The 40,604-nt window shown below is 47.2% G+C and carries 37 protein-coding genes and 2 pseudogenes; 15 read left to right on the top strand and 24 right to left on the bottom strand.

Features of this window, described 5'->3' with window-relative positions; all coding sequences use genetic code 11:
- Nucleotides 1-619 precede the first annotated feature (619 nt).
- The 6 genes from RM811_RS15360 to RM811_RS15385 form a co-directional block, all read right to left on the bottom strand.
- Entirely contained in the window at nt 620-2,221 is a 1,602-nt protein-coding gene (locus RM811_RS15360) for an ABC transporter ATP-binding protein (protein WP_402525964.1), read from the bottom strand.
- A 57-nt stretch (nt 2,222-2,278) separates the two neighbouring features.
- The gene (locus tag RM811_RS15365) at nt 2,279-3,298 is read right to left on the bottom strand and encodes an ABC transporter permease (RefSeq protein WP_402526039.1); all 1,020 of its coding nucleotides are present in this window, start codon (nt 3,296-3,298) and stop codon (nt 2,279-2,281) included.
- A gap of 15 nt (nt 3,299-3,313) precedes the next feature.
- Nucleotides 3,314-4,402 carry a microcin C ABC transporter permease YejB gene (locus tag RM811_RS15370; protein ID WP_402525966.1) on the bottom strand — a complete coding sequence of 363 codons (1,089 nt, stop codon included), beginning with the start codon at nt 4,400-4,402 and terminating at the stop codon, nt 3,314-3,316.
- A 444-nt stretch (nt 4,403-4,846) separates the two neighbouring features.
- Complete coding sequence (locus RM811_RS15375) at nt 4,847-6,838, bottom strand: extracellular solute-binding protein (RefSeq protein WP_402525968.1); 1,992 nt, start codon at nt 6,836-6,838, stop codon at nt 4,847-4,849.
- A gap of 127 nt (nt 6,839-6,965) precedes the next feature.
- Nucleotides 6,966-8,756: an extracellular solute-binding protein gene (locus tag RM811_RS15380; RefSeq protein ID WP_402525971.1), complete on the bottom strand. Its 1,791-nt coding sequence runs from the start codon at nt 8,754-8,756 to the stop codon at nt 6,966-6,968.
- Between the two features lie 105 nt (nt 8,757-8,861).
- On the bottom strand, nt 8,862-9,338 hold the full coding sequence (locus RM811_RS15385; protein ID WP_402525974.1) for an Lrp/AsnC family transcriptional regulator: 477 nt from the start codon (nt 9,336-9,338) through the stop codon (nt 8,862-8,864).
- Nucleotides 9,339-9,699: 361 nt separating this feature from the next.
- Between RM811_RS15385 and hppD the strand changes: the two genes are divergently transcribed.
- Both hppD and phhA read left to right on the top strand, forming a co-directional pair.
- Nucleotides 9,700-10,779 (top strand): 4-hydroxyphenylpyruvate dioxygenase, encoded by a 1,080-nt coding sequence (gene hppD / locus RM811_RS15390; RefSeq protein WP_402525976.1) that lies wholly within the window; start codon nt 9,700-9,702, stop codon nt 10,777-10,779.
- 82 nt (nt 10,780-10,861) lie between these two features.
- Nucleotides 10,862-11,662, top strand: a complete 801-nt coding sequence (phhA, locus tag RM811_RS15395) for a phenylalanine 4-monooxygenase (RefSeq protein WP_402525978.1) — start codon at nt 10,862-10,864, stop codon at nt 11,660-11,662.
- A 762-nt stretch (nt 11,663-12,424) separates the two neighbouring features.
- Here the strand turns inward: phhA and RM811_RS15400 are convergent.
- Nucleotides 12,425-13,621 (bottom strand): hypothetical protein, encoded by a 1,197-nt coding sequence (locus tag RM811_RS15400; RefSeq protein WP_402525980.1) that lies wholly within the window; start codon nt 13,619-13,621, stop codon nt 12,425-12,427.
- A 932-nt stretch (nt 13,622-14,553) separates the two neighbouring features.
- Between RM811_RS15400 and RM811_RS15405 the strand changes: the two genes are divergently transcribed.
- The 5 genes and pseudogenes from RM811_RS15405 (at nt 14,554) to RM811_RS15425 (ending at nt 17,767) form a co-directional block, all read left to right on the top strand.
- Nucleotides 14,554-14,784, top strand: a complete 231-nt coding sequence (locus tag RM811_RS15405) for a hypothetical protein (RefSeq protein ID WP_402526041.1) — start codon at nt 14,554-14,556, stop codon at nt 14,782-14,784.
- Nucleotides 14,715-14,972: pseudogene (locus RM811_RS15410) on the top strand (IS1 family transposase); the annotation flags it as partial. The gene RM811_RS15405 and the pseudogene RM811_RS15410, both read left to right, overlap by 70 nt.
- 211 nt (nt 14,973-15,183) lie before the next feature.
- Nucleotides 15,184-15,589: pseudogene (locus RM811_RS15415) on the top strand (IS1595 family transposase); the annotation flags it as partial.
- Nucleotides 15,590-15,952: 363 nt separating this feature from the next.
- Nucleotides 15,953-16,810, top strand: coding sequence for an alpha/beta hydrolase (locus tag RM811_RS15420; RefSeq protein ID WP_402525982.1), 858 nt, complete (start codon nt 15,953-15,955; stop codon nt 16,808-16,810).
- Nucleotides 16,811-16,849: 39 nt separating this feature from the next.
- A complete protein-coding gene (locus RM811_RS15425; RefSeq protein ID WP_402525985.1) occupies nt 16,850-17,767 on the top strand; it encodes a DUF4892 domain-containing protein in 918 nt (305 codons plus the stop codon).
- Between the two features lie 81 nt (nt 17,768-17,848).
- On the opposite strand, the gene RM811_RS15430 is transcribed toward RM811_RS15425, so the two are convergent.
- The 6 genes from RM811_RS15430 to RM811_RS15455 all read right to left on the bottom strand — a co-directional run bounded on the left by RM811_RS15430 (nt 17,849) and on the right by RM811_RS15455 (nt 23,067).
- A complete protein-coding gene (locus RM811_RS15430) occupies nt 17,849-19,375 on the bottom strand; it encodes a hypothetical protein (RefSeq protein ID WP_402525986.1) in 1,527 nt (508 codons plus the stop codon).
- 572 nt (nt 19,376-19,947) lie between these two features.
- Nucleotides 19,948-20,490, bottom strand: coding sequence for a YaeQ family protein (locus RM811_RS15435; protein ID WP_402525989.1), 543 nt, complete (start codon nt 20,488-20,490; stop codon nt 19,948-19,950).
- A 75-nt stretch (nt 20,491-20,565) separates the two neighbouring features.
- Complete coding sequence (locus tag RM811_RS15440) at nt 20,566-21,507, bottom strand: hypothetical protein (protein ID WP_402525992.1); 942 nt, start codon at nt 21,505-21,507, stop codon at nt 20,566-20,568.
- 369 nt (nt 21,508-21,876) lie between these two features.
- A complete protein-coding gene (locus RM811_RS15445) occupies nt 21,877-22,245 on the bottom strand; it encodes a YecH family metal-binding protein (RefSeq protein WP_402525994.1) in 369 nt (122 codons plus the stop codon).
- Nucleotides 22,246-22,529: 284 nt separating this feature from the next.
- On the bottom strand, nt 22,530-22,748 hold the full coding sequence (locus RM811_RS15450) for a hypothetical protein (RefSeq protein WP_402525996.1): 219 nt from the start codon (nt 22,746-22,748) through the stop codon (nt 22,530-22,532).
- Nucleotides 22,749-22,752: 4 nt separating this feature from the next.
- Complete coding sequence (locus RM811_RS15455; RefSeq protein WP_402525998.1) at nt 22,753-23,067, bottom strand: MGMT family protein; 315 nt, start codon at nt 23,065-23,067, stop codon at nt 22,753-22,755.
- Between the two features lie 161 nt (nt 23,068-23,228).
- On the opposite strand from RM811_RS15455, the gene RM811_RS15460 reads away from it, so the two are divergent.
- The gene (locus RM811_RS15460) at nt 23,229-24,257 is read left to right on the top strand and encodes a DUF481 domain-containing protein (RefSeq protein ID WP_402526000.1); all 1,029 of its coding nucleotides are present in this window, start codon (nt 23,229-23,231) and stop codon (nt 24,255-24,257) included.
- On the opposite strand, the gene RM811_RS15465 is transcribed toward RM811_RS15460, so the two are convergent.
- The 11 genes from RM811_RS15465 to RM811_RS15515 all read right to left on the bottom strand — a co-directional run bounded on the left by RM811_RS15465 (nt 24,245) and on the right by RM811_RS15515 (nt 36,186).
- Nucleotides 24,245-24,553 carry a hypothetical protein gene (locus RM811_RS15465; protein WP_402526003.1) on the bottom strand — a complete coding sequence of 103 codons (309 nt, stop codon included), beginning with the start codon at nt 24,551-24,553 and terminating at the stop codon, nt 24,245-24,247. The two genes, RM811_RS15460 and RM811_RS15465, sit on opposite strands and share 13 nt — an antisense overlap.
- 146 nt (nt 24,554-24,699) lie before the next feature.
- Nucleotides 24,700-24,873: a hypothetical protein gene (locus RM811_RS15470; protein ID WP_402526047.1), complete on the bottom strand. Its 174-nt coding sequence runs from the start codon at nt 24,871-24,873 to the stop codon at nt 24,700-24,702.
- Nucleotides 24,833-24,964, bottom strand: a complete 132-nt coding sequence (locus tag RM811_RS15475; RefSeq protein ID WP_402526005.1) for a helix-turn-helix domain-containing protein — start codon at nt 24,962-24,964, stop codon at nt 24,833-24,835. Before RM811_RS15475 ends, RM811_RS15470 begins: the two co-directional genes overlap by 41 nt.
- 257 nt (nt 24,965-25,221) lie before the next feature.
- A complete protein-coding gene (locus tag RM811_RS15480; protein ID WP_402526008.1) occupies nt 25,222-25,503 on the bottom strand; it encodes a GDCCVxC domain-containing (seleno)protein in 282 nt (93 codons plus the stop codon).
- A gap of 391 nt (nt 25,504-25,894) precedes the next feature.
- Nucleotides 25,895-27,331: a hypothetical protein gene (locus tag RM811_RS15485; RefSeq protein ID WP_402526010.1), complete on the bottom strand. Its 1,437-nt coding sequence runs from the start codon at nt 27,329-27,331 to the stop codon at nt 25,895-25,897.
- A 351-nt stretch (nt 27,332-27,682) separates the two neighbouring features.
- Entirely contained in the window at nt 27,683-29,773 is a 2,091-nt protein-coding gene (gene pta / locus RM811_RS15490; RefSeq protein ID WP_402526012.1) for a phosphate acetyltransferase, read from the bottom strand.
- Between the two features lie 110 nt (nt 29,774-29,883).
- A complete protein-coding gene (locus tag RM811_RS15495) occupies nt 29,884-31,074 on the bottom strand; it encodes an acetate kinase (RefSeq protein WP_402526014.1) in 1,191 nt (396 codons plus the stop codon).
- A 412-nt stretch (nt 31,075-31,486) separates the two neighbouring features.
- Nucleotides 31,487-32,305, bottom strand: a complete 819-nt coding sequence (locus RM811_RS15500; protein WP_402526016.1) for a DUF805 domain-containing protein — start codon at nt 32,303-32,305, stop codon at nt 31,487-31,489.
- An 88-nt stretch (nt 32,306-32,393) separates the two neighbouring features.
- Complete coding sequence (gene hemJ, locus RM811_RS15505; protein WP_402526018.1) at nt 32,394-32,819, bottom strand: protoporphyrinogen oxidase HemJ; 426 nt, start codon at nt 32,817-32,819, stop codon at nt 32,394-32,396.
- 194 nt (nt 32,820-33,013) lie between these two features.
- Nucleotides 33,014-34,183: a hypothetical protein gene (locus RM811_RS15510; protein ID WP_402526020.1), complete on the bottom strand. Its 1,170-nt coding sequence runs from the start codon at nt 34,181-34,183 to the stop codon at nt 33,014-33,016.
- A gap of 221 nt (nt 34,184-34,404) precedes the next feature.
- Nucleotides 34,405-36,186 (bottom strand): chloride channel protein, encoded by a 1,782-nt coding sequence (locus RM811_RS15515; protein WP_402526022.1) that lies wholly within the window; start codon nt 36,184-36,186, stop codon nt 34,405-34,407.
- Nucleotides 36,187-36,533: 347 nt separating this feature from the next.
- On the opposite strand from RM811_RS15515, the gene RM811_RS15520 reads away from it, so the two are divergent.
- From RM811_RS15520 to RM811_RS15550, 7 genes are all read left to right on the top strand, one after another.
- Nucleotides 36,534-36,914 carry a CidA/LrgA family protein gene (locus RM811_RS15520; RefSeq protein WP_402526024.1) on the top strand — a complete coding sequence of 127 codons (381 nt, stop codon included), beginning with the start codon at nt 36,534-36,536 and terminating at the stop codon, nt 36,912-36,914.
- The gene (locus tag RM811_RS15525; RefSeq protein WP_402526027.1) at nt 36,907-37,635 is read left to right on the top strand and encodes an LrgB family protein; all 729 of its coding nucleotides are present in this window, start codon (nt 36,907-36,909) and stop codon (nt 37,633-37,635) included. Before RM811_RS15520 ends, RM811_RS15525 begins: the two co-directional genes overlap by 8 nt.
- A 31-nt stretch (nt 37,636-37,666) precedes the next feature.
- Nucleotides 37,667-37,882 carry a DUF3820 family protein gene (locus RM811_RS15530; RefSeq protein ID WP_402526029.1) on the top strand — a complete coding sequence of 72 codons (216 nt, stop codon included), beginning with the start codon at nt 37,667-37,669 and terminating at the stop codon, nt 37,880-37,882.
- Nucleotides 37,883-37,971: 89 nt separating this feature from the next.
- Nucleotides 37,972-38,187: a hypothetical protein gene (locus RM811_RS15535; protein ID WP_402526032.1), complete on the top strand. Its 216-nt coding sequence runs from the start codon at nt 37,972-37,974 to the stop codon at nt 38,185-38,187.
- Nucleotides 38,188-38,232: 45 nt separating this feature from the next.
- Nucleotides 38,233-38,589: a HopJ type III effector protein gene (locus RM811_RS15540; RefSeq protein WP_402526034.1), complete on the top strand. Its 357-nt coding sequence runs from the start codon at nt 38,233-38,235 to the stop codon at nt 38,587-38,589.
- A gap of 56 nt (nt 38,590-38,645) precedes the next feature.
- Nucleotides 38,646-39,704: an N-acetyl-gamma-glutamyl-phosphate reductase gene (gene argC, locus RM811_RS15545; protein ID WP_402526037.1), complete on the top strand. Its 1,059-nt coding sequence runs from the start codon at nt 38,646-38,648 to the stop codon at nt 39,702-39,704.
- Between the two features lie 555 nt (nt 39,705-40,259).
- The coding region (locus tag RM811_RS15550; RefSeq protein WP_402526044.1) for a DUF480 domain-containing protein at nt 40,260-40,604 on the top strand (345 nt) is incomplete at its 3' end.

The following is a 40,604-nucleotide window of genomic DNA, read 5'->3' on the forward strand; positions in this document are numbered from 1 at the left end:
ATTATTAACGTGTTGTTTGCTTAGGAATTGTAATTAAATAACATCCCAATCCATCACTCGCCCAGGAACTGTAACATTGTTCCATCTAGAATTTATTCCTCCCGCCACCCTCGTTCCCACGCTCCGCGTGGGAATGCATACGGGACTTGCCGTAACCTCAGGGCTTGCTAATAGCCCACTGCCTGAATTGCCATGCAAAGGGTAAGAGCGATGGACAACCTCACTTGCCTGGGGGGCCCGGAGTTTCACGCCAGTTATTTTGTTACCCTCGTTCCCACGCTCTGCGTGGGAATGCATACGGGACTTGCCGTAACCTCAGGGCTTGCTAATAGCCCACTGCCTGAATTGCCATGCAAAGGGTAAGAGCGATGGACAACCTCACTTTCCTGGGTGTGCCGGAGTTTCACGCCAGTTATTTTGTTTGTGGTGGGTGCGGTATGCATTCCCACGCGGAGCATGGGAACGAGGTCATTTTGTTTGTGGTGGGTGCGGTATGCATTACCACGCGGAGCGTGGGAACGAGGTCACCCTTCGATACTTCGACAAGCTCAGAGCTCAGGGTGAACGGAGGTTGAAATTCAAATTGGGAAGTTATTTAGTGACGGTTCCTTAATAAGTCTCATGCCCGCTTCTGAGATTCAAAGGCTGCATTTATAAGCTCCCGGGTATATTCTTCTTTGGGTTGATTAAAAATTTGCGGTGTAAATCCCTGTTCTACTATTTGGCCAGCCTGCATCACAATGATACGGTGACTCATCGCCTTGACCACAGCGAGATCATGGCTGATAAAAATATAACTGAGATTGTATTTTTTCTGCAAGGTTCTCAATAAGTCGATAATCTGGGACTGGACTGTTCTGTCCAGAGCTGACGTAGGCTCATCCAGAACAATAAGCTTAGGCTTGAGAGCCAGTGCCCTGGCAATGGATATACGTTGACGTTGACCACCGGAAAACTCATGGGGATAACGGTGGCGGAATTCCGGATCAAGACCCACATCGTTCAGTGCGGAAATAATCAGCTGTTCCCGGTTTTCTTCCGTTGCCAGATTATGTATATCAAGACCTTCGCCGACAATTTCAGCAACGGTCATCCTTGGGCTCAGGCTGCCAAACGGATCCTGGAAAACGATCTGCATTTCCCTGCGCAGTGGTCGGAACTGTTTCTGGTTCATGGTGTCTATCCGTTGATCTTCAAACCGGATCAGTCCTTCTGAGGTTTGCAGTTTCAGCAACGCCATGCCCAGTGTCGTTTTACCGGAACCGGATTCTCCCACAATACCCAGTGTTTCGCCCTGATGAATATCCAGTGAAAGGTCTGTCACCGCTTTGATATAGCCAACCGTCTTTTTGAAAAAGCCTTTTTTTATGGGAAACCAGACCTTGATGTTTTCTCCGGAAGCCAGCTGTGCCGGGTTGTCGGCAAGTGGTTCCGGTTCTCCGGAAGGTTCGGCATTAAGCAGATCTATGGTGTAAGGGTGTTGAGGCGCAGTAAATACGGTTTCTGTTAACCCCTGCTCAACAATGACGCCATCTTTCATAACACAGATGCGATCAGAAACGTGCCGAATCAGGTTCAGGTCATGGCTGATAAACAGGATAGCCATGCCCAGTTTTTTCTGAAGCTCGGCCAGCAGGCTGAGGATCTGTCGTTGCACGGTGACATCCAGTGCGGTGGTTGGCTCATCAGCAATGAGCAGTGTTGGTTCACAGGCCAGTGCCATGGCGATCATGGCCCGTTGTCGCTGGCCTCCTGATAGTTCATGGGGGTAAGCCTTCAAACGATGGCTGGCATCCCGGATACCAACCAGTTCAAGTAGTTCCAGGGCTTTCGCCGTTGCCTCGCTGTTTTTCAGGCCCAGATGAATGCCCAGTACTTCACATATCTGCTTTTCAATAGTATGCAGTGGGTTAAGTGCTGACATGGGTTCCTGAAAAATCATGCTGATTTTGTGGCCCCGGATTTTCCGCATTTCTGTCTTCGAATAGCTGAGCAGCGCTTCGCCATTAAACTCAATACTGCCAGAGAATCTGGCATTTTCAGGAAGTAGCTGCAGGATACTCAGGGCCGTAATGGACTTGCCTGAACCGGACTCACCCACTAACCCAACGGTTTCCCCGGCATTGACTGAAAATGAAACACTTTTTACCGCGTCGAGATTATTATCTCCCTGTTGAAAACAAATCCTGAGATCGTTAATTGCCAGCAGTGGTTTATCCATAACGGTGCTCTTTCAAAGATCTATGTAGGTTCATGGCTGTCTTATGGCTCATGGCTATCACGAATAATATTTTCTGGGGTCCAGCGCATCTCGGCAGGCTTCACCGATAAATACCAGTAAAGTCAGCATGATGGACATAACCAGAAATGCCGTGATACCCAGCCAGGGAGCCTGAAGATTATTTTTGCCCTGGGCAATGAGTTCTCCGAGGGATGGTGAGCCGGCCGGCAAACCAAAGCCGAGAAAATCAAGGGATGTCAGTGTGGTGATCGCACCGGTCAAAATAAATGGCATAAAGGTGACAGTGGCGATCATGGCATTGGGCAATATATGGCGGAACATTAATCGGCCATCGGTCATGCCCAGTGCTCTGGCTGCACGAACATACTCAAGGTTTCTGCCTCTCAAAAACTCTGCCCGTACCACATCCACCAGTGCCATCCACTGGAATAGCAACATGATGCCCAATAGCCACCAGAAGCCTGGCTCAACAAAGCTGGAGAGAATAATCAGGAGGTAAAGAGTGGGCATGCCTGACCAGATTTCAATCAACCGCTGACCGAACAGGTCTATTTTTCCACCATAAAATCCCTGAACCGCACCGACGGCAACACCGATAATGGTGCTGAATACTGTCAGGGCAAGACCAAACAGAACGGAGATGCGAAAGCCATAGATAACTCTGGCCAGAACATCCCGTCCCTGGTCATCAGTACCCAGCCAGTTCTCTAACGTTGGGTGAGCCGGTGCAATACGGGCGTAGTTTATGGTGTCATAGCTGTAACGAATGGGAGGCCAGAGCATCCAGCCCTTTGGTTCGATCAGCTCTTTGGCAAAGTCCTGGCGATAATCCATCTCCAGTTCAAATTCACCGCCAAAGGTGGTTTCAGGGTAAGTCACCAGTGCGGGGAAATAAGGGCTGCCATCAAACCAGAGTAAAAGCGGCTTGTCATTGGCAACCACTTCGGCCAGCAGGGTGATCACGAAGAGCAGGGTAAAAACCCAAAGTGCGATATAGCCACGACGATTCTGTTTAAAGTTCTGCCAGCGCCGCTGGTTTAGCGGATTAAGTGTCAACTTGATCATTCAACGTCAGTCCCTGGCTTCGAAATCAATACGGGGGTCAACCGCCATATAGGTAAGGTCGCCAATCAATTTAATCACCATACCCAGCAGTGTGAAAATATAGAGTGAGCCAAACACCACCGGATAGTCTCTATTAATCGCCGCCTCATAACCCAGCAGGCCCAGACCATCCAGAGAAAAAATGATCTCAATCAGCAGCGAGCTGGTAAACAATATGCCAATCAGTGCGGCCGGAAAGCCGGAAATTACCAGCAGCATGGCATTTCTGAAAATGTGTTTATAAAGGACGGCGGTATCATCCAGCCCTTTGGCCCGGGCTGTCTGAACATACTGTTTATGAATTTCGTCGAGAAAAGAATTTTTGGTGAGCATGGTTAACGTGGCAAAACCACTGATCACCATACAGATAATGGGAAGAGTCATATGCCAGGCGTAATCCCACAGCTGCCCGAAGAAGCCCAGTTCTTCAAAATTATCGGACACCAGCCCTCTAAGCGGGAAGAAGTTCCAGTAACTGCCGCCGGCAAACAGCACGATCAATAAAATAGCCAGCAGGAAGCTGGGAATCGCATAGCCAGTGGTAATAATGGCACTGGACCAGATGTCAAAGCGGCTACCATGGTGAATGGCTTTGCGAATGCCCAGGGGAATGGAGATCAGATAGATTAGCAGGGTGCTCCAGAGCCCAAGAGAGATTGAGACGGGGAGTTTTTCTTTGATGAGATCCATGACTTTGGCATCCCGGAAAAATGAATCGCCAAAATCAAAGGTCAGGTAACTCTTAATCATTTTAAGGAAGCGTTCATGGGCAGGCTTGTCAAAACCATAGAGCTTTTCAATATCTTTGATCAGCTCGGGATCAAGCCCGCGCCGACCACGATATTCGCCGCTTTCATCCAGACTCATCTGGGCGACTTCAGCATTGCTGGAGCCACCAATACGGCTGATGGCGTTGACATCAAACCCTTCAAGTTTGGCAATCATCTGTTCAACCGGGCCACCGGGGGCCGCCTGGATGATGGCAAAATTAACCAGCATAATCCCGAGCAAGGTGGGGATCATCAGGGCGATCCGTCGTAAAATATAACTGCTCATGGAGACTTCCTGTTATGCATTGGTGATTCTCCTGGCTCTTATTGGCGTTAAAGACTCTGCTTTAGGGTCGTGGCATTGTAGAAAGTACCGGCCCTCCGTCATTCCCGCTACACCCCGTCATTCCCGCTACACCCCGTCATCCCCGCTACACCCCGTCATCCCCGCGAAGGCGGGGATCCACTGCTCGGGATAGACTCCCGGTCTCGAGATGGATTTCCGCCTTCGAGGTGTCGCAAAACCCTCCTCGCTCCCACGCTTTTAGGCCCCGTGGGTCCTGCGTGGTAGCGCCAGAACCCAACCACAGACACGATTCCTGCGGTTGGCTATGCATTCCCACGCAGAGCGTGGGAACGAGGTTCCTGGTGGGTTTTGCGACAGCCTCCTTCGCGGGGACGACGATGGTATATTCTTAATTGCGGCTTCTTTTAGCTTCAAGCTATAAACTTAAATTTTTCTTCTACGACGATATATCCAGAGTGGAATCATACCCAGCAGTATCAGACCTGAATAGTGCCATGGGATCTTGTTTTCAGGAGGACTTTCAGGGGAGCCTGAAACGTCTTTGTCCTTGACAATATTCTTTGAAACCGGGCTATTGTCGATCCACCAGGTATAAATATCTGTATTGTACAATGGTTCAGATTCTGGCCTGACCAGTTTGCTGGAGTGGGCAATCCGGTCGTAGGGGTAATACCATTGGGGGATCATATATTCTCCCCAGAGCAGAACACGATCCAGCGCTTTTACCGCAGTGGTCAGTGCTTCCCGACTGTCGGCATTAATAACATGACTGATCATGGCATCAACCACCGGGCTTTGAATACCCATATAGTTTCGACTGCCCCTGGTGTCAGCGGCCTTGCTGCCCCAGAAGCCGGTTTGTTCATTACCCGGAGATGCCGACTGACCGTAGGTGGCAAGGATCATGTCATAATCAAAAGCACGTATACGGTTAATGTACTGGGAGATATCCACGGAACGAATATTAAGTTCTATGCCCATTTGTTCAAGATTTTTCTTGAAGGGCAGGGCAATTCGTTCAAGAGAAGGCTGGGCTATCAGTAACTCAATTTTGAGCGGTTGACCCTGCGGATTAACCAGTCTGTTGTTGTTCAGAGACCATCCTGCTTCTTTCAGAAGTGTCAGGGCTTTCTGCAACTGTGGGCGGATATTTCCAGAGCCATCCGTGACCGGTAGCGTATAGGGTTCAGTAAACAGCTTTTCGGGTAATTCACTGCGCCATGGTTCAAGAAGCTTCAGCTCTTCACTTTCAGGAATGCCGGTCGCTTCCATTCCTGAATTACCAAAATAGCTTTGTGAGCGAATATAGCTGTTATGGAAGATATTTCGATTTAACCACTCAAAGTCCATTGCATAACCAATGGCTCTGCGCACCAGCGGATCCTGAAAGAAATCCTGTCTCAGGTTAAAGGCAAAGCCCTGAATAGGCGCCGGATTGCGGGTAGGGATGGTTGCCAGGATCAGATCACCCTGATGAACCGCAGGGACATCATAGGCAGTAGCCCAGTTTTTGGCGATATTTTCATATCGTAAATCGTACTCTCCGGCTTTCAGGGCCTGAAGCGCAACATGTTCATCCCGATAGTAGTCATAGCTGATGTTATCAAAATTATAACGGCCCACATTAACGGGTAAATCCTGTGCCCAGTAATCTGCTACCCGCTGGTAGGAAATACTGCGACCACCATCGACGTTAACCACCTGATAAGGCCCGCTGCCAAGAGGCGCTTTGAGAGAGGCCGATGAGAAATCGTTTTCGTCCCGTTCCCAATGATGTTTTGGCAACACCGGAAGCTCTGAGAGGATGAAAGGTAATTCAGGGTTGTTGGCATGTTTAAAGTTAAAGCGAACACGGCGGTCGGACAGGACAGTCACGGACTCTACATCGGAATAATAACTGCGATAGAAGGGATGCCCTTTCTGGGTAAGCAGCTCAAACGTGTATTTCACATCGGTTGCGGTGATCGCTTTGCCATCGTGGAAGCGGGCACGGGGATTCAGGTTAAAGGTAATGCTACTGTTATCCGGTGCTCTTTCTGCGGACTCGGCAATCAGCGGATAAAGGGAAAAGGCTTCGTCCCGACTCTGGGTCATCAGGGTATCGTAAATAAGGCTTATACCGGTAACGGGTGTCCCTTTATTGGTGTAGGGGTTGAGGCTGTCAAAAGTACCGCTGGCAGCCATTCTGACACTGCCGCCTTTAGGTGCCTCAGGATTGACATAGTCAAAATATTTAAAGGGGTTTCCGGGCTGGCCATACTTCGCGTCGCCATGGAGAACAAGGGCCGTTTTGGCATCAGTTCCGGATACTGTATCGGTAGAGCTGGCTGAAGAGCTGCTTGTGAAAGAGAGAGCAAGCCCCAGTGATAATGTTGCGATCTTGAAAGAGCTGAGATAGCCAGAATTCATTAGCATCCTAAGAAACCGTTAATGTTTTAAAATCTCTACACAGTCTTGTTTATAAGCAATCGTTCTAATATAGACTTAACCATGGATGGTTGTTAAGTGCCAGTTTTGTAACTGGCCAAATAGTAAGTGCTTTTTAAAAATCCCGCCACCAGGTGCTCAGGCCATTTTCGTAAGGAGGCGCTATTTCCGGATGTTTTAATCCGGGGCGATAGACCATCGGCCAGTAGGGTAAATACCATTGGGGTATTACCGCGTAGTGCCAGAGTACTATCCGGTCAATAGCCCGGGTATACAGAGTTAGCTCTGGACGACTTTGTGCATTGATCGCTTTTTCAATCATGGCATCCAGTGCCGGAAGTTTAATGCCGCTTAGGTTTTTTCCGACGGCACTGTCAGCACTGAGACTTCCCCAAAAACTGTTCAGTTCGGTACCGGGGGTAATGCTGGGGTAAAAACCATGGATGATCATATCAAAATCAAATTTACCAATACGGTTGAAGTACTGTGAAGTGTCAACGGTATTGATGGTGGCAATAATACCCAGCTCCTGAAGGTTCCGGGTGAACGGAATGACGAACCGTTCAAACTGTGGATCCCTTAACAGTATTTCAAAGCGCAACGGCTTGCCCTGCTTGTCCAGTAGCTTTTTGTTTTTGTATGTCCAGCCCGCGTCCTTCAATAATTGATAGGCAACGGATTTGTTTTTGCGCCAGTTACCAGTGCCGTCCGTTTGCACCGGCTCCCAGGGTGAGTTGAACAGTTCAGCCGGTAATGATGACCGCCAGGGTGCCAGCAGCGCTTTCTCTTCTGTGGAGGGAAGACCGGTTGCCGCGAGATCCGAGTTGGAAAAAAGGCTGTAAGCCTGGTGGTACATATCAAAGAAAAGGTGCTGGTTGGCCCAGTTAAAATCCAGGGCCAGGGAAATGGCTTTTCGAACGTTACGTTCCTGGAAAACGGGCTTTCTTAAATTGAAAACAAACGCGCGCATGCCAAGGCTTTTATTCTTAATCTTTTCCTGTATGAAGGGTGGCTGTCCCGGGGGTGTGGTTTTATAGGCCTGATGCCAGTTTCTGGGGTTGGCATCGATCCGTAGATCAAACTCACCTTTTTTGAAGGATTCCAGGGCAACGCTGTCATCCCGGTAATAGTCAGTACGAACCTTATCGAAGTTGTGGCGACCTTTGTTAACGGGAAGGTCTGCTGCCCAATAGTCTCTTACTCGCTCATAAGTCACATAACGACCGGGACTGTACGTCTTTATTTTATAAGGGCCACTGGCCAGTGGCGGTTTCAGGGTTGTTTTAAAAAGATCATTTTCTTCTTTTTGCCAGTAGTGGGCAGGAAGAACACGAAGCTGTGAGAGCCTCAGTACCAGACTTTTTGCGGGTGGTTCGCTGAAGTTGAATCGAACAGTTTTGGAATCAATGACTTCAACATTACGGATGATTTTATAAAGATGCCGGTAATGGGGCGGGCCTTTCTTTTTCAGCGACTGGAAAGTGAACACGACATCATTGGCAGTGATTGGCGAGCCATCATGAAATTGCGCTTTGGGGTTCAGGTGGTAAATAACCCAGCGATAGTTATCCGGGTATTCAATACTTTCTGCGATCAGACCATAGACGGAGTAAGGTTCATCACCGACTCTTAACATCAATGGGTCATAGAGAAAGTAGCTGCCATCAGCCCAGGCTCCCTTTGGTGAAAAAGTATTAAAGGTGTCAAAAGTACCCGTGACGCCTTTACGGAGCATGCCTCTTTTAGGCGCATCGGGATTAACATAGGAAAAATGGGTAAATTGATTGCTGTACTTAAGCGTATTGTGAAAGCTCAGGCCATGGGAAATGGTAATATCGTCGCCGTAAGCAAAATAAGGTATTGCCATTATGAGCGCAAACAATCCTTTGCTTAGATATGCAATCATATAGAGCGAGCCTGTATTCCGGTTTATATCTGCTTATCGGATTTTTAACAGTCAATGATCATGATGTTAAGGAGCTGTCCTTAAAGGACGGTTCCTTAATACCCGCTATAAGCCGAGTGGCAGTGCCGTGGTCGATTTAATGGCCGAGAGCGCCAGGGCTGTTTTGATCTGGCTGATACCGGGAATCTTCATCAGCTCTTCCATCAGGAAAAAAGAGAGTGCCTGTTGGTTTCTGGCAATAACTTTTAATAGATAATCACCATCACTGCCGGTGATGGCATGACACTCCATAACCGGTGACATATTGAGGATGGCCTCTTTAAAGTAAGTTGCAGATTCCGGTGTGTGATTATCCAGTGAGACCGTAACGAATGCCTCAACATCCAGGCCAACCGCTTGAGGATTTAGCAGAGTGACCTGCTTTTGTATATAGCCTTTTGCTTTCAAACGACTGATACGCCGGGAACATTGCGATGCTGACAGGCTGACCAGTTCGGAAAGGCATTGTAGAGACAGGGCATCATCCTGTTGTAATGCAGATAAAAGCCGTATGTCATAAGTATCCAGTACATTTCTGTTCATAATCCGGTCCTTCGCTGTTTTGCCTCTGTGCCCCGGGTGTTAAAAGAGGTATTGACGCCGGTCATCTTTCCCGCCCGATGCATTGATATGCTTCCTGAAGCGCCGTCCTTTACAATGGTCTACCGCTATCGGTGCTCCTGCCGAATGTATTTGCAGGCGCTATACAAAACTTCAGGCACACCTGTTAGTGTCAGGAGCTAGTGTCAGGAAGTGTAAGTCCAGATGGTTGGCTCCGCCAATTCATCTGATGCAAACCTTTTGTATTATCTTGCGTAACCAGACTGTAGATCGCAAGGCTTTTGCATCAGTCCAATCGTATACTTTTTCTATACTGTTGCTGGAATGTAAATGAGGATGAAGCATGACAACGAACAAAATATCAAAGATTACCAGCACGAACCCAATGGGAACTGATGGGTTTGAATTTGTTGAATATGCATCACCGGATCCTGTGGCTCTGGGCAGCCTTTTCAAACAGTTTGGATGTGTGCCCGTGGCCCGTCATCGATCAAAGGAGGTGACTCTATATCGTCAGGGGGGAGTTAACTTTATTGTCAATGGCGAGCCAGATTCTTTTGCCCAGAGGTTTGCCCGGGAGCATGGACCCTGTGCCTGTGCCTTTGCCATTAGGGTTGAGGATGCTGGCTTTGCCTATGAGAGGGCTCTGCAACTGGGTTGTGAACCAGGCCCGACTCAGAGCGGACCGATGGAGTTGAATATTCCATCCATTATTGGCATCGGTGGGAGTCTTATTTATCTGGTTGACCGCTATGGCGATAAGGGTTCCATTTATGATGTAGACTTTGTCCCTATTGAAGGTGTGGAACAAGAGCCTGAGGGTCTGGGCCTCACATTCATTGATCATCTCACCCACAATGTTCATCAGGGTAATATGGATAAGTGGGCTTCTTATTATGAAGATATTTTTAATTTCCGTGAGATTCGTTACTTTGACATTGAGGGTAAGCTGACTGGATTGAAATCCAAAGCCATGACCAGTCCCTGTGGCAAGGTCAAAATACCCATTAACGAATCGTCTGATGACAAGAGCCAGATTGAAGAGTATCTGAAGGAATACAAGGGAGAGGGAATTCAACACATTGCCCTGTATGCCAAAGATATTTACCACACTGTTCCGGCAATGCGTGCCAGTGGGACTGCTTTTATGAACCCCCCTCCGGAGACTTATTATGAGATGCTGCCAAATCGGCTACCCTGGCACCATGAAGACATGGAACAGCTAAAGAAAAACGCCATTCTTATGGATGGGGCGCCAACGGAAGAGGGCGGTTTACTGCTGCAAATATTTACCCAAACCGTCATCGGTCCCATTTTCTTTGAAATTATACAGCGCAAAGGCGATGAAGGATTTGGTGAAGGTAACTTTACCGCTCTGTTTGAGAGCATAGAGAGGGATCAAATAGAAAGGGGCGTTCTTTAATTCTCTCAGAGAATAAATCTTCAATCAGGCGGGATAATGCTTACCTTTCATTATCCCGTCACCAAGGTCGGGGAGAGTATTTATGAAGTCATCCAAATATCAGGCAAGAAAACCTGATGAGTCGGGCTTTATTGAATATACGGAAGAAGAACACGAAACCTGGGGTATCCTGTATCACCGGCAGATTGAGTTATTGAAAGGCCGGGCATGCGATGAATACATGAACGGTATCGAAGAGCTGGTCATGCCTTCGGAGCGTATCCCCCAGCTTGATGAAATTAATCAGGTGCTGGAAGATAAAACAGGCTGGGGAGTTGCCAGAGTCCCGGCACTGATTTCATTTGACCGTTTTTTTAAGCTGCTGGCTGATAAACAGTTTCCCGTAGCCACTTTTATTCGGGCACGGGAAGAGCTGGACTATCTTCAGGAACCCGATATTTTTCATGAGATATTTGGTCACTGCCCATTATTGACCAATCAGGATTTCGCCGATTTTACTGAAACCTATGGCAGGCTGGGACTAACTGCTACCAAAGAGGAGCGGATCTATCTTGCCAGGCTTTACTGGCTGACGGTGGAATTTGGTCTGGTCAACACTTCAGAAGGTTTGCGTATTTATGGTGGTGGCATACTTTCCAGCTATGGAGAAACTGGCTATGCACTGGAGAGCGATATTCCGGTCAGAGCCCCGCTAGACCCTTTGACAGCAATGAGAACCCCCTATCGGATTGATATTCTTCAGCCGCTGTATTACGTGATTGATGACCTGTCAGTGCTCCATGGTCTCCGTGAAATGGATATTATGGCGCTGGTTCATCAGGCGATGGCGATGCCTTTATTGCCTCCCTTGTTTGAACCCAAGCCTCAGGGCGACGCTGCCTGAAGAACCGCTCTCTACCGCTGGTTTGAGCGGTAGAGTTTTCTTTACGTCGTATCCTTCATGCTCACATTTATTAACTATCCGATCATTATAGAATGATAATATCCAATCATATATGATTACTATATCTTTGCCCATAATCTCTACTGCATGGTTTTAACGGGATAGACGGGATAGGTTGGGTCGAACGGAGTAAACCTCAATAATTTTACCGATGATTGCAGATAGTTTGTTGGGGCTGGCATTCGCTCGACCCAACCTGCGTCATCTGCCAATTTCTTCAATGAAACGTAGTAGGTTGGGTCGAGCAGAGCGAGCCCCAACAAATCTCGACACGCCCCATAAATGGATATTTTTATGGATGTCCTGTTCTGCTGTGCTGTACTGCTTTTTTATGGATGTCCTGCTCTGCTGTTTACTCTGCTGTCCTTTTTATGGATGTCCTGCTCTGCTTTTTGGATATTTTTATGGATGTCCTGTTCTGCTGCTGTTCTGCTGTATAAATGGATATTTTTATGGATGTCCTGTTCTGCTGTTTTTATGGATGTCCTGCTCTGCTCCTCTGCTCTGCTCCTGCTCTGCTGTTTACTCTGCTGTCCTTTTTATGGATGTCCTGCTCTGCTTAGCTCTGCTTACCTGAAACACAACGAGTGCCGAAAGAAGTAATGCGATGAAGATTTTCTGGGGCTTTTTGACCATGGACAAGTGTCGTTTTTATTATAGTGTTCATGAAGGATCATATCAGCGAACAGAGGCATCTATAGCCTATTCACTGATTTCCAACATCACAGAATATTTCTGAAAAGTGTCCAAAGTATTGCTACAAGACGCCCACCTATATGTTGGTTCTGCTGTGATCAGGTCTGTAGTAGTCATCGGGGCTGTTGTAGCCCGCTCTGCTGTGGTCAGGTCTGTTGTAGTCAGGTCTGCCGTGGTCGGGGCTGCCGTGGCAGGGCTACCGGAGGTAGATCTGTCGATGGTAGTAGGGCCGTCGGTAAACGGGATAAATCTTGCAGACTCTGACACTTGGGGGATCGGCCAGTGGTATGATTGGCCAATATCATATATTTTTGTTTTGGCTGCTTGATAACGCGCCCGTACATCACTCTCTGTATCAGAAAGGAAGCAGTTCAGATCATTAGCTGTTTTACTAACCATCTGTACAATCTCTGATCTCTGCAAATGTGCTTCTTTTGTGATTTCATCCACACAATGTGACATTGATTTTGCTTCCTTCTTAGTACTTTTTGCTCTGGATTTTATTTTATTTATTTCTTTTTCTTTCATTTCTTGCAGAGTAAATTGTTCGTTTAAGTTTTTATTCAGTTCTGTTTTTTGTCTTAAGAAACCGTTTTGTAAATCCAACACATGATCATGATGAGTTACACAGCCTCCAACTTTTTTCTGGGTGGTCTGGGTGGTTGGGAGCATTTCCACGGATGACCGAATACTATGTTGTTTTGCACGATAATGCGTGTCTTGTTCAACCGTTTGTTTTTTTCGGAACTTTTTCCCAGGGCTCAGAACACATTCTTTTGCAAGCAGATTCTTATTAGCGTTCTTGCTATTCCGGCCTGTCCGTCTTCGTTCAGGTGTCGCTTCAGCTCCCTGCTGGCGCTGGGTGCTGCCGGAACGGGTAGCACCCATACGGTGGCCTGCAGCTTCGGCTTTACTAATGTGCGCTTTGTCCCTTTCCATCCCCGAGGTTTTACCCTTGCCCTTCAGCCGGGACTTTGTTTGAAACTTGTCCATCTGGACATGATGGTTAGCGAGCGCTTTTTTCCCCTTTGATCTGCCCTGTTCGTGGTGAGGAATCCGCGAAGCATCATAGTCGTAATGACCCACACGTCTGCCATTGCTAGCAGCAGTATATGGGGAATGGGTAATGTTGGCTGTAATATTGGGTCCTTTGGCTGGCATGGCTATATTCTGTATTGTTGCCGTCAGCGTTTTGTTGAGCATAAGATACCACCTTTTATTAATCTTGGTAATTCGAGCCAGTTTCAGAATCAAAAACAAAAAGATCCTGCTTTGTATGATCTACAGATACTCGCTCCGCCTCTTAAAATTTTGATTCCCTCAGCAACTAACCTTGCTGAATTTGATTTTTTCCTTACACTTACCGTGTCACTTACCGTGTCACTTACCGTGTCTATCGGTGGATTGATGATTCCATTATGCAAGGTGTTTTTTTTCAATCCGAGTAAAGAAGATACGATAACCGGGCACCAGCGTTTCCAGATGCTTGCTTATGCGTAAGAACTTCCTGAAGTGTACGACACTTTGCTTCTTTTTTAGACTTAATTTCAAGCCCCCCTTAACCCTGATTTGAATGATCGTCTGTGTTTTGGAATCAGGCGAATATTTTGCCGCCTTACGGAACCACAAAGATCGGTAGTCATAAACCGATGGCTGGGCTCCAAACTCAAGCAACTCTACCCGGAAACATTGCCTAGACTTGATGCTATAAAGCCATAGGTTCCTTTATCGCATATCGCAGGATTCACCTGGTTTGTACTTTTTTCATAACAGCACACCCCTTAACTGTTAGGAGGCTGTCCGAGGATAATAGGCTCAAGGTGTAGATTGTCAAATTAGACTTTTTAAAAACCGGATTCGTGGCCTGGGCAGAAACCGTAAGACATCTGTCTTGTAGTTGGTCAAATGTGTGGATAGGGATAATCCCATACTGACAAACTCTTCATCCTAATATACGTCTTATGACGTGTATTATTGAAGTTAAATGCCCCGACTGCCATCTCTCGCTCGTTGGGAAGAACGGTTTTTGCCGTAAAGGAAATCAGCGTTACCTCTGCCATAATGAACTGTGTGAAATCACATCGTTTATGCTCGAATATCGGTACAAGGCTTGATACCGGGACGTCAGAAATAACATCGTCAAAATGGCAATCAACAGCAGTGGGATCAGAGATACCAGCAGAGTGCCTGGCGTTAGCAAAACAACCGTCATCAACGTGTTAAAAAGCAAAGAGTCTCTTCTGCTGCAAGTGAATCCAAACATCAGAACTATGAACTTTAATAGCGGCAGCTTAAGGCGTTATTGGAGCCGTTTGGTATTAGTCGTTTCTATAGCGATGACTGGGGTGCTTATGAACGAAATATAGCCCCGGAGAAGCATGAGATTGGCAAGAGAAATACTCAGAAAATTGAACGTAAGAATTTGAATTTCAGAACATGGATCAAACGGTTAGCGAGAAAGAGCATATGCTTTTCCAAGCTTGAGAAGATGCACGATATTGTCATTGGATTACTGATTAACGCGCTTGAATTTGGGGTAGATATTTATGCTTGACCACACATTTGGCCCACTACCATTCATTTTTATCAGGATAGAATAACTTTTTTGGAACTAATTATTCTGACAAATAGATTTAATTAAACCATGGTCGCACTGTAGATTTCGCACTTCCGTAGCAAGTCATCAAGGCAAGTTACATGCTCAAGACTAAAAGCCAGAAAACTCAGTAAATACAAGTGGTTAGCTCTTAAGTCAGTGCCATTGGGCTCGGGACCGTAATCGAAATACCGTTGATGGTGTGTTAGAAAACGAAAGTGCTAATGAATTGTGCAGGCATTTAAATGGCCGTATATCGATTCAGGCACGGTCTGTGGGATGCTCACCTTGCTCACGAAAAACTTGCTGACAAGCTTGGATTTGACTTCAAAGAGCTGGTGACATCAGCAGGTCGACATGTTGTTGAAGGTATTTACCATATCCAGACTGTAAATTCTTATCACAGTTATTTAAAACGCTGGATTGGCGGCGTATTCCATGGGGTTGCAACTCGTTACCTTCCGCATTATCTGGCTTGGAGGAGAGAACTGACAGCAGCAACCAAGTTAACTGCTGGCCAGTTAGTCGGCAGAATTGTTGAGCATTGGTGCTTCCAACCATTAACGGTAACTTAGCCAGAAAGCATTCTGTAAAAATTATGCTGATCTCTTTGATGACAACGAAAAGCTTAAAAGGTTTTTCTCTTTATGGATTCCAGGGAGTTGATCAAAGTGCGGTTTCTCCGAGTGTAAAACTCAGTCATAACAGCCGTTAAATATATACAGTCTGAATTGCCGGGGCCGGTTTTTTTGCGAATGACTCATTATTTTTTTGGTTGACCAGTGTGTTAATATTCAGCCGTTTGTCACAAAACCATCAAATGGTTGGCTCCTGAAATACCGGTTTTTCATGAAATCGTTCTCAGAAGCTACTTTTGTGGTGTTCCAAGTTACTATTTCTGAAGAAGGCTCATTGCCTCAAATCACAAGGAGTCCTTGATGCAGCCCAGGGAGCTGAACATTCAAACACCCCATTTAACGTTTGCTGCACTTGAATGGGGTGATTCACAGGGACATCCGGTGATAGCGCTCCATGGCTGGCTGGATAATGTAGCCAGCTTTACGCCGATCGCTCCGAAACTGGAAGGCATTCGTGTGATAGCCGTTGATCAGGCTGGTCATGGTCTTTCAGAGCATCGGCCAGAGTGGTTCAGTTACGATGTCTGGCACTATGTTGAGGATCTGGTCTATATCGCTGAAGCCTTGCAACTGGATCGGTTCGGCCTGCTTGGCCATTCAATGGGGGGCGTGGTCAGTACCATGGCTGCCGGATCTGTCCTTAAAGAACAGGTAACCGGGCTGGTGGCTATTGATGGTTTGTTTCCCTGGCCGAGAAAAGCTGAAGATGCACCAAACGCATTGCGTGACTATATCAATCAGCGCAGAACGCCTGCGAACCAACTTCCGGTAACCCGTTATCGTTCCAGGCAGCAGGCGGTTCGTGCTCGTGCAATAAGCCAGTTCAAGGTCTCCAGAGAATCGTCTGAATTACTGGTCGAACGTTCACTGCGGCAGGTAGGGGATGACTGGCTCTGGACCTCCGATCCACGGTTAAAATTAGGGTCTCCTACCCGCTTCACCCTGGAACAGACCCTCGCTTTTCCACAACAGATTACCTGTCCTGCCCATATGATTCACGTTGATCAAGGTTCGATCAACGATGCGATTCAGCAGTACAGTGATCGATTACCGAATATTCAATTCCATCCTATGAGCGGCAATCATCACCTTCATATGGATGATCAGGTTGATGCCATTGCCGGGATTGTTAACTCTGTTTTTGGCAATGGGTTATGATACGCTGATGAGACTATGGGGGAGGCCTTGGATTGTTCTATGAATAAAGTGATTACATGGTGTCTTACTCGGTTTAAGGCTGATCAAAGGCGTAATGCAACCTCTGATATTTTGCGAGGTTGTTTACTGCTCCTGTCAATGACTCCTTTCCAGTTCAGTTATGGTTCTGAGCTTCCGCCCTTTCCCAATGCCGGCCTGCGGCTTTCTGCTGATGAAGACCGGCAGAATCATCCGGTGATCACCAGTCGTATGAAAAGAGTTAATGGCGTTGTTACCTCTGATGGGTCGCAGTGGTTTGATGGTCATCTGAATAGAGCTCTGTATTTATTGCCGCCCGGTCATAGCAGCAGTCAGGGCTATGACTTTTATGTTGATCAGTTGCGTGACCAGGGCGTCGAGACTCTCTTTCAGTGTCGTAGCTTTTCCTGCGGTGCCAGCAACTTCTGGGCAAATGATATTTTTGAGATATCAACCCTTTATGGCCAGGATAAAGAGCAGGCCTTTTTTATCGGGAAAAAGCAGGGCAGTTATTACTCGGTCTATTCTGTGCGGCGGGGTAATGGTCGAGTTTATACTCTGGTCGATGTGTTCAAGCCTTCTGATTATAAAGTTGAGAAAGTCAGTGAGCAGAGAGAATCCCGCGGCAATGTGAAACTGCGCCTGAATGATGGACTGGTTAAAAGCTCAGATTTGAAATTATTTGTTGAAGAGATGAACGGTGATTCAGCAATGAATGCACTGTTTATTATTCACAGCCCTGTTCCTGAAACTCTGGCGGAACTGGACGTCTGGCAGCAGAAAATGGAGGTGCAGAAAACCGCTATCCAGCAGTATCTTAAACATCAGGGTATTGCTGGCTCACGGCTGCGTTTCAATATTTCTGTTGGTACTGATGATGATTCGATGGAGCAGAAAACCACTCAGGCCTTCTGGCTGGAAATTGTGCCGCTAAATTAGCGTGGTATATAGGCTTAGAACTCATAACCCGGATTTTTTCTTAATTCGTCTCCTGAAGAAGAAAGGTGATCATCAGGGATATTACTCCGGTTTTTCTATGCGCCTTTTTTTTGCTTGCACATCAACATCATAAGGCTGGAAATGTTTAGGCCTCACATTGGAACCATGATTAATCATTGGCGATAAGTCCGTAGCATCAGGCCGCGATGTTAATGAATCGACACCCGTGGGGGGGCTAAGTTCTTGCCAAAATATCGAAGCGATCATCAGACGTGACCCTGCTCTTTTTTCTTTATCAGCATTGGCTAATGCTGGCTGATCAGTGGATTCTGTTGTCGCCTCTAACTCCTTTTGGAAATCAAGGTACACCTGATACTGGCTACCAGAGATATCCTGCCGTCCTGATACCGGTTTTTGTTCTTTTTCCATCATGTTATCAGTTACAAAGTTTATCATGTTATCAGTTACAAGGTTTATCATGTCACTACCAAAGGAATTAAAAGCTTCCCCTTTATTAACATTACCGTTCGTTTCCGGGCTCTGCTCTGGCCTATAAGGAAGCTGGGTGAGTTTAGTCGCAATGGTCGTATTAATGTCTGTTACAGGCTGCATAATCATTGCGACGGGGTCGCTTTGCAGAGTTCCACTATTTGATGTTTCCTGCGCGTTTTGTAGTTCATTCAATGTCTCCAGGAGCTCATTTATTGATTGGCTGTTCAATGACGATGTTGACTGTTCCATTGCTGAAGATATTGGAGGATATGGGCATGTCTCCTGAGAAGCATCAGTAGATGGGTATGTGTCTGGAGCAGAGGCTTGGATTTTTCTCTGGATAAGCGGCTGAATCTTACCTTTGGATTCCATTGGTATCTTACATGGTTCTTGAAAGATCAGCCCTGTATCATCAAACATGTTGCCAGATAAGCCGATATTGTCTGGTGATGTTGACCGTTTAGAATCCGAAAAGTAAAGCACTGGAGATTGCCTCTCTGCTTCTTGTATTTTTTGCTGGATGAGCTGCCAAACCACATCCCTGCAGTCCTCTGGTATCTTGCATGGCTTTTGTAATATCAGCCCCAGATCTTTCAGGGGTACTGCTTTGATCATAGCTTCAAACAGTTCTGCTTCCAGATTTTGATGGCGGAACCACAGGCTGAATGCAGTTTCATCGTTAGCGTTTTTTATCAGGGGATTGGCACCAAACCGAAGTAGAAGTCTGGCAATCTGGTCAGTTTCATCGAAGGGGATTTCTTTTCGAGACAGCAGTTCATTAAGGACTGTATTTTCGGATTCCAGAATTCGCCTTGAATTCTTGTCGATTTCCTTAATGGTTTTATTTGGGAAAGGAACCGGTTTTAAGTTGACCGCCTTATCAATACTGAGTGGTATTGACGTCTGTATGGCTTCAAGCAACTCCTTTAGTACATCGTAACGAGTTACCCCCTGGTATGTCTTATCTTTAAATAAGGCTTCGTGCAATGATGTCGTGATCTTTTCCTGCCATGGGCTGGCACCCATAGCAACTAATGGTTTGATACAGGGCAGTGCACCATTCCTTGCGGCCTCTTTCAGTGCCGTAAGTCCATGAATATCATGCCAGTTTATCAAATCTCTTAAATGCAGAAGCCATTCCCTATGGCTTATTCCCTCCGGGATCTTCATTAATCCGGGAATAAGCCTGTGTAACAAAACAAAGGTTAACCTCTTTTGATTTTCATTTTTTGGGGGCCAGGCAGATTGCCTGATGGCAAGGGAGAGAGCACTGCGAGAATCAGCTTTAGTTTTAGGCTCTAAATAATTAAGGATTTCTGGCTGTGTGCGATGGCATGCCCCGGTGGTTAACGGGATTTCGGAAGAATTTTTCCTGTTATTTTCAGGATAACCCACAGCCCTTGGTAATCTTGGTAATCTTGGTAATTCACGTTTAAGGTGATGACACGCTACCATTTTTCGACGGTTCAGATCTTGGTCGACAGGCTGAGAATAAGCCGATGCGGATGTGGCAGGAAATGTCCCGGTTGTAGAGTCATGATTTTGCCTCGCAGGATATTGCCCGTTTAATGGGTAAGGGTCTGATAACATCTGCGAGAGCATACCTACACCTATAATGATTCTGACTTTATAATTGCCATATTAGACTGATAAAAAGTATTTATGTTCCCGAAGCCGGTAATTAACTTTCAGTCAATGGGAAAACGCCGGTCAATTTCCAGTGTCAGGTTTTCTTGATTATTGCCAATGGATATCTGCTGATCCTGAATAACGCAGTGCAGTTTCATGTTTTTATCAATGAGGTTGACCAGTGCATTGGCTTCAGCAGGAATGCGGTAGATATGCAGATTATTAAAGCGCTGAACTTTCTCCTGACACTGCTGCCACCAAATATCGGACGTTCGTCCTCCATAGTTATAGATAAACACCTGTTTGGCACGACCACAGGCCTTACGCAGGCGTTTTTCATCGGGCTGACCCAGTTCAATCCAGGTTTCAATTTCACCACTGAGATTTTTCTGCCAGATATCCGGTTCATCATCGGTGCTGATGCCGCGAGTGAACGACAGGTCATCCGATGCGTGCAGTGACCATGCCAGTAATCTCAGCATGGCCCGCTCATCACTCTCGGAAGGATGACGGGCAATGGTCAGTTCATGATCTGCGTAATAATGGCGGTTCATGTCCGCAATATTGACTGCAGCTTTGTAGATGGTTGCTTTCAGTGCCATAAATCGTTTGCTCGATTAAATAGCGGAGTTTAACCTGAAAGGAGGGCTTTCTGCTAAACAGAAAGCCCTGAAAAGTTATTGAATCCAGGTGCCGGGGTGGCGCAGTGACAGTTCCCGAATATGCTGGTAGATGACCGGGTAATCAATACCGGCAAGCTGCAGGATCTGAGATAGCTGCTGATAACTGTAACCGGTATCCAGTCGGTCCCGGAGAATGTCGTTAAAGGCGGCTCTGCTCTTAATGTAAGCCTTGTAGTAGGGTAGTGACGCCACTTTTTCCAGGTTTTCAATGTAGCGGTAGGTCGTTGTCTTCATCGCCGAATTCAGCGTTTCAGGAGAACTGTCCTGATCCGATATTTGGCGGGTAATATTCCCCATACTGTGGCAGGCACTTTGTTTTAAGTCACTGCTGGCAGGCTTATTCAAATGCTGGCTGCATTCGCCAAGCTTATTGTTGAATGCACTCAGAACAGTCTCTTGATTTTTTAGTGAAAATGCCTGCTTTTGATGCTTGTCTGACCATTCTTCCAACAGCCCGGTGAGCATTTCTATCCATTGGGTTTTCCGGGTGTCAGAATATTCAGCCTGATCCAGTAACTCCTGCCACTGTTGTAAGGCTGATTCATTGGCAAGTTCGATAGTCTGCCCCGGGGTTTCCAGTGCTTTCGGAAGCCAGGTTAGATAAAGCTGACGAAGTTGATAGCGATAGCCCTCAGTGATCATTCCCCGGGAACTTTTCTGATAGGCATCAGCGAGCATTCCGTATTTGAGGGCATGTTCAATCAGGTCCTGATTTGACCGGATTACGGGTGGTTTGGCGACAAAAGCGCTTTGTTTAATAGCAACGGTTTGATGATCGTCCTCAATGGTATAAACAGAGGTTCTGGCACTGGAACTGCTCATTACTGATAAAGTAAAGAAGCTGGACCCTAGCAGGATCATGATGGGTAGTTTCTTGATCGTCATGGTTCCTTCCGAGAGTAGCGAAATATCAACAGACTCAAATAGTATCGGCATGGTCGGCAGCCATTATTAAGATTTGTTCTCGAAGGATTCATTGAGTGAAGGGCTGACAAAACAGTACGACGTTGGCGGGAAAAATCCGATAAGTTTGTCAAGATGATGTAATGTTGACGTGGGTCAATATGCAGAAAAAAACAATACGTAATATGGCTTATGCCTGATGGAGAAAAGAGAAGGGGGATTTCTCCAGTAAAGGCCTTTGATCGCGGGGGAGGTGATTGATTGGCCACGAAGATGAGACAGGCGACAATAAAAAAATTTTCGAAACCGGTACTAGTTGCCGGTTTTTTTATTTGCATTGAGGGTAGGGATATTGAGATCTCAAACCAGGAAAGCCCGTCTAGCGGGCTTTCCTGTCTCTAGTCAGTGGCAATGACAGTTACAACCTTTGTACTGGATGCCACTTTGAGCTTCAACCAACTTGCCTTTTTCAACAAACTGGGTGAGTAATTCTTCAGCGGTCAGGTCTCTGGCTGAACAGGTGTGGTAGCGGGCGGTATTGCCAAACTGCTCAGCAATGGCTGCCAGAAGTGCATCTCTGGTCAGTGCGCTTTCCTGTTCCTTCACCAGGTTAAGCACATTGTGGCCGTGTACAGATTCCATGGAATTATTCTCATATAAATAGCGTGGGTTTTCGCCAACAATACGCTGCCAGCTATATTTAAACAGTCGTATATATTCGTATACGGAATAACAGTAATGATTCTCAGAAAAGATACTGAACTCATTCAAGATGTTTCCTTCGAATCCATGGGATTTTTCATCTTCATAAACTCAGCTATGTTCATATAGATAGACGGCAGTTTTCAGGCGCTTAACGTTTCTGAAGCACCTATTAAAGTCACTAAGGCATTGTCTCGAAATAAGATCCGCATTTTACTGAGGCTTGTAAAAGACCGTTGCCCGTTTCCCGTTGCCCGCAAAAGCACAAGCGGCTCTGGCTTTTTCGGGTAGCCGGAGGCGGGCAGCGGGCAGCGTTTGTTAAAATGGGTAAGTTATTTAAGGACGTTTCCTTATCAATGGGTATCTCTGGGCTTGTTGTCTGATGACGCCATTAATTCAGTAATCAGCCTTTGTCGCCAAAATTCCCGGGTTCCATCGTCGGGTAATTTACTGAGCGTATCCAGGCATATATGAACCATCGCCTTGAGAATACTTTTTTCAGGGTAATCCAGACTTTCAAGCTGGCGGATAATTTCTACAGCCAGTGCAATATCTTCCGGAGCTCCATCCATGTACTTACTCTCCATGCCATTGGTGGTCTTTCAGATTGATTTTTCCCGATGAGATCGCAACGCCTTCCTGCTCCAGCCTGAGCTTCTGCAGGTTGTATCGGCTTGAGCCCTCAGGAAAAGAAATCTGACCTTTACGGTTAATAACCCGGTGCCAGGGAAGGTCTGTCCCTGCCGGCATCTGCTTGAGAATATTGCCTACAACACGGGCATATCCGGGGGCTCCTGCCATATCGGCCAATTGCCCATAGGTGACGACATAACCTTTTGGAATCCGGCTGAGCAGATACCACACTTGCGAAGGGGTAAAGGGGGCAGTCAACGCTGGCTCTCCATTACAAACAACAGATTTCAGGATATTGGAAAAGTACGGAATGGGAAAGGAAAAGATATAGTTGTAATTACCATTGATTTGCAAACCATTATTGTGGATTCTTTCGCATTTTTCCGGTGGATATAACCTGTTCGGGAGAACTTCGTTCTATGCTGCTCCAAAGGAGCCTTCGTTATTTGTTCAGACTATTGGGGACTTTGTGCCTGTTTTCCATCAGCCCGGTATGGGCCGATACCATCTGGATGAATAATGGCGATGTTTTGTCTGGCGACATTATGAAGCTGGATGCTGGCAAGCTCAGTCTGCAAACCAAATATGCAGGTACTATTGAACTGGACTGGCGCTATGTATCCGCCCTGGATTCGGATAAAGCATTCTGGGTCAGCCTGATTGGTGAAGAAAAAGTCAGCTTGCGCCGTTTTAAAGGTCAGGAAACCGGCGTGACCGTCATTGATGAGAGTGGACGAAAACGGTCGTTTTCTGCAGTGTGGCCAGTGGCTTCGATCCACATTGAAAAGCCGGTTTTAGCGGATACCTGGGAGCTGGGCGGCAAGCTTGTTGCAATGCTGGATAGTAAATCCGGTAATGACGATGAGTTGCTGATCGGTGTTGAAGGGAAACTGAATGTTGATGATCAGTGGAATAAAAATGCCTTTTACTGGGATATCGAAACTGAAGATGATGACGGTGTAAAAAACTCGGAATGGGTCATTGGCTACTCCTATAGTCGTTATCTTGATGAACACTGGTTTGTCCAGGGAGCTGCAGAGCAGAAGCATGACTCAGAAGAGGATTTGCAGCGACGGACATCACTGGGTGGAACGCTGGGTTACCGATTCTGGGAAGCGGCAGGAAGTGCATTGAAAACCAGTGGCGGTATCAGCCGGCTCTGGGAGGAATATCAGGCTAATGACTCACAACAGGATTATGCGCTGACCTGGGCTTTTAATTATCGAACACGAATCATCAATAACTGGGAGTATTTTGCCAATAGCCGAACGTTCTTCCGGTTAAATCAGTCAACGACACTGGTGAATATTAACCAGGGAATAAAAGTTGGGCTGACGGATCACATTACCTGGAATCTGACGCATATTCTGGACTATGACAGTGATCCTGTAGATAAGACGAAGAAAACAGACAGCCGGGTCAAGATGGGGGTTGGTTACCAGTGGTGAGGGCCGATGCGCCTCAGATTGGTGCAGACGGGTAAGCGTCCTCTGACCGGCATAAAACATCTGGATTTCATCAGGTGTCGTCGAAAGGCGAAGTGCCTCGGTGGAGTGATAAGCTGGTTATCCGGTGCCGGTGCCAATGAAGAGTTCTCCATTCTTTTTTCTGCTTCTTTATGTTCCTGTAAAGCACGCATGGCAGTTTCCAGCCAGTTGGCTGCACGGTAAAGCAGCGAGTTCCTGGTCAAGTTCTCAGGCGTTTGGTTTTCCAGTGGAAAAATCAGGGTTTTTCTGACTTTCATTGATTTTAGTATGCTTTTTTAGAAATCACTTATTTAAATAGCGGCAGTAATGCTTATTGGTTAACAATAGATTACGAGTCTTTTTAGCTTTGTTCCTGTTGTCGTTGACGCATGGTTTTATAGTTTGCCAGATGAACGACTCGCCCCTAAAGGCCTAAAGGCAGAGCTTCCAATAAAGCAGCTACCGAAATAACAGCCGTTATCTTCTTTTTTGGTGTGTCACAGGCAGTTGCAGTAGAGGGCTTGCCCTTTACCGGCTTATGATTGGCTCTACGTCCTCTAGTCAGTACTGTAATAACGATATTCGTCACACTTGGCATTCCAGATATACCGGGCGCAACCCATCCACTGAGACAGATCCAGCTTTTGTCTGTCTGTAGGATTGGCCCTGAGTCGGATACCCTGAAGCATTTTTATTTTTTCTTGGTCAAGCGGAAGGTTAATAGTAGTTGGATTCCGGTGATACGATAGCAAAAGAAAGTAGTCTCGGCTTGACCCGCCCCTAAAGGGGGCGAGATTGCGCCTCAGTCTCGTTCAAAGCGAGCACCCGGGAGCAGAGAAGCATTGCCCATATAAATAGGCAGATACTTCAAAACCACTGGCTTTCAAAAAAAGGGTGACGGGATCGTCAACTGGATATGGCTTTTTTTATAAAGCCGGGGGTGAGGTTATTGATGATTAGCAACTATTTCTTTCCGGTAAGGGGGCATTTCAGCGTAGGCTTTTTTATCCCGCAGTGAGGTTGGGCATGGCTGATTGCCATGAGAACAGAAAACACAACAGTCTCCCTGTTGTGGGGTAATCAGTTTCTGGCAGCTTTTGCACTCGTAGAGATAAACACAGGCATCTTGAGGCATTGTTTCAATGGCGTGGTGCATGCAATCCGGGCAGGTGATGATGGATGTTGAAGAATGGCCCTTCTGATGTTCAGTATTATTGTTTGTTGACATACTCTTTCTCCTGGTACTTCCTGTACCGTACATTGCTTTTTCTTTTTGGACATAGGATAGAGTTATCGGCCTCCCTGTTGGTTTATTGACAACGAAGTCTTAACGAAGTGAGAGTACTTTGTTTTTTCTTATTTGTGAAATAAGTGACAAAGAACGGTTCTCTTTCAAACTACCCTATTTTTGGCTTTATAAAAAGGCGGACATGAATCACACCCGTTTTAGCCGATAATTTTTAGAGTATAAAGAGAGAGTGTGACCGTTTGCTGACAGTAACAAAAAAGCCGGGCAGCTATGCCCGACTTTTTTTTGCCAGGATGGATAAACGATCTCCGATGATTCTGCCTTGTGTGTTAAGCCAGACACTGTCGTTTATTCCATCTCTTTATCTTATCTACATTAAGGGAAGCAAGGGACCGTAAAACCTTTCCATTATCAGTTTGCGCCAGTCCTGTCGATCGAGGTTTTTTGCAGAGGTACTGTATTGTTTGTCAACTGCATAGCCCATCAATCCGATCGCTAATTGATCGAGCCCCTGGCCGTAGTAGGGTTCATCGCCATGAATGCTATCAAGTTCAGTAAACGCTGTGAGCAAGGTTTTTTCACCCTTTTCATGGCCTCCCCGATCAAAAATAGTAAAGGCCGTGTTCATGACATCCAGACGACGTACATAGGATTCATCCCAGTCAAAGGTGTTCTGGATTACCTTGTCTACCAGTCCGTGTTTCTGGTGGGTCTGAAACAGGGACAGGGTAATATCCCAGCCATAATTATTGAGAAGGCTGGCACTGACTGTTTGGTTTTCACCACGGCGGGCTGACAGCAACGTTGCAATATCCGCTCTATATGCCGCCCGACGGTTCAACACCGGCTTGATCCAGGGGGTGTCAAGGATATCAGTAACCAATTCTCCGGTGAATAACGGGAGGGCTGACAAAGCCTGTGCCGCCTCCAGTGTCTCCTGGTCGCCCCGGTCCCTCCTGCGGGAAATCTCAACGATACCGCCCATGGGCGCCCATGCTTTTTTCGCTTCATCCTCAGCTTTGGCCTGTTCGCGTTTACGTTTTTCCGTGGCAACCGCATCGGGTATTTTGATTAATTCATCCGCTGCCGACTGTACCAGCATTTGCTCCCATTCCTTTCTTTCAGGCGCTTCTTTGCTGGCATTATCTCCCATGGCCGCTATCTTTCTGGCAGTAACCAAACCGATCAGCCCGGTAATGGTACGATCCTGTTGCTGCCCAATATAGCTCTGGCTACTGTCATCCTCATGCTTAAGGCTGTTGAATTTGTCAAACAGACTGTCATTATTTTTACGAAATACAGCTCGCGCAGGGTTAATTGGATTATCAGTGTATCTTTCTCCACCTCTCGGGGTGTCAATAATTACTTTTTTATTCTCTGCGAAACCTCGATATTGACTCTTAAGCTTCTTCACACGAGCAGGATAGGTAACAGACAGGAAATAAAAAGTATCATAGGTCTGTTGCATGTTTTTCAGTCGGTTTATGTAACCTTCATCCCATCCAAAAAAGTTTTCGACAATGTTGTTTGTCTCAATATTTGTCGACTCATTCCTGATGAAGGCCATCACTTCCTGCCAGCTCAACCGGGACAGGAGCTCATCATTTATTTCGGTAAACTCACCCTTTCGTGCGCTGTCTAGCTTGCTTACATCTGATTGATATCTGGTATGCTGATCTTGTAAGTAAGCTGATATATCCGGGATGGCTGCCAGATCTTGCAATTGAGTATCATCATCAATGGCAAAACTGTTCAGTGAAAAAATAAGCGCTATAAGTGGAAGTGTAAATAAATTTAATGCCTTCATTATTTAACTCCTTTTAAGTTAAGTGGTTAATTATTACTATTTGTTTTTTCTTTGTATTCAGATTCTCTTTAAACTGGCAAAGCCGTAATAGTAGTGCTAACAATTAAGCGATAAGCTAACCATTAAGTCAGGGGCGCTTTCATTCGTTCAGCCTGAAATATTTTATTCACTGTCTATTGCTATTGCCTGGGATTATTTATCTGGAGTTTTTAGTAATCTAACCCTCTCTTCTGTATAGACTCAGTAAATTGTAAAAAGTTCATCCTTAGAGCGGATATTTTGTGAAGATACTGTTTTGCGAAGATTTTTTGCAATTATAAAAAAACGGGATTTCTCCCGTTTTTTGTTTTTTTAATCGTTTTCAGCCTGAATAGCAGTCAGGGCGATGGTATAGACGATATCGTCAATCAGGGCACCACGGGAAAGATCGTTAACGGGCTTGTTCAGACCCTGAAGCATTGGGCCAACGCTGATAACGTCTGCACTGCGCTGTACGGCTTTATAGGTGGTGTTACCGGTGTTCAGGTCCGGGAAGATAAACACGGTAGCACGACCGGCAACGTTACTGCCCGGCGCTTTGGTTTGAGCAACCGATTCAACAGAAGCGGCGTCATACTGCAGAGGGCCATCAATGATCAGGTCAGGGCGCATGGCTCTGACGATTTCAGTGGCTTCGCGAACTTTATCGACGTCTGCACCAATACCGGATGTTCCCGTACTGTAACTGATCATGGCAATCCGTGGCTCGATACCAAAAGCAATGGCTGAGTCAGCGCTCTGGATGGCGATGTTCGCCAGCTGATTGGCATCCGGATTTGGATTTACTGCGCAGTCACCATATACCAGTACCTGATCAGGCATCAGCATGAAGAAGATAGAAGACACCAGTCCTCCAGCATCTTTTTTCGGCTTAATCAGCTGGAAGGCAGGACGAATAGTGTTGGCGGTGGTGTGTAGCGCACCGGAAACCAGACCGTCCACCTCATTCAGAGCCAGCATCATGGTACCGAGCACAACCGTATCTTCCAGTTGTGCTTCAGCCATTGGTGCAGTCAGGCCTTTGCTCTTGCGGAGCTCAACCATAGGCGCCACATAGCGGGAGCGGATGCTTTCAGGCTCCATGATGATCAGACCATCTGGCAGGGTAATTCCATTATCTTTGGCCACCTGTTCAATAACGCTGCGCTGGCCCAGAAGAATACATTGGGCAATACCGCGTTCCTGACAGATAACCGCTGCCTGAATAGTACGGGGTTCATCACCTTCTGGCAGCACCACCCGCTTCTTGGCACTTTGTGCTCTTTGCACCAGCTGGTAACGGAACGCAGGAGGTGAAAGTCTTCGCTCTGCCAGTGCGGCACACTGCCGCTTCAGCCACTCGGTGTTCAGGTTGGCAGCAACGGTATCCATTACCATTTCTATGCGAGCAGTGTCGTCAATTGGTAATTCGTTATGGCGACGGTCCAGCATGGTAGCCGTTGAGTATGAGTCTTCTTCTGTCAGCATGACTGGCAGACCTGTGCTGATCGCTTTGCTACATAGTTCCATCACCGGCTCAGATGGTTTGATGCCACTGGTCAGCAGCAGGCCAGCCAGGGGAACACCGTTCAGTGCCGCCATACAGGTGGCCAGGATAATATCATCACGGTCGCCGGGTGTGATGATCAGATTGCCCGGCTTCAGGTGGTGGATCATGTTGGTGGGGGTTCTGGCACTCAGGGTGTAAGACGTCACCCGACGGGTATCCATTTCGCCGGGATTGATCAATTCAGCTTTCAGGTGCTGGGCAATATCCATGGTTCTTGGTGAAGCCAGGTTATTGTTAAAAGGAATGTAGCCCAGTGGCTGGAATGGCTTGCGGGCAAATTCTGGCAGGCTCTGGAAATGACCGTCGGTATTCAGTCGGGCAACCAGCTCAGGGCTCAGTTTGTTAAGTGCATAACCCACAACGTTGGGGTTTTTGATGCCGCCAAAACTGTCGGCAGCGATTTCCAGCTTGTCGGCCAGATCTTCCAGAGAGTCATTGCCTGGCTCGGAAACCAGAATGATATCGGCATTGAGGGTCTTGGCGATGTTGCTGTTCAGGCGGTTTGCGTAAGGCATGTCCCGGGTAGGTACCAGGCCTTCCACGACGATAACATCGCAATCCTGAGAGGCCAGCTCAAACAGGGCAACGATCTCTTCCATCAGAACATCGCCCTTGTTATCACCCAGAAGATTTTCAGCACGGTGGGAGGTGAGGGGTGTGGGTGGCTCATGATCCATGATGCGCTGAACCAGTTTGGTTGAACGCTCAGGTCCGGTGTCACCCACATGCAGCTGGGCGATGGGCTTGAAGAATTTGACTCTGAGGCCCAGGTTGTCGAGCGCCCGAACCAGACCCAGTGTGACGGAAGTCAGGCCAACACCGTAACGGGTTGGCGCCAGGAAAAAGGTACGCATATCCGGAAAAATCCTTCTTATAAAACACTTATAAAACACTTATAAAACACAGATAAAACAACAGGAGGCATACACCTCCTGTTGTTTTAATAATCAATGTGTTAACCAGTTTAGCCAGCAATCAGGGCTTCGGTATCACGGGCGATCATCAGTTCTTCATTGGTCGTTACGACCATGGCAACGGTGGAGCCTGGCTTGGTGATAACACCGCTCTTGCCGCGGAAGGTCTCGTCATTGGCTTTCTCGTCAATGTCGAAACCAAAGATGGACAGACGCTCAAGCACGTTCTTGCGGATAGTGCCGGAGTTTTCTCCGATACCGCCAGTGAACACCAGTGCGTCAATGCTGCCCATCTCGGCAGCAAAGCCCGCCAGTTTCTTGGCCAGAACGTTGCAGAATACATCCAGAGTCAGCTGGGCACGCTCATTGCCCTGGGCTGCTGCATTTTCGATTACACGGCAATCGTTGTCCATTTCAGACAGACCCAGAAGACCGGATTTTTTGTTCAGAATGTCGGTGATCTCGTCCAGAGAATAGCCGCACTGCTTGTTCAGGAAGCTGAATACGTTAGGGTCGATATCGCCGGAACGAGTACCCATGACCAGGCCTTCCAGCGGAGTCAGACCCATAGTAGTGTCAATGGACTTGCCATTTTTGACGGCACAGGCGCTGGCACCGTTACCCAGGTGGGCGATCAGGATAGCGCTGTTGCTGTAGTCCAGGCCCAGCATATCCGCTGCAGTCTGGCCCACATAACGGTAGCTGGTACCGTGCATGCCATAACGACGCAGGCCATGCTCTTTGTACAGGCTGTAAGGGATAGCGTACAGGTAGCTTTCAGCTGGCATGGTCTGATGGAAAGCCGTATCAAACACAACAGATTGCGGCAGGCCCGGGAAGTATTTCATGCAGGCACGAATACCCTGCAGGTGAGCCGGGTTGTGAAGAGGAGCCAGGTGGTTGCAATCTTCAATACCCTTGATGACTTCATCGTTGATCAGTGTGGAAGCAGTAAACTTCTCACCACCGTGAACAACACGGTGACCGATGGCTTCAATACGCTCCATCAGGTTATTGTCACGCAGAACACCAACCAGTGCTTCGATGGCGCCTTCATGGCCAGAAGCACCCAGATTGATGGTTTGCTTCTCACCGTTCAGTTTCCAGGTGATAAAGGCTTCGTTGCCCACGAGGCGCTCGGCGATGCCGCTGATGCTTTCCTCTTCGGTTTTCGGGTTGATGACTGCGAACTTCAGGGAAGAACTGCCACAGTTAATAACCAGAACGCTGTCTTTGCTCATAGAAATTATTTCCAGTGCCTTACGGGTGAAAAGGGTGTCAGTGAAAATGGCCGTGCAGTTTCCGAAAATTCCCGTGTAATGCTCTTAATTTAAGCGGATCGTCACGAATATCGCCAAATGCAGCGGCCTGAACCGATCACACAAGGTGATCACGGCTTGTATAAAGTAGAGAAGCGGTGTGGAAAACATTATAACCATTGACCTGTGTCAGTGGACTGCGTATTGATGCGTATATCGTGGCAGAAATGTTGAAAAAGAGTGGTTAATTGTTCACCAATGTCATAGTGGCTTTTAAACGCTCCCCACATCCCCGATGCCTGAAACAGCCGGAGCCGCTTGCGCTTATGCGGGCAGCGGGCAGCAGGTAACGCTCGTTTTATTTCCGGACAAATCTTCAGCAGCCCTGACGGTCCTACTTTAACAGGGGGATTTTCAACTGGGTTATCATTTCTGGCAGGTTGGAGGCCAGCTGCTGTAATTCTTCCTGATGAAGCCAGCCATAAGTGCCAGAAGCAATAACCAGTAGTAATGGAACCCATAGACCAAAAAGTTGTGCGATGTTTCCAGCTGGCTCGGGGGTTGGGCCAAACCTATTGGTATTTTTGGTGCCGGAGGAAAAGGTTAGCCACAGAATAAAAAGAAGGTTTACTCCCGGGATGAACAGCAAAAGGATTCTCCAGCCGCTGCTGTCAATATCATGAAGTCGTCTGGCGGTAACCACTAACAGAGTCAGGCAGGCAAGTGCTGAAATACCCAGGGTAAGGTATAACGACTCAAGGGAAGGGAAGTGTGGCACCAGATGGGGAGTCAGCCGCTCTGGTAACCACCAGGCGGTCACGCCCAACAGGGCGACTAACCAGAGTGAAGCGGTAAATCTGACTCGCCCCATTCTGGGAGTTAGCTGGAATTTACGGGGGGCTTTTGATGGTCTGGCGGTTTGGGTCTGATCTTCCAGGATAACGGCTTCCTGTGAAGTGGGGGCCAACTCTTCGATACCATTAACGGAGATGATTCTACAGGCCGCTCCAGCCTTGATCATGGCTCTTTCGTAGGGCCGGATTTTGTCGGCTGTGAGATTCTTGCGAATAATCACAGGTTTGCCTGAGAAAAGCCGTTTCAGCTTTTCCCTGTCTGTATTCAGGAGCTCTTTCAGGTTTTTCCGGACATGCTTTTCTTTAAAGCCCGGCAGGGTTTCTCCTTCAAAAATGAGTTTGTAGAATGTTTCATCCATGATGGCCAGTCTCGATAAATGCCCCGGAAAAGGTTATCGGCTGGCCTGAATAGGACTGTGGTTTTTTTTGGCATGCATGCCCGGATCACTAAAAAGGCTTAACGACCACCAGAATTACCATACCCACCAGAAAGATTACGGGGATTTCATTGAAAACCCTGAAAAATTTATGGCTATGGTTACTGGTTCCCGCTGCCAGCTGTTTCATATACCGGGCACATATATGGTGGTAGCCCATGGTCAGAACAACCAGAGTCAGCTTGGCATGCATCCAGGGGGCACTCAGATAACCGGGGATGTAGTGTAATAACCACAGACCAAGAATCAGGGTGACAATCATGGAGGGCGTGGCAATACCCCGCATCAACTTCCTTTCCATGATAACAAAGCGATCCCGGCTGATCTGATCTTCACTCATGGCGTGGTAGACGAACAGTCTGGGGAGGTAAAAGAGGGCTGCAAACCAGCAGACCATGGCAATGATGTGAAATGCTTTTATCCAGAGCAAGAGCATAAGTTTCCCTTGTGGCCGATCGTTATTTTGATTTGATAGCCGGTGAGATTAGCGGAAAATGCCTGGGGATTCGACCCTGCTTTGGGTTTAATTCATAAACATCATAGGGCGTATATTTGGAATGAGTGACAGGCTTAAAGAGCTTCTCTGGTGATTCCTCTGTCTAAGTGGGTTGAGTCACTAAAATTACCCACTCAAAATGAGGAAGAACCTCTTCTTTGTGGTTGGTTGATTATGTTGTTCATTAGCGGATAATGGGTTTCACGCATTTCACAATCACTACCGTGGTGAGCTTTCTTCGATTTCTGCGATTGTCTGGTCAGCTTATCAATGCAGTTCTGGCCTTTTTGACTTTTTTTACAAAATGCACATACGCCGCAAATGCAGACTGCAGAACCCAAAGCAATACCTAAAATTAGCCAAAAGGGGAGGCCAAGTGAACTCTGGCTTTGCTCCTGCTCGCATTGATTCAGTTGCAGATTGCACTGATCCAGTTTATTGCTCAGTTCCTGTTCCTGTTCCTGTTCCTGTTTGCACTGTTCCTGTTCCTGTTCCTGTTTGCACTGTTCCAGTTGATTCCTCAGTTCCAGTTTATTGCTCAGTTCCAGTTCCTGTTTGCACTGTTCCAGTTGATTCCTCGCCTTCACCGCCTGATCCACCTCCTGTTTGCAACTGTTTAGTTGAGTGTTAAGTACTGTCTGGTTCTTTTGACAGTCGTTTATCTGCTGTAACTCCGGATTACAGCCTCCTATTTCGTTTCTGCTGTAATCTATTACTGTTTCGTCATCTATCGTCTGCAGGACGTTATAATTACAAGTCTTTTTAGCCTCAAGGCAATGCTTTAGGTCATTAGCATTTGTAGCATTAGCATGTATGAGATTCTGAACACGGTTATTGCAAGTAATATACTGCTCTGAATCGAAAACTTGCGATTGGGTGCATATCTGTGTATTCGTATTTCCATCGGAATGGGCAGTCAGCCTCCCAGCCCCGTTAGCAGGAGGTAGCGCAAGAGCAGTCCCGTTAGGCGATGGCAGTAAAGACGCAGCACCCGCGAAATGGCCTGAGAGAATGGTTCCACCTACCAATACAGCTTTCACTACTGTTGAAACTGAAAGTTTATCTACCGGAGCCTTTTTTGAGGTCCAGCATTTACGTTGCGCAGCGGGCCTTCCAGAGTTTGAGGTTTTTTCTGTATTTTCATTTCTGATTCTGGGGCTGTTTTTTTCATCTGAATGACCGACACCTCGTCCACCAGACCTTGCGGTAGCTTTGCCTCTGGCTTTCTTATGTTTTCCCGATGGATGGCTCTGATTCAACCTTGCATCAGAACATACTGCCATTCTACTGAGGACTGCTGGCATTAATCTAACACCTCGCCTTATTATTCGCTTCTTGCTTCCGGTTGCCTGAACTGTTCTTCCCTGACCTGATGATGGCTAAAAAAATCTTTAAATGAATCCTTTTTCATTAATAGGAGTACTCAAGATAGTCGGAGTTTGAAAAGCCAGCTTCTATATCTGAGATATTATTTTTCATAAATAAAACGCTGGTTAATGCGGATAGATGATAATAGTAAGGTGACTTAGCAAGCGTTCTGGCACTGGCAGTAACGTTCTATGCTACTGCGTGAGATTACTCCCCGCACAGAGAGTGAATCTGCCAGTTTCTGGTGATTAGACGCCAGCAGGTGGTCAATGGCCAGTTGTTCCATTTTTTGCAAGGCTTCATGGACTGTTGCGCCCATGGGTATTATGACTGCTGACTGATAATCCGGATGAGCCGTCAGGTCAGTCAACCCATTGTCTAAAGGTGTAATCACTGTTTTCACAGTGCTGGCTGGAATAATACCCAGGGTCTGATCGTTTTCTTCAACCAGAATCCACTGGCTACTTTGAACTGTTTCATTGTCGTTTATTAAAGAGTGCAGTGCTGATAAGTCCGTGGTTCTCGAAGAACTGATAAACCGGGTGTCCATCAGGCTGGCAACACCGGTTCTGTTCAGTAACCGGGCCATTGGTGAAAGCTGAGTATTCTGACCACGGGCAAGAAACTGCATGGCAAAAATACCCTGTTGTTTACCAATCTGGCTTGAAGTCAGGCAGGCGATTACGATGGCGACCATGGCAGGCAAAATAATCTGTGAGCTATGGGTGAGTTCCAGCACAGTGATCAGTGCCGTCAGAGGAGCCTGGAAGATAGCCGCCATCATGGCGATCATTCCAGTGATTACATGGAAGGTGATATTGGTCGTTGATATATTTAAAAACTGTTCAGCCAGTAAAGCACTGCAGGCACCTGCTGTGGCTCCCAGCATCAGTGAGGGGCCAATCATTCCTCCGGGAACTCCAAGGCCAATAACCAGGGCGGTAATAATCAGCTTGGCAGCAAGCAGAATAATCAGAAACTGCAGGTTTAACCCTTCGCCGGTAAGCAGAACTTCAATAGTGTCATAGCCAATGCCCATGGTGGCTGGAACCAGTACGGCGGTTATGCCCATCAGGAGGCCAGCGATTAATAGTGGCAAGGCGACTTTTTGCTGGCGCTTTTGAATAGCAAAGAGATTGATTTGAATAAATGCTGCGGCGAGAAGGCCAATGATGATTGCTGTAATGGCAGTAATAACCAGTTCTTCCGGAGTGGCAGATGGAATAATCGGGATCTGAAAGGCAGGGTTTGGGCCGTATACCGTTTGGGTCAGTACTGAAGCCACAACAGCGGATGCCATCACAGGAATAAAACTCTCCAGCGAGTACTCTTTCATGACGACTTCCATGGCAAAGATCACTCCAGCCATAGGGGTATTAAACAGTGCAGCAATGGCTGCAGCAGTGCCACAGCCTGCCAGTACACCCAAAGTATTGGTGGGAAGTTTCAGTGTCTGTCCCAGAAAGCTACCGGCTCCGGCACCAAGGTGAACGGCAGGGCCTTCCCTGCCCACTGAGAACCCGCTGATCAGTGCTATCAGCGCGGCGAAAAACTGGGTGATGGTACTGGTAATGGGCAGCCAGCCTCTGTTCAGGGTTAAACGCTCGATAACGTGGGCGATACCAAAGGTTCTCCGCTGTGGCGGACAGCTTTTGATTAACAGGATAAGCGCTATGGCTCCACCAATAGGCGACAGAAAACGAGCCAGCGGCGGGAGTGCTTCATAGCCGCTTTCTACGGATGCCAGCGTTGCAAAGATAGATTCGGGTATCAGTGAGCGCTGTGAAAAAATCCCGAAAAAAAACAGTAGCTCTTCAAAGGCAATAAGCAGCCCTCCTGCCAGAAAGCCGGTAATCAGCGCCATCAGAGTGAGCTGTGGCAGTGCTTCTGACTGGGCCAGACGAAGCCTTAGATTCTTAATCGATGGTTTCTTAAACATGAAAGCTGTCCCTGCTCACCTGACGGTGTCCGGTAGCTGTTCTGGTAATGCCTGTAAATGTTGTTTCACGTTCAGAACGTTTATCGGACAATTTTGCTTCCTTGCATATAAAGTGGATGAAATGTGACTATTCCGGGTCTATGAGCTTCAGTATCCGTTTAAGCGTGTTTTCAATGATGGCAGACTTGGCAGTTTACCGGATTGTCATTGGCTCTCTCTACCGGTAAAACACGTCAATATTCTTTTTCATATGCCGCTGGTCAGTATTTATACGGTTTGTTGAGACTGTAAATTCTATAAACAGGTAATAGAAAGCAGCGTATGTCTGCTTCAGGAGAGGTCATACGATGCCATCAGGAACGTTGTCGGGAATTGTCACTTTGCTGTTTTTTACCGTGCTGGGTGATGTGATAAGCGACGCATTCAGTCTGCCTGTGCCGGGCTCGGTGATGGGGCTTATCTGTCTGGTTATTTATTTACAGGTATCTGGAGGCGTCAGTGAGTCTTTGGATAATGTGAGTCAGTTTTGTATCCGCTATCTTGCTGTGCTTTTTATCCCGGGTTGTGTTGGCATCTTCTTCCTGGGCGACCTTCTCTTACAACAGTGGTTACCTATTGCTCTGGCCATGCTGGTGGCGACTCCGGTTTCCCTGGTATTAACAGCTGTATTACTCCAGTGGCTTCTCCGGCGTTTTGCAAAGAAAAGCGGAGAAAATCATCATGGATGAGGCCATCAGTTTCTTTTATGGTTTGTTGCTGCGGCAAATTAATAACCCGGTTGCGATTTTATTGATAAACCTGGGCGCATACCTGCTGGCGGAGAAGTTTTTTATCCGTATGGGGCGCAAAGGTTGGTTTCATCCATTGTTTACCACCAGTCTTCTGGTATTTCTGGTTATTCGCTTTTCTCCACTTGGGCCTGAAATGTATGCGAAGCACAGTGAGCTGCTGAAGATGCTTCTGGCACCCTTTACCGTTTCTCTTGCCGTTCCGCTTTCGAGGCAGCTTCATACGCTCAGGCAATTGGCGGGGCCTCTTATGTGCTCACTGCTGATCGGTGGGTTGCTGGCAGTTCTTCTTGGTATGGGGCTGGCTATTGCCGCAGGTGGTTCAAGAGAGGTAGTACTGTCGATTTCAACCAAGGCTGTCACCACGGCGGTTGCCCTGGTGATGGGTGAACAATACGGCGCTATTATTCCGCTGGTGGCTGCGGTTGTGATTATCTCCGGCGTTTACGGCTCTCTGGTAGGGCCTGCATTGTGTCGCCGGTTTGGTGTGACTGATCCAAGAGCTATCGGATTTGCCATGGGCGTGAATGCCCATGCGGGAGGCACAGCGCGGGCTTTTGAACTCGACTTGACCATGGGTGTCTATGCAAGCCTGGGGATGTGCCTGTGTGCTATCTATATGCCGCTTCTGGTGCCATGGCTGATCAGCCTGTTACTGTAATAAATGAATTATCAATTCCGGGAAAAATCGGATGTTTGAGAAAGAAGACCTGGTCAAAATTGCCAACCAAACCATGCCGTTTGGTAAGTATCAGGGGCGTCGGCTGATTGATTTGCCAGAACCTTACCTTCTCTGGTTTGCTGGAAAAGGGTTTCCGGAGGGGGCGTTGGGCAAGCTGTTGGCACTGACTCTGGAAGTTCAGATTAATGGATTGAATGACCTGATTACGCCGTTAAAAAAACAGTAAGTTCAGCAATTTGGACTATACGCCGTTGGTTGTGGGTAACGTATGATGAGATAAAACAAAAACCATAAGAACAACAGGTGACAATAACAATGAAAAAGCTTGTTTCTCTTATTCCCCGGGTACTGAGCCTGTTAATTGTTGGTGGCTGCAGCATTTCTACCAGTGAACAAAGTGCCAGAGTAGCTTCGTTAAGCTCATGGGCTATGACCGGTTCTGTCCAGGCAGCATCCCCCACAGATGCTCAACTGCTGATTCATCGTCCTTCTGACATGATGGGTAGAATGCCTGCTTCATGGAAACGTTAAGTAGCTATACTGTTTTTCCATTCATAGTGAAGAAGGCTACAGTCAGTGATACTGAGTGAATTGTTGGAACAAATCCGCTTTCAGCCCGGGTTGGTTGAGTTTGAAGCGGTGATGTCTGTTATTGCGGATTACTATCACTATACCCCCACACGCTTTGTGAATGGCAGGGGAGCACTCTGTCAGATCAACGAAGCGAGCAATAATGAGGGTTCCTGTAAAATCTTTGCTTTTGCCCGGATTCATGACCTTAGCCCGAAGGAGACCTTAGCCTGTTTTGGTCGGTTTTATCGTGAAGAGGTGCTTTTGGAGCCTGATGGAAGCAGTCATGGCAATATCCGGGCCTTTATGGTTTCTGGTTGGGATTGTCTCTCCTTTGATGAGCCTGCTTTGGTGGCCAGTTAATAGTAAGATGATCGGTCTATGGTCGAATAATAATCCAGAAGTAGCGGAAGCATCAGATGATTAAAGTGGGGATTGTTGGAGGAACCGGTTATACCGGTGCAGAGCTTTTGCGGCTGCTGTCGGTTCATCCGGATGTTGAGCTGAGCATGATCACTTCACGCTCTGAAGCGGGTAAACCAGTGAGCGACTTGTTCTCCGGTTTACGGGGAAAAGTGGATCTGAGTTTTTCTCTTCCGGACTTTTCTGGCTCTGGCAGTAACCATCTGTCGTCGTGTGATCTGGTCTTCTTCGCAACACCGAATGGCATTGCCATGGAATCTGTTCCAGAGCTGCTTTCTGCTGGCGTTCGGATTATTGATCTGGCGGCAGATTTCCGTCTGAGTGATACCCGTCTGTGGCAGCAGTGGTACGGCATTGAACATGCCTGCCCGGAGATACTGGAAGAGGCTGTCTATGGTCTGCCGGAAATGAATCGTGCAGAGATCGCCGGGGCCAGACTGGTCGCCAATCCCGGATGCTATCCAACCGCAACCCAGTTGGGATTATTACCTTTGGTCAGCGAAGGGCTGGTCAGTGGTAATATCATTGTGGATGCCAAGTCCGGTGTCAGTGGTGCTGGTCGTGGAGCTAATGTTGGCACTCTGCTCTGTGAAGCGTCAGAATCTTTCAAGGCATACGGTGTTCCCGGCCACCGTCACCTCCCTGAAATTCAGCAGGGTATTGAGCGTATGCCATTAGACGGAGTTCAGGCGTTTAGTGGTGATCTGGTCTTTATTCCTCATTTGATCCCGATGATTCGCGGTATTCATTCCACTTTATATTGCACTGTGAAAGATCGTGGAATTGATCTGCAAAAGCTGTATGAGAATACCTTTGAGAGTGAGCCGTTTGTGGATGTGATGCCTGTCGGCAGCCATCCTGAAACCCGCTCTGTACGTGGTTGCAATCAGTGTCGTATAGCTGTCCATCGGCCTCAGGGTGGCGATACAGTGGTGATTCTGTCAGTGATTGACAACCTGGTAAAAGGCGCTGCAGGGCAGGCGATTCAGAATATGAATATCATGTTTGGGCTTGATGAAATGACAGGTCTGGATTTTCCTGCGGCTATGCCTTGATACGACTCAGGTTTCATCGTGATTAAGAGGTTGTCGCAAAAGGTCTTAAATACTGATTTTACTACTGCCGTCTTTCCCGCGAAGGCGGGAATCCATCGCTGGCAGTGGATCCCCGCCTTCGAGGCTGTCGCAAAAGGGTGAAAAGCTGTCTCGACGTAGGTCGGTTCGCTTGCGAGCCGACTCATGACCCAGCCGCCATGTAGCCTGGAGGTGTTTGGTGAGTCCGCTCGTCGGCTCCCCTGAACGGGGAACCAACCACAAATGACCTTTTGCGACAGCCTCCTTCGCGGGGATGACGGTGCGCGGGTATTTCCTGCAGCTCCACTATCTTAAGAGCTATAACCATTTCGACTTTCTTTTTTGGACACTTTTAATTGCACCCGTCATACAGACAGACTGGTGTTGTTAAAATTGCTTTGTGTTTCTTTTGATGGCTGTTTAAGGTCTTTAGCCCTGACTATTTCGGAGAAATCACCAAGCGATGGGCGACTCGTTATAAAAACTGATTTTATGGTATAAGCCAACCATCAACATTTGTCAGTAAGGATATTAATGGTGGACATGTCTCTGTCTCTGAATGAAACCCGTGTGATTGGCTGTTTTCTGGAAAAAGAGAGTACGACACCGGATCAGTACCCACTGTCGCTCAATGCTTTGACCAATGCCTGTAATCAGAAGAGTAACCGTGAGCCGGTTCTCAGTTTGACTGAGGCTGAGGTTAAGGAGACGCTTGGTTCTCTTTTAAAAGAGCGTCTTGTCAGTGAAGATACCGGGGCTCGTGTGAGTAAGTACCGACATCGCTTTTGCAATACCGAGTTCGGAAGTTTGCAACTGACTGATCAGGAGAGAAGCATTGTTTGTGTGCTTTTTCTCCGTGGCCCGCAAACGCCCGGTGAATTG

The sequence above is a fragment of the Endozoicomonas sp. genome, from assembly GCF_031844845.1.
GTDB lineage: Bacteria > Pseudomonadota > Gammaproteobacteria > Pseudomonadales > Endozoicomonadaceae > Endozoicomonas.

Coding starts and splice junctions, on each gene's coding strand:
- hppD (WP_402525976.1), top strand. CDS start 9,700: ATGACAACGAACAAAATATCAAAGATTACCAGCACGAACCCAATGGGA.
- RM811_RS15475 (WP_402526005.1), bottom strand. CDS start 24,964: ATGCTTCAGGGTATCCGACTCAGGGCCAATCCTACAGACAGACAAAAG.
- RM811_RS15435 (WP_402525989.1), bottom strand. CDS start 20,490: ATGGCACTGAAAGCAACCATCTACAAAGCTGCAGTCAATATTGCGGAC.
- RM811_RS15375 (WP_402525968.1), bottom strand. CDS start 6,838: ATGCTAATGAATTCTGGCTATCTCAGCTCTTTCAAGATCGCAACATTA.
- RM811_RS15370 (WP_402525966.1), bottom strand. CDS start 4,402: ATGAGCAGTTATATTTTACGACGGATCGCCCTGATGATCCCCACCTTG.
- RM811_RS15535 (WP_402526032.1), top strand. CDS start 37,972: ATGAAAAAGCTTGTTTCTCTTATTCCCCGGGTACTGAGCCTGTTAATT.
- RM811_RS15380 (WP_402525971.1), bottom strand. CDS start 8,756: ATGATTGCATATCTAAGCAAAGGATTGTTTGCGCTCATAATGGCAATA.
- RM811_RS15450 (WP_402525996.1), bottom strand. CDS start 22,748: ATGGATGGAGCTCCGGAAGATATTGCACTGGCTGTAGAAATTATCCGC.
- RM811_RS15420 (WP_402525982.1), top strand. CDS start 15,953: ATGCAGCCCAGGGAGCTGAACATTCAAACACCCCATTTAACGTTTGCT.
- RM811_RS15525 (WP_402526027.1), top strand. CDS start 36,907: ATGGATGAGGCCATCAGTTTCTTTTATGGTTTGTTGCTGCGGCAAATT.
- RM811_RS15470 (WP_402526047.1), bottom strand. CDS start 24,873: ATGCCAAGTGTGACGAATATCGTTATTACAGTACTGACTAGAGGACGT.
- RM811_RS15440 (WP_402525992.1), bottom strand. CDS start 21,507: ATGCCGATACTATTTGAGTCTGTTGATATTTCGCTACTCTCGGAAGGA.
- RM811_RS15520 (WP_402526024.1), top strand. CDS start 36,534: ATGCCATCAGGAACGTTGTCGGGAATTGTCACTTTGCTGTTTTTTACC.
- RM811_RS15485 (WP_402526010.1), bottom strand. CDS start 27,331: ATGAAGGCATTAAATTTATTTACACTTCCACTTATAGCGCTTATTTTT.
- phhA (WP_402525978.1), top strand. CDS start 10,862: ATGAAGTCATCCAAATATCAGGCAAGAAAACCTGATGAGTCGGGCTTT.
- RM811_RS15400 (WP_402525980.1), bottom strand. CDS start 13,621: ATGCTCAACAAAACGCTGACGGCAACAATACAGAATATAGCCATGCCA.
- RM811_RS15495 (WP_402526014.1), bottom strand. CDS start 31,074: ATGAGCAAAGACAGCGTTCTGGTTATTAACTGTGGCAGTTCTTCCCTG.
- pta (WP_402526012.1), bottom strand. CDS start 29,773: ATGCGTACCTTTTTCCTGGCGCCAACCCGTTACGGTGTTGGCCTGACT.
- RM811_RS15360 (WP_402525964.1), bottom strand. CDS start 2,221: ATGGATAAACCACTGCTGGCAATTAACGATCTCAGGATTTGTTTTCAA.
- RM811_RS15465 (WP_402526003.1), bottom strand. CDS start 24,553: ATGAAAGTCAGAAAAACCCTGATTTTTCCACTGGAAAACCAAACGCCT.
- RM811_RS15425 (WP_402525985.1), top strand. CDS start 16,850: ATGAATAAAGTGATTACATGGTGTCTTACTCGGTTTAAGGCTGATCAA.
- RM811_RS15515 (WP_402526022.1), bottom strand. CDS start 36,186: ATGTTTAAGAAACCATCGATTAAGAATCTAAGGCTTCGTCTGGCCCAG.
- RM811_RS15460 (WP_402526000.1), top strand. CDS start 23,229: ATGCTGCTCCAAAGGAGCCTTCGTTATTTGTTCAGACTATTGGGGACT.
- RM811_RS15480 (WP_402526008.1), bottom strand. CDS start 25,503: ATGTCAACAAACAATAATACTGAACATCAGAAGGGCCATTCTTCAACA.
- RM811_RS15510 (WP_402526020.1), bottom strand. CDS start 34,183: ATGCCAGCAGTCCTCAGTAGAATGGCAGTATGTTCTGATGCAAGGTTG.
- RM811_RS15530 (WP_402526029.1), top strand. CDS start 37,667: ATGTTTGAGAAAGAAGACCTGGTCAAAATTGCCAACCAAACCATGCCG.
- RM811_RS15500 (WP_402526016.1), bottom strand. CDS start 32,305: ATGGATGAAACATTCTACAAACTCATTTTTGAAGGAGAAACCCTGCCG.
- argC (WP_402526037.1), top strand. CDS start 38,646: ATGATTAAAGTGGGGATTGTTGGAGGAACCGGTTATACCGGTGCAGAG.
- RM811_RS15385 (WP_402525974.1), bottom strand. CDS start 9,338: ATGAACAGAAATGTACTGGATACTTATGACATACGGCTTTTATCTGCA.
- hemJ (WP_402526018.1), bottom strand. CDS start 32,819: ATGCTCTTGCTCTGGATAAAAGCATTTCACATCATTGCCATGGTCTGC.